A 57,671-nucleotide genomic window follows, 5' to 3' on the forward strand; every position below is an offset into this window, starting at 1 on the left:
GTTGAACATCCGGCTCGGGAAGCACGCCATCAGGGTCTGGAGTCAATCCCATGATCAATGTTGAATTTCGTCCAACAGACTTGTAGTACATCTCCATCAGGTTCTCCACCGGGAAGATATGTGCTTCATCACCTGGTTCCCAAAACCATTCATGCCGCCCGTTGTAGCCTCTCAAAGGGGCATCAGACATAGCTGGCATCCAATAAGCTCCGTTGGGATCACCCTCCTTCAATAACTGGAAGTTGTTTTTAGCAATCGCCTGATGGGCCGACTCGCCTGCTCCGGTAGAGTAATACGGGAAAGTAGACCAACAAGGATAAGCAACCGTTCCTGACTCAGAACCTCCCCAACGCGCTTCAGCCAGCTGCTTATTGTGATAAAACAAGCAGTTGGGTTGATACTGTTGAACGATGGGTAAAACATCCGGCGCCCCATTGGCAGGATGATCGGCACCTCCATCAAACCAAATTTCGAACAACTCGCCATAGTTGGTGCAAATTTCTTTGACCATGCCCTCAACCATTTGGTTGTACCATTTTTGACGATTTTCACGGAAAGCCCCTTCACCATTGACTCTAAAGTCGTGCACGCCAATAAACGAGTTCCAGCGAATCCCGAGATAAATCCCTGGTTTGATTCCGTACTTTCGGCACGAATTCACAAAGTCGCGAACCAAGTCGCCCTTTCCATCCTGAAACTTCAGGGCTTTCATGCAATAAGGATTTACATCCGACTGGTAAAGCGCAAAGCCAGTTTCGTGTGTAGCTGTTAGAATAGCAAAGGTAAACCCTGCATCTTTAATCGCTTTTATCCATTGATCGGTATCTAAATTTTTGGGATTGAAAACCTGGTAATCGGTGACCGGATCAATCCGGTTACCACCTTGTCCGTACTTCTTGCCATCAAATACATGCAAATCGTAATGAAAAACAGCTCCTAACTCGGCTTCCTGCCACGCCTGCTGACGCTTATTGGGAACCGGACGTTTCTGCTGTTTTACCGGAACAAATGCGATATACGCTTCATCCCCCTTTTTTACAGCTAACGCCATCACTTGAGGTTCGTCATCCTCCAGATAAACAAACGGACGTTCCAAACGATCAGGAACCAGCAAGTTACCATCATTCATCTCCAGCTTCTTGGGTGTTAAAACATACTCTGTTGCCTTCTTCCAATTAGTTCCATCTGACGAGCTAACCATACCAATAAAGGAATGTGCATGAAATACCCCATAAAAATAATCGCGTTTGGCATCGTACCACACCGACATGTCTTCCGTGTCGAGGTAGTCAATAACCGGCTTTTCCTGAATGACAAACGGCCCGACAGGTGAATCGGAAACGGCCATTGCCTGGTTGCGAATAAAACGGGTTTCATTGGGTTTATCCCCTTTGACGATCAGGTAGTATTTGCCATCTTTTCCCTGGGTAATTGCCGGATTTACGGTTAAAGTGGTAATTGGTCCTGAAGGCTCAATCAAAGGCTGATCCATTCGTTTCCAGGGACCATTGATTGAGTTTGCAACAGCCACCCCGGTACGTTGGTTGGGGCGTAAGTACTTTTTCCAGTTTGGGTGGCTGTACCCAACCCGAGCCGTTTCAATCAGTTCCTCTTCAGTATAATCCTTGTCTCCCATGTTCGTTGCGACATAGTAGAGATAGTATTTGCCATCAAACTTTTTGATTTTGGGATTGTGAACCGTGATGGCATCCCAATGGCCTTTTCCCCGGCTTTGCAGCACCGTTTCCTTATATTTCCAGGGCCCAGTTGGTGAATCGGCAACAGCATGTGCCACCTCCGAGTGAGTCAGCCAACTCAGGAAGGTATATTTTTTAGGCCAACGCGAATAAAACAGGTGATATTTTCCATCCTCTCCCTTGATGATGGAAGAACACCAGTTGTAGTAACCCTCTGTTTTAAACAGGTTTTCCTCGGAAAGCTTTTCCAAGCGGTCTTTAAAGAATAACTTGTCCGGGTGTGATTGGGCAAATCCTGCCACTACAAGCACCAAGCCAATCAGTAATAAATTGATCTTTTTCATTAGTAGTAATTTGAGTAGTAATTGTATTTTAAATAAAGTCACATTGCGTTCAAAAATACCACAAACGCACTCAATTTCCGACAAAAATCAGATTTCAATTTTGAAAACCTGTGCCATGGTATCCATTACCGGATAACCTTGTTCGATGAACAGTCCATCTTCCTTTAACTGCCATTGAACAGTTTCTTTTGAGCCTAAAACAGTGACCTTTTTGATATTCACATCAGCGCCCTGCGAGGCAAATGCTTTCATCAATAGAGGTTGTTCCGAATCAGGAACGCCAAGAACCATGGCATATACCGTATTGCCTTTCGTGGTGTAGCGCAAGTCATCGGCAGAATATTTAATTTTGAGGAATTCCCGGTGATTCTTGAAATCACCCTTCGGCTCAATGGTCGGCCCTTCGCCATACGTGTGCCATGGCCGTGTTTCATAAATGGCTTCACCATATTTATCCAACCAGGCTCCCATAGTACGTAAAACTTCCTGTTGGTCTGCAGGAATCGTTCCATCGGATTTGGGTGAAATATTGAGCAGCAGCACACCATTTTTACTGACAATATCGATCAGCACATGAATCATATCGACTGCTGGTTTGATTTGAAGGTTCTCAGTGTAACACCAGCTCCCTTTGCTAATGGTTTCATCGGTCATCCACACCTTTTCGCCCAACTTGTTTTTGCGCGATTTTTCTAAGTCATCCACACTGACCTCCAAAGGCAAATCATCTTGTTTCCGAACGATAACCACTTCTTTGTCCAGTTTCTGGGCTTCATTCAAATAGTAAGCACAAAACTTCTGGCGATACTGTTCCGGAATCTGATCCAGCCAGGAATCAAACCAAATGATATCAGGCTGATAGTTGTCAATCACTTCTTTTAGCTTGCCAAACCAAATTTCTTCAAGCCATTGCTCTTCCGGAATATTCCCATACAGGTAGTTCAGCTCATGATCATCCTCGGCTGGAGCAGTGCCTTCAAACCTTGGATAATGGCTATTCCCGTAATTTTCTTCATGGGGAACATCCGCATAGCGTTGCAGGTTGCGGGCATGATGAAAAGTAGTTATGAATTTCAGTTCCTGAGCCGTCAGCGCAGTTTTCAGCTCTTTCATAATGTCTTTCTGCGGGCCTTTGTCCCCAACATTCCACGGAGTAAGATCGCTGTCCCACATCGAAAATCCATCATGGTGTTCGGCTACCGGACCGGCAAAGCGTGCCCCTGCCTGCTTAAACAAAGCGGCCCATTCGTGGGCATTAAACTGCTCTGCCTTAAACAACGGGACAAAATCATGATAGCCAAAGTCCGAAAGCGGACCATAGGTTTCCAAGTGATGCTGATATTCTTTTCGGTTCTTGAAATGCATGTGTCTGGGGTACCATTCATCGCCAAAAGCAGGAACGGAATAAACTCCCCAGTGGAAGTAAATCCCAAACTTAGCATCCTGAAACCAGGCTGGTTCTTCATTGTGCTTAGCCAAAGAGGTCCAGTCTTCGGAATAAACTTCTGGTTTCTCTTTTACTTCTGAATGACAACTTGCCAGCAAAATAGCCAGTGCAATCAAAAAACAGGATTGTCGTTTTTTCATTTTAGTTCGTTTAGTTGGTTAGTTCTATTGAACCCGCTCAATGACAATCGGGTTCAAGCGCTAAAAAAGCACCAGTATTTTCAACACTTTTCCGGGAGCTTCAGCCCATTCTTTCATAGCTTGAGGAGCCTCGTCGGCTGAAACAATTTTCGAGACCAGTAGCTTCTCATCCGGATTGGCTTGTTTCAGGTATTTTATGACCGCTTCAAAGTCCGAAGGATTGGCATTGCGTGAACCCAAAATTTCCAGTTCCTTTTGCACCCACAGCTTAGTGGGAAACGCCACCTCATCGCCGGCGTAACCAATGCACACCACACGTCCGGCAAAGCCAATTTCCTCAATCGCCGCCTTATAAGTTATTGGATTCCCAGCCGCTTCAACAACTACCGATGGACCATCGCCATGGGTCATTTTTTCCAGCTCAGCATGAAGATCCTGGGTTCGGGAGTTAATCAAATAGTTAGCGCCCAACTTACCGGCCACTTCCAGTTTCGAATCATCAATATCCACTGCAATGACGGTAGCTCCCCGAAGATTGGCCCGAACAATGGCTCCGGTTCCAATCATGCCGCAACCAAACACCAACACAGTATCAATATCGCTTACCCGAGCATTGTCAATGGCATGAAACCCGACCGTTAAGGGCTCAACCAGGGCCAGCTGAATGGAGGACAAGGATTCATCCATTAATACTTTTTGCCAGTGTACAACCAGGTATTCAGCCATGGCACCATCGCGCTGCACGCCCAACGTTTGGTTGTATCGACAGGCATTGAAACGTTTCTTTTTACACGCCGAACACTGCCCGCAATTGGTATAAGGAACAACGGTCACGCTTTGGCCGGGTTGAAAGTTTTCCGGCACCCGGCTTCCGGCCTGCTCAATCACAGCGGCTATTTCGTGTCCGGGAATGCGGGGATAGCTAACCATCGGGTTTTTACCCAGGTAGGTGCTTAAGTCGGATCCGCAAAAACCGACATAGTTCAGTTTTAATAAAACTTCATCTTCTCCAGGAACCGGCATCGGTCTCTCCACCACGTTCATTGCTCCCGGTTCTGTTATTTCAACTGCTTTCATTTCCTTTTAAATCATTAAAGTTGATATGCCTTCAAGGCATTGTGATAAAAAATCAGATTTTGCTCTTCGCTGCTTAATGTCGACACCTGCCTTTTTACCAGCTGAAGCCACTCGGAATAGTTGGTTGCCACCTGACACACCGGCCAGTCGGAACCAAACATCAAGCGAGCCGGTCCAAAGGCTTCAAGTACGGCATCGAAATAAGGCTGAAGCTGCACTTCGGTCCAATGCTCATAGTCTGCTTCGGTTACCATTCCACTAATTTTGCAGCTTACATTTTCGCGCCTGGCCAATTCTTTCAGTAAGTTTTGCCAAGGCTGTATTTCGTTTGTTTTAATCTTTGGTTTAGCAATATGGTCCACCACAAACTGCTGATCCGGATGCCGGTCAACAAAGCGAATGGTATTGGCTAACTGGTGCTCCAAAATCAGAATATCATACACCAAGCCATATTCTTTCAGTAGTGACACGCCCTGGTTAAAAGCTTCTCCTAAAATAAACTCAGGATCGGGCTCCCCCTGCACAATATGGCGGACACCTTTCAGCCACCTGTTTCCGCTGTATTGGTCCAGAATGGTCTGAATGTTTTTATTGGCCAAAGGAAGCCAGCCAACCACTCCTTTTATAAATTCATTTTCCGAAGCCAGTTGCAGTAACCAATCCGTTTCTTCCAGACATTGCCTGGCCTGAACGGTTACCACGCCATCAACGCCGGAGTTATGAATGGTGCTTGCCAAGTCTTCCGGCAGAAAGTTTTTTCGTATGGCAGCCATTTCATCATCAATCCAATCGAATTCAACCGGATTGTAATTCCAAAAATGATGGTGAGTATCAATAATCATAGCTTAAATCATTTACAGATAGGCATAGTCCGGATCAATAATTCCTGTCTCTTTTAGTTCCTGCCAAAAAGCCTCGGGTAGCGGCGTGTTTATCACAAGCTTGTTATTCGCCATGCGTTTGGGCTTGCTGGGGTTGAGTGCCACCGCGTTGATTTCAGGAACCGACAAGGCAAATTTCAAGCAGGCATCACCGGGTTGAACCGCGTATTTCTCGCACACCGCAAAAAACTGCTTGCGCCAGGCAAACAAAGGCTGATCGGCTGGGTCATTCGGGTGCAGAATTCGATAGTCAAAATAATCGCCTCCGGTTAAAAATCCGGCATTAAAAATGGCGGAGTTAATGATTGCCACTCCATTAGCATGCAGCTGTTGCATAAAGCCGATAATCTCTTTCGGATGGTGGTAAATGGTGAACTTATTGGCCAACATCACCCAGTCAAATTTCACGTGTTCGTATAGTTCTCTGATAATCAACCAATCTTTTGCCCCCACACCAACCGCTTTCACCAGCCCTTTTTCCTTCAGCTCAAACAGCGCCCGGTAGGCTTCCAAAATATCTTTCAGCCGTTGTTCACGATCGGCACTGTCAGCAGCCGCCATCAGGTATTCATCCGGATCGTGAACCGACACGAACTCCTGCTTATAATGAGGGCCCAGCAATTCGGCTCCTTGCTGCCAGCAAGCCAAAATTCCGTCGTAGCTGATTTTTTGCACCGCATCATACTTTAGGTTAGCCCAGGCTCCCGGCTCAAAAGTCGGTTCAGCCGTTTCCAGCGGCACCCGGTACCATCCCAGCTTATTGCTAATCGTGATTTGTTCCGGTTCAATCTTAAGCTTTTCCAACCCCTGCCGAATCACTTCCAGGGCCAATCCGGCCCCATACTTCCCCGCACTGTCAATCATCACTTTTCCATCGCTAACCTTAAACCATTCCTGCATCAGGTTCAGCTTTTCGGTTTCCGACAATTCGCGGTACAGGTTGCCCAGGTAACTGGTTCCATAAATAATAGTCGGGAAGTTGAGCCCGCTTTTATTCTGTTTATTTAGCATGTTAATCTATTTGCTTTGGTTGTCCGTCTATTGCCAAACACGTTTGCTGCGGATTCAACTCATAAATTCGATCCATGAGCACCCATTTTTCATCAGCTGTTGCTTCGGAAGTCGTCAGTTGAAACCGCGACACATAAGCTTCCCATTCGGCTTGACGGGGCTTTTGAGCAAGTTCTTTCATGGCTTGGTCATGGTCAAAATCAGGCACCGTATCCATAATCATAAATAAGCGGTTTTGGAAGATGTAAATTTCCATATCCAAAATGCCGACTTCTTTCATTCCCTGTGTAATTTCGGGCCACGTATTTTCCGGTTTATGAACCTCCCGGTAGGCTTCAATCAGGCTGGGATCATTTTCCAGCAGCAAAGTCTTGCAATAGCGTTTAAACTTCATCGTTTTTTCTTTTTGAATATTTAAAGTTCCGTGATTTTCAGTTCTTAATCAAAACAACCTATGTAAATATCTCTATGCAAAGCTTTGCGACAAGCTTTGCGATTCGTAAAAGATGTTTTGAAACACAAGAAGTCCTTGGGGCGATAGTACCAGAATAGGATAAAAGACTATTTTTGTGTGAGAAGGAAAAACTATGGGCAACAGGCATATTTCATTAAAAGATTTGGCCAGGGAACTAAACGTTTCTATTTCGACTGTTTCGCGTGCGCTGAAAGATCATCCCGATATCAGCACAGCAATGAAGGAGAAAGTGAAAAAGATCGCGCAGGAGCGCCGTTACAGCCCCAACCCCCTTGCGATGGGCCTTCTTAAGCAGGAAACCCGCATGATTGGCGTGATTGTCCCCGATCTGGTTACCCATTTCTATGCCTCCATTATTGCCGGAATTGAAAGTTATGCCAAAGAAAAAGGCTACTTCATTTTATTAGCCAGCTCCAATGAATCGTATGCCAAGGAAAAAGAGTCCATTGAAAATTTACTGCGTGCACGGGTGGAAGGATTCATCGTTTGCCTGAGCCAGGAAACAACAGAAACGGCTCACTTCGAGGATTTGCTTAGGCTGAATATTCCGCTGGTGTTTTTTGATCGTGTTTGCCTTAACGGACAGGTGCCTTCTGTAACTGCCGACAACACGGAAGCTGCCCAAACAATCACCCAGCATTTCTACCAGCAAAGTTGCCGAAGAATTGCTTTTATATCCGGGCCGCAACACCTTAACATTTCCAAAGAACGAATGACCGGTTACCTGGCAGGCTTGGAAGCTTCAAAATTGCCTGTCGTCCCGGAGTTGATTGAAGCATGTGACCTCAGCTCCGACTCGGCCACACAGGCCATGAAACGCTTGCTTGAGCTAAAAAACCCGCCGGACGCAGTTTTCGGAATCAATGACACCGTTGCTTTTGCCGCCATGAAAGAAATTAAGCGCCATGGCCTGCGTATTCCTGACGATATTGCACTGGTTGGCTTTACCGATGAGTTTCATTCAACGGTGGTTGATCCCCCTATGACTTCCGTTACGCATCCAACTTTTGAAATGGGCAGAGCTGCGGCGAACTTATTCTTTAGTGCCAAACAAACTAAAAAAGCACCACAGACGCTTGTTCTAAAAACCCAGTTGGTTGAGCGCGAATCCTCTCAAAAAAACAAGCTAAACTGAGCCTAACATCAGCAAACAGATTCTTCGGAACGTTACCTTTTAGTGCTTCCCTGTAGTCACAGGCATAACGAACCACCCGGAATCAAACGGTTTTTCTATTTTTGCAGTCTCATTTTGACACCCATAATTTTGACAATTCAATTTCAACATATTAATCTGCCGGTAGTAACGATCCTCGATGAAATTCAGGATAAGCTACAAACGAACAATACACTGATTGTAAACGCCCCTCCCGGAGCCGGGAAAAGTACCTTGGTGCCCCTGGCTTTGCTGCAGCAGGCAAAAGCCAGCAATCAGAAAATCATTCTGCTGGAACCTCGTCGTTTGGCCGCAAGAGGCATTGCCGAACGAATGGCTTCTTTACTCAACGAAGAAGTTGGCGAAACCATCGGATATCGCATTCGATTCGAAAACCGGATTAGTTCCAAAACCAGGATTGAAGTGGTCACCGAAGGCATTCTAACGAGAATGCTGCAATCTGACAATTCGTTAGAAGGTGTCGGCATAGTAATCTTCGATGAATTTCACGAGCGAAGTATTCATGCCGACTTGGCCCTTGCCCTTTGCCGGGAAGCACAGCAGGTTTTAAGGCCCGATTTACGAATCGTGATCATGTCGGCCACCTTGAATCTGCCTCAATTATCAAGCTTATTAAAAGCCCCGGTTGTGCAGTGTTCCGGGAAGCTTTTCCCGGTTGACATGATCTACACCGGAGAAAATGACATCCGGCTCATTGCAGAGCTAACGGCTCAAACAATACTTCGCGCCATCAAAGAAAAGGCAGGTGACGTGCTGGTATTTTTGCCTGGCGAAGGCGAAATCAAAAAATGTGAGCGGCTGCTTCGGAACGAACGCCTAAATCTAGAAGTTCATCCACTTTACGGAGCACTTCCAAAGCATAAGCAACTGGCTGCGATCTTTCCAAGTCCGCAAGGCAAACGCAAAGTTATTTTGGCCACTTCAATTGCTGAAACCAGCCTCACAATTGAAGGCGTGCAAGTGGTTGTTGATTCGGGCTATGCGCGTGTTTCCCGTTTCAATCCCCGAACCGGGTTATCACATCTTGAAACCGTTCAGGTCCCCAAAGATTCGGCCGATCAGCGAGCCGGACGGGCCGGCAGACTTGGCCCCGGCAGCTGCTACCGCATGTGGACCAAAGCCACCCACGAACAACTTGCAGAACAACGTACGCCGGAGATCCTGGAAGCGGATTTAGCCAGTCTGGTTCTGGATTTGGCCCAATGGGGAGTTACCGAACCGGAGCAACTCTGCTGGCTCAATGAACCGCCTCGTGGAACCTTTAAACAAGCCTCGGAATTATTGCATGAGCTGGAAGCTCTCGAGGATGGAAAGATCACTGCTCTGGGCAAGCAATTGCACCGTCTCCCCTGTCATCCTCGTATTGCTCACATGCTAATTATGGCACAGGATGACGGCCATGTTTCGCTGGCGACGGACCTGGCTGCTATTCTAGAAGAACGGGATCCGCTAGGCCGGGAAGCAGGTATTGATATTAACCTTCGCATTGAAGCTCTACGCAAGCAGCGCTCCTCTCAACGCATCAGTAAAAAGATGAAACGGATTGAGAAAGTGGCGGAGTCGTACCGAAACGTTATCGGTTGCGAACCAAGTAACGAAATGGTCAATCCCTACGAAACAGGGCTGTTGCTAGTTTATGCCTACCCCGAACGTATTGCTTTTGCCCGTCCCGGAAACAATGCGCAGTTTCAATTATCGAATGGCAACATTGCCATGGCCGGACATAAAGACGAACTTGCCCACGAAGCCTGGCTTGCAGTTGCCCATTTGAACGCCCGGGAAGGCATGGGATCCATTTTTCTGGCATCGCCTCTCAATCCAACAGATTTAGCCCCTTTGGTGAAAGAGCGGGAAGTGATTGCCTGGGACAGCAAGAAAGGAGGATTGATTGCAACAAAAGAACTCCGAATTGGGGGCATTGTTTTGCAATCAAAACCACTCCCAAATCCAGATAGCGATCAAGTCTTAACGGTCCTTACAGAAGCCATTTCCAAAGAAGGTAAACACCTGTTAAAATTTGATGAACGCGTTACCCAATGGCAAAACCGGGTGATGAGTTTGCGACACTGGAATCCGGAAGCGCAATGGCCGGATGTTTCAACTGAAAATTTGCTACAAACCAATCCGAATTGGTTAACGCCTTACCTTCAAAATATACGCAAGACAGAAGATCTAAAAAAGATTGATCTCGAAAATGCCTTGCATTATCATTTAAGTCAGGAGCAACAACAAATGCTTGATAAATTAGCTCCACAAAAACTGAAAGTACCCAGTGGCTCGGCCATCAAGCTGTCTTATCAGTCCAATGGCGAAGCCCCCGTGTTGGCCGTGCGCTTACAGGAAGTATTTGGCATGGAGGATACTCCCAAAGTCAACAACGGGCAAGTCAATGTTTTAATGCACCTGCTTTCCCCGGGATTTAAACCGGTGCAGATTACATCAGACCTGAAAAGCTTCTGGAACAATGCCTATTTCGAAGTAAAGAAAGAACTTAAACGGCGTTATCCGAAACACGCTTGGCCAGATGATCCGTGGACCGCCGAGGCCCTGCGAGGTGTAAAACGGAGGCAATCGTGACAGGAAAAGGCACAGAGTAGGAAAAGAGCGAAGAGGAAAACCGGAAAGAAGAAGAAGAATGGCAATCCGAAAATCTAACGATCGATCATCATGACTAACAATATAAAAATAGTTGCCCCCGGGAAAAACGGACAATTAATTGGAGAAAAGGGAGAATTGGTCACTCCTCCTGCTGGCTGGAGCTTTCTTCCTGCGGGCGATGCAGGAGTTACCCGCAAGGTAACGGCACAAGGAAATTATTGGCGTGTTCAGTATAAAAAAGGACGAAAGACCATCTCCAAAGGAGTTTGGGCTCCAGCTGACACGATTGCAATAGCCAAACAGCAGGTTGCCGCCGTAAGAAGCACGGAAGGTTACCAAAAGAAAAGAGCTGCAGATATTCAGCGACGGGAAAAAAAGCAACAATTGTATGAAGGCGAGTTTTTACAGGCGGTTGTGAACTACCTGGATTTTCATGCGTCTTATGCAGCACTTTCCCAGCAAATGGCTCTTGCAATTACCCAACATGCCATTCCGGTGGGAAGTGGCACGGTTGCGCGAACACAACTCATTCCCCTCGAAGAAAGAGCGGCCAAAGCAGTTATCGCCTGGATGCGACACCAAACCACCGCCTACGATAACCTAAAAATAGCACGTATCAAAGGCGAACGAAGAGCTGTCCGTCGACAACTAGCCCAGCAATCCGTCCAGCTGCTAAGTCAATACCGAAAGGGCGAAGCAATTCTCCCCAATTGTCCGCTCATGAAAGCCATTCAGAAACAAACAAAATTGAATCATCATGAATAAACTATGCCCTTGTGGCTCACAGCAAATGGCAGCCGACTGCTGCTTAGCGATCATTTCAGGAAAACGTCAGGCAGCCACCGCTCAGGAACTGATGCAATCCCGCTACGTTGCGTTTACCCAAGCGAACGGAGCCTATCTCATGCGAAGCCACCACCCTAAAACCAGACCGATAAAAGAACAAAAAGCCATTGAAAGCTGGGCAAAATCCGTTCAATGGATGGGCTTACAAATTCTGAACACCCAAGGAGGCCAAGCCAACGATTCAAGCGGCTATGTGGAGTTTAAGGCACTCTACCTGGAAAACGGGCAACTGCAACAGATCCACGAGAACTCCTTTTTCAAAAAAGAACAAGGCCAGTGGCTTTATTATTCCGGAGTACATAAGGGGTAAGTGCTACTTCCTTCAACTAGTGGAAATAGCCTACAATTCATAAAACTCGCAAAACCAGCAGAATTAAAGCAACACAGAGTAAAAAAAATCAACTAATTCCTCTTGATTAAAAAAATGATTATATTTCCCTATGTTTCAGTAAAAGAAGTCAGTTAAATCACTATCAGAACAATTCAAGACGTAAGCAATCCTTCTCTGGCATGCCTGCTGTCTTTCAGTTCGTTTAATCATCAATCTTAACTTCCTATATCGTTGTGGAATGAAAAAAAGAGGGAGGCAATGCCTCCCTCCCTTAAATACTGTATATAAAATCTATGAAAATTAATAGTTCGGATTTTGTGTTATTGCTGGAGTAGCATCGATAACACTTTGAGGAATAGGCCACAGATAGTGTTTATTAGCCTGAAAAACTCTTGTTTCAACCTCAATACGTTCATCGGTGAGTGTCAAAGCTCCATTGGCCGGATCTACTGTTCCCAAACGGGCGCCATACACTGTTGCATCCATTACCTCCTCGCCAATTTTCCAGCGGCAGATATCAAACCAACGTAATCCTTCCATGGCTAATTCAACACGACGTTCACAACGAATCAATTCACGCAATGTTGTCTGATTATTGTATACTGCACGGTCTACAGAAGGCATTCCGGCACGGTTCCGAATTTCATCGATCGCATCATAAACGGAATCGTCAATACTGTTGGTTTCAATTTTTGATTCCGCATACATCAGCAAAATCTCGGCATAGCGAATCACGATTGCATTCATTCCTGAGTCCCAGATATCAGGGAACTCACTTAAATCGTCAACATATTTACGTGGATTGTATCCGGTTTTTGAGCGACCATAAGGCGCATAGTAATCCCCATTAGGGTCATTTACGTCAATCGGGTTAAAATAGGCTCCTTCGTACAATCCTCCAGGATAAACGATGCTGGCTTCCAGACGTGGGTCACGATTTTTATACGGCTCATCAGCATTATAAACAGAAGACTCTGCTATTGTCTTTCCATCAACACACTCATAGCTATCAACCAACGACTGTGTTGGATTTACAGAACACCAGCCACCTGAAGAGTTCGGGGGCAGAACACCCAAAACCCAGGTTGTTCCAATACCTTCATTGTATTGCACATCAAGAATCACTTCACTGTTATCCTGATTCGACAGTTTAAAAATGTTCTTGTATTCAGGCACTAATGAATAGCCCAGATCCATGATCTGCTGACAAGTAGCAGCGCATTCAGCATATTTGCCTTCAAAAATTTCCATTCTTGCTTTTACCGATAAGGCGGCTCCTTTCGTAATGCGACCAACATCAGGCCCGGAATAAGAAGCAGGAAGATCAGCCGCCGCCGTATTCAATTCATCTAAAACAAATTTAACAACATCGGCTTTAGGGTTGCGAGGAACGTTGGCCTCTGATGGATTAAGCACTTGAGTTACCAAAGGCACATCACCATAAATTGTAACTTTAACAAAATAATCCCAGGCACGCAAAAAACGCACCTCTGCTGTTAAGCGTTTCCGCAGGCTTTCATCCATCTCTGGACGAGAAATATTTTCAAGGAAACTATTGCAGCGGGTAATCGTGCTGAACCCCATGAAGCTCTGTCCGGCATCGCTAGGAGTTGCATTTCCGCTTGCTTGTACCTGGAATCCCTCCCAGGGGAATGGATTATAGCAATTGTCTGATGCACAATCCATGTAAATTACGTAATACATATCCCACCAGTCGGAATAGCACCCATTGGCCGCAGCAATGGCATCTTTTTCATTATTCCAGAACGATTCATTGGAAATCTGGTCTAATGGATTTTTGTCCATAAAGTCCTGCTCACATGAAAAAAGGAACAGCAGGGCAATTAATAATAAACTATATCTTTTCATAATCCTGAATTTTTAAAATGTTACACTTAAGCCAATCGTATTGGTTTTCACCTGTGGGTAATAAGCCCTGGCACCAGCAGGAGCTTCTGGATCTACGCCTTTACGAAGACCGGTAAAAGTCAGTAAGTTTTGGCCACTGTAGTAAATTCTCACTCTCGACAATCCGGCAGAATTCGTCATCATTTTAGGCAAAGTATAGCCAAACTGCAGGTTCTTCAATCGTAAATAAGAACCATCAACAACCCAAAAAGATGAAGGATAGCTACTGGATGAATTAACATTCCATGAAGAAAGAGGTCGGGGGAAATTCCCGTCTGGATTGGTATCCTTGTCGTAAGAATCACGGAAAACAACAGTAGGTTTATCCGTAAAGCCAGTCAATTTACCTACAAACTCATTCTGGACATAACTCTTCACTTGGGCTGCCCCCTGGAACAGAAGTTGAAGATCCAAGCCTTTCCAAGAGGCAGACAAGGTGGTTCCAAAGGTCCAAGCAGGCATCCAGCTACCTAAAAATTCACGGTCTTCAGCATTAATTTTACCATCTTTTTTTACGTCTTTATATTTAATATCGCCCAAAGCAGCCTGTCCGCGATTGATGACAGCACTATTGTCCAAATCTTCCTGTGTTCTGAATAAGCCTTCAGCAATATAGCCACCAAAGGAGTTAATCGGATAGCCCTCTTGCAAGAAACTATAACCATTCCATATCCGGGCACCATCATTACGAAGGTCAGTAATTTCATTCTTATTATAAGCTGCATTAGCCAGAATATGGAAGTCCCAGTCTCCTTTTTTCAGTTTGTAGCCTAACTGAAACTCAACCCCTTTGTTAGTCACCTCACCCGCATTTTGATAAGGATCAGTTAATCCTGTAGGTGAGGGAACGGGTAATTTCAATAATACATCAGAAGTAATTCGGTTGTAAACGTCGGTAGAAAAAGTTAATTTATTAGAGAAAAGGCCTAAGTCGACACCAATATTGGTGGTGGTTGATTCTTCCCATTTAATGTCCGTATTCACACCATCTTTTAGGGCAACTCCGGAGACAACAGCACCTCCTAATCGGTAATCAGCAGCTGACAATACCGATTGGTAAGGATAATTCCCAATGGATTGATTTCCAAGAATACCCCAACCAGCTCTAATTTTTAAGTCCGACACCACATCTTTTACGTTTTCCATAAATGGCTCGTTAATCGCACGCCATGCTCCGGAAAATGAAGGAAAAGTACCCCAACGATTATCTTTCGAGATGCGGGAACTACCATCTTGACGTACATTCGCCTCTAATAAATATTTATCATTGAAGTTGTATGAAATACGTCCAAAATATGATCTTAAAGAATACTCGTAAGCCGAACCTTCGGCTACCTGACCATCAGCAGACCCAGCGTTAACCTCCCACAGTTCATTATTCAAAAAAGACTTCCGGTAGGAACTGTTCCAATCGGTACGTGAGCTTTCCTGCGAAAAACCTCCCAAAGCCTGAATTGTATGTTTTCCAAACGTCTTTTCATAAGTCACCAAAGTTTGCAAACTAACAGTTTGGTAGTCTACCCGAATGTCTTTTTGACTGTTTGGCCCCTGGTAAAGCGTTGGCTCACCCGTTTTCCAATTATAGAACTGAATGTCTTTAATGAATTTTTCATCCGAAGTACCAGTGTATTCATAACCCAAGATTTCCTTAATTTTTAATCCTTTGATGGGCTCATAACTTATATTTCCGATACCGCGTGTCTTCCGGTATTTCTCTTCCCGTATAGCACCCAGATCCATCCATGCCAAGGGGTTACCATCGGCAATATAACCATAATCTCCGGTTGAGTATTTGTAAGGGACGAAAGGCGCAATTCGGTTAATTTGCCGAAATATCTGGTACATATCGCCCGTGTATGGGTTTGTTGGTTCAGTCGTATTTCCCTGAGTAAACGACATGTTAAAGTTAACCTCAAATTTATTGATTGTTGTGGTTATGTTTGCCCGTCCGTTGTAACGCTTAAATCCCGCATTATCGATAATTCCTCCTTGATCCAGGTAACCTAATGAAATCAAATAAGTGGTGTTGTCGCTACCTCCACTGATTTGCGCACGGTGACTTTGCTGAAAACCACTTTTCTTATAAAATAAGCCAGCCCAATCGGTGTTCGGATAATTGTCGGGATCACTACCATTCTTGAATTTTTCAATTTCAGCCTCGGTATAAGCAGGCGATTTATTTTCATTAACCAAAGCTTTGTTATACAGCTCGGCATATTCCCAGGAAGGAAGATGTTCAAGAAGTTGTGTTGGTTGTTGCCAGCCAATGTAACCTTCGTATTTCAAGGTTGTTTCTTTGCTATTCCCTTTTTTAGTTGTCACCAAAATCACCCCATTCGAGGCACGTGACCCATAGATTGCTGCTGATGCCGCATCTTTCAAAATAGAAATGGATGCAATATCGCTGGGATCGATGTCATTGATATTTCCAACAACCATTCCATCCACAACATACATGGGGTTCGAATTATTAAGAGTTCCGATACCACGAATTCGGATACCACCAGCATCTTTACCCGGCTGACCGCTGGTTTGAGTAACCGTAGCACCTGGCATTAGTCCTTGTAAGGCTGAGGAAACATTGGTAACAGGTCGGTTCTCCAAGGCATCGGCATTAACTGCAGAAACCGATCCGGTCAGGTTTACTTTCTTCTGGGTACCGTAACCAATCGCCACAACTTCCTCAATGCCAATAGCATCCTCAGCCAGGGCAATATCGATCTGGTTTTTCCCGGCCACTTCTACTTCCTGTGACTTCATTCCAACAAACGAGAAAACCAAGGTAGCTCCGGCAGGCACTTCAGTAAGAGTGTAAAGACCATCAAAGTCAGTAACAATACCAATGGTTGTTCCTTTTACCAAAACTGTAACACCGGGTAAGGGCTGCCCCAAGGCGTCGGTTACTTTTCCAGAGATTGTTTTCTGCTGCTGGAGGTTCGAGCTTGTACTTCCCGGAGTTAAAACAATATGCCGGTCGTTTACAATTACTTGAACATTTTTATCTTCGAATAGCTTATTCAGAATGACATCCAGTTTCTCATTGGTGAAAGAAGCATCCACTTTTTCCTGAACATCAATCAACTCACTATTATACAGAAAATACATTCCGCTCTGATTTTCTATTTCCATCAGAACGTCTTTTATAGTCACATTACTTTTATTCAGCGACAATCTGGTTGACTGCGAATAACTCATGCCTGCAACAACCTGCAAGCTGGTAAAGAGAATTAAAAAAGCTGCATTTCGCATAATTGTAAGAATTTTCCGGTGTGCATTAAAAAATACACCCAAGGGTTTCGTCATTTTTTTCATAAATTTATCCTGTTAATTATTATTAAATAATTTACCCCTGTCGGGTAAATTTTGAAGGGAAGTGTTCGCTGCACTTCCTTTCTTTGTTTTGGGTTTTGTCATAGGCAACGCCTTTATCTTTTGGTTATAATTATTTTAGATTTAGTGACGGTTTTTGCTTCTGGTTTGTATTCAGCCTGTTTATATTCAATGTTAATTGGAGAGGATAATTCCAGGAGGTCGATTACATGCTGCAGTGATTCGTTTTCGAAGGTGGTGGAGAAACGATATGCCTGCAAGTTCTTATCCTCAATAATCACTTCCACACCATACCAACGTTCCAGTTTTGCAGCAAGCTCCTCGATTGAACTTTCATCAAAAACCAGCTTATTTTTATGCCATGCAATGTATTTATCAACATGGACATCGGTAATCTTTAACTCGCCAGAACGTTTATTCACCACCACCCTGTTGTTCGGCTTCATCAAGTATTCGCTAGCGATGTTATTGTACTCACTTTCGAGCCGAACGGCTCCTTCTTTCAGCACCACTTCCACAACCTTGTCTTCTTCATAAGACCGAAAGTTAAAGCTGGTTCCCAGAACAGTTACCTTTGCTTCATCCGAAGTAATAACAAACGGTTTTTCCTTGTTTGGGGTAACCTCAAAATAAGCCTCGCCCATCAGTTCTACTTCCCTTTTTTGACCGATGAAAGGAACCGGAAACTTAATGGTACTTTCGGCATTTAACCAAGCATAGGTACCATCAGGCAACTCTACCTTTGTGCGGCAACCAATGGGGCTGGTCACTTCCTGATGAGCAATTAGCGTACTTTTTATCTCAGGGATTTTTACAAACAAGCTCCACATGGAAACCAACAGGACGGGGAAAAATAATACAGCAGCGATCCGCTGAAGTTGACGAAAAATTAAACGAGAAGTTTTAGGTTGATTTATTCTACCAGAAACATTTCTCCAGGCAGTTGTTACATCAACTTCGTTAATTTGATTGATGATTTTTCCAGCTTCGACAAGCTGCTGCTCCTCGGTTAATGATTTTCTGTTTCTTATGAAACCAGCTATTCTGGCATTGTCGGTATCTTTTATATGCATCTGGCACCAATAGATTAGAAATTAGTTCTGTAAGAATGCAACGCTTTTGTTCTTTCTTACACTAACAATACAATTGCCACAGCAACTACACGTATTCAGATTTCAAAAAAAATTAAGAAAAGGATAAAAAAGATTAAAGATTAATGAATCCCCAAAGAGCCAGGAGTCCAATATATTCTTTCAGTTCAACCTTAAGGATCTTTAAGGCCTTGCTAATTTGAGTTTCAACGGTTCGTTTTGAAATGTTTAACTGCAATGCAATTTCATCATTCTTCAACCCATTAATCCGGCTCAAAATAAAAACCTCGCGACATCGATCAGGCAACTTATCGATAGCCTTTTGTATTTTATCCTGCAATTCGGAGGCTATATATAAATCCGGGTCGTACAGCAAATGATCATCGGATAACAGCTGAATATTGCGCAGATATCGCTCTTCTACTTTTAAACGCTTCAATACGTTGAGGCTACTGTTTTTTACAGAAGAGAACAAATAGGATTTTAAAGAATCAGAAGGTTGCAGGGAGGTGTGTTTCTCCCAAAAGCGAACAAAAAAGTCTTGTACAATTTCTTCAGCCTTTTCGGCATCAGTAACAAACTGACGAGCATAAACCGCTAATCCGGGATAATAAAACCGAAAAAGCTTTTCAAAAGCGAGCTGATCACCCTGAATGAGTTTATCAATCAATACGCCTTCTTCTACTCCATCAATAATTTGCATTGGCACAAAAATAAAAGAAATGAGCTTATCTATACTATTGACATGTTATCTATTTATTGTTTTTATTACCTATCCTACTTCTACCCCAACCTGCAATGCCATTCAAACAGAGAATAAACTTACTCCCGCCGCAACGAATCAACATAAACCTGGTTGTATCTGTCCAATGTATGTTGTTTCCAACGGGGTGTGTTTGCCAAAGAGGTTCTGCTAACTCGTTTTCCCATGCGTGCAACTCGGTTTTGAAGGCATTTCTTTACCCGGTGAAACACCAGACTTACATCCTGAAACCAGAATTGAAAAAGAAGCTAAGGCCAAAACCACTTTATCTGAAAGTATGAGCGCTAATTTTTTTGTTAATACTCTATCGAAATAACCTGTTAAACAAGGTTGTTTAATGCAATAATAAGAACGGCCCCAATCAACAAGACAATTCCAAAATTGAGCGTTTTCCGGGCTTTATGAGGAGCACCTGTCCATTCTCCCCGGAATATTCCCCAGAGATTTCCAATAACAATGGATAGTGACACCAAGAGTGGCCATCCAACAACCAAGCCTAAATCGCCCAAAACAACAGCGCCATAGCCATAAGCATAGAAACTTCCAATCCACATAGCTGACATGCCCAGGATCAGTCCCCAATTCATCGTTTTATGCTCATTAATAAATGCTTTCAATTCTTTTCCTTTTATAAGAACAAACAAGCAATATCCCATATTCACCAGAGATCCTGCTGTAAAAAACAAAGACCAAATTACATTTCCAGCCATCGCCTGTCCTACGCCATGTTCGACAGCAATTCGGGTAATATCCTGACTAAAAGCAGCTCCCAAATTGGGTAAACACGAAGTAAAACCAGAGATAACAGCCAGAATCAAGCCCGTGGTTGTATAATTCGAGAGTTTCGAACTTTTATCTTTTTGAGAGGAAGCCCTCGCACAATAGTAAATTCCGACAACCGAAACCAAGGCCCCTAAAAGAATTAACAGTCCTTTGGGCTCTAAAAAAATTGAAGATGAAAAAACTAAGGCTGGGACTAAAGTCCCCGTAATGGCATTAATGCCCATAATAATGGGATAGCCAAGTGCCATTCCCAACATATCCATTGCCTTGCCAAAAAGGATAGCTCCAATACCCCATAATAAACCAAATACGCCCACCAGCAACAGTAGTTGAACCGGAACAGCCGCAATAATAGAAGTAATACCATTGATAGTTAGCAGGGCAATTCCCCAATTAACCAACAACATAGCCAATAACGAAAAAGCAAACCAGCTATGTGCCCATTGCCATTTTTTGGTATAAGTCATTGGTAAGAAAAATGATCCTTGCAACACCCCTGCAAGAACAACAATGAGTAATCCAGAAAAGAAATTCATTTTATTTAGTTAGGTTATGTTCTATTAATACACTAAAGATAGAGAGTTGATTCTCTGTTTAAATGGACTATTTTTTCATTTTATGAACTAAATTATCAAATTCAATTTTTACAAAAATATACTTTAGTCATAACATGGTTGCTCTATGCCTTTCATGAAATAATATTCAGGAATTCTATCGATTTAAATCTTTGTTTAACAAACGAAAGTTCAAATGGCCACTAAACCTCTTCTCTACCTTTGAGGGCAACACAAAATTACCCCAGCCCAAATCGCTATAGGAAACATGATGCAAAATCTTCATAACAACCTCTCCTTTGGTTGAAACAGAGCAACGCGCAGCCAATTCACCATCTGCAAAAACATGCAACCCATAGTTATCCTCATTATTGTAAACTTGGTATTCGGTAAGATTCAGTCGGGTAGTTCTGAAGTCATGAGTACTCATTCCCATTTCAGTATCTATGCCACTTTTCTGAAATAAGTAAAAGTCTTTTCCATCCTGTTCCCACTCTTTTTCAGGTTTAAACCGATATTTCTCCTTTGAAAAATTTGAATTGCGAACAGCTGTTCCAACTGCTCTCCCTATGTGGTTTTCCGGATATATGGACCATTGGGCATTGCGGTTCCAAGATATACGGTTCATATCTGAACTCAACAAAAAATTTATACCAGCTTCGTGTACCGCTTCGGGCATATCTTCAATCGTATACTTAACTTCCACTTCACCGTTAGGTAGAACCTCAAAAAGATAGGCTACCTTCATGTCATCCATTTGTCCTTTAATGCGAGCCGTAAAACGATTTTCATTGTGTTCATATGTGAAGTTGATTAAACTCCAGTTTTCTTTCAGAGGAATTAATTGGCTTCCCTTGCCCTGATTGACACCTTTAGCCCAAGAGGGAACGACTACATTTAAAAAAGGGCCACCTTTGAGAACCTCTACTCCATCAATTATCCCTTTTTTTATCAGCCCGCTTTGCTTATCCAGACAATAGGAAAAACCTTTTCCTGAAACCGTTAAATCAGCTTCATTTTCCACCACATTCAAAACACTATTTGGTAAATTTTCAAACTTCGCCTCAACCGGTTCTTGAAAGGAAATGCGATACATATCAACCAAGCGCTCACCAAGCCAAAATTTCAATAAAGTGCCATTCTGAGCAAGATTGGCCGGTACAATTAATTTTCCGCGTTGGTGAGGTGCAATGTCGGGCATTTCTATCACCTTCGAATTACATTCGAGTTTTAATTCGCTGAGATTTGTATGATCAAATCGATTGTGGACTGCTATCTGCAAGTCGGTTCCTTCCATACTTTTTGTGAATCTGGTACTTTCAAGTTTTACCGGAGTGTGTGCTTTTTTCGTATGCCAGAATTCGGGTTTCTTTCTTCTCCAAGGATCAATAAACCCCCACTGTCCATATCCTACCACCGTATCCGGCAGCATAAACGTTTCATCAATCATGCCCCAAATAGCTCCACCAAGGCCTCCGTCTGAATCAAAACAGCCTGTCCACATTTCTTCCATGCTCTGCCCCCAAAAGTCGCGAACTCCCGGATCTTCTTTCAAGGTTTGTACATTATAACAAGCCACATGTGCCCACTCATCATGAAGTGCCGGCATTCCATCTACACCAAACTTGTGGCTAGATATCCCCATATTATCTTTTAGTTCACCATTGTAGTTCACATAGTGCACACTAGCAATATCATATACTTTCTTTTTTGTTGTACCCGGATAACTAAACATGATAGGACGAGTTGTATCATGTGCAACAACATAATCATAGGAAATACCAAAGTTCTCCCCATATCGGTTCTCATTTCCGATAGACCAGATAACGACCGACGAATGGTTACGGTCGCGTTCAATCATTTCAGCTAGCTGACCCAAGTATCTGTCTGTATAATCAGGATCATCCTTACTTTCATCTTCTTTACTATATGGCTCTGCCTTCCAGGTTTTCACAAAACACACGGCGGTTTCGTCTTCCACATAAATGCCATACTTGTCACAATATTCCAGAAACTTCCTGCTTGGAGGATAATGTGAAGTACGTATGTAATTCATATTGGCTTCCTTAGCCAGCAGTACATCTTTCAAGTCATACTCCTCATTCGTACTCCTTCCCATCAATGGGTGGATATCGTGACGACATGCTCCTCTTAGTTTAACAGGCATTCCATTGACCAGCATCTTGTTACCTTTTATCTCAACTTTCCTAAATCCTATTTTACGCTCAATACATTCTGTGACCGTTCCTTTTTGCTTCAATTTTATTGTTAGGCTGTACAGGTATGGTTTTTCAGCCGTCCATTTATGGGGATTTTCAACTGGCTGAGCCACCTGAATATTACTTGTGCTCTTGTCTAGTTGCTCTGTCTGTTCAAATAACAAAATGTTATTTTCATCGCGTAATTCAAAAACCAACTTGCACTTTGCGCTTTTGTTGATTCCAACATTTAGCTTAAGCGTGGCATCTTCATAGTAATTGTCCAGTTCTGTTTCTATTTCCAGCCTACTTACATGTATTTTCGGCAAGGCAATTAATTCCACATCACGAAGAATTCCGCCAATGCAATGTTTGGCATATCCCGAACCAAAAGAGATGTCATCCACTGGATCCAAGAATGCCACAATTAGCTCTACAGGCTCATCTTGCTTGACAAAAGGGGTTAGATCGCATTCCCATGATGTAAATCCTCCCCAGTGTTCACGCAAATAGGTTCCATTCACCCACACTTTAGCGTGACTATATACTCCGTTAAACCGCAATACAGTCATCTTTCCCGCAAAGTCAGATGGAATCGTGAACACTTTCTTGTATGCATACCAGACATCGTGCTCGATCAAAAAACCCTGCATAGCAGGCTCTCCAGGAACTTGTATATTTTCCCATTCCTCTAAACTTAACTGTTCTCCATTCTCTAGATTCAACTGTTTCCCTGAAAATTGCCATTGACCATTTAAACTTATAACAGGTGCTTGTACTCCGGCAACCTGTGCTGGCAGTTCGCATAATAGGTTGCTATATTTTTCAAAAGAATTGATTACACTTATCTCTTGCGAATGAGCTCCCACTGAGTAATAAACAAAAAGGCAGAGTACAAATGCCTGCCTCAATTTTTCTAGTTTTATAGATCGAACTTTCATTATTTTTAAATATCTAAATAATACTGTACTCGAAAAAATAGACTTTCTCCCATAAATTAAAATAATTTTAAAGAGGTGGTTATTTCAAATAGCTTTTGAAATAACTACCTCTTTCTTTTTATTAATCCCTTAATATTATTAATCCTGGGCTCCAGTATCAGCCTCTTTCAGCCAATTCGGATTTTGATAAATAGGCGATCCATCTACACTTGAATCGACAGATGATTGTAAGAAATGTGATACAGCAATTGGCTCCAAATAATGGGCCTTGTGCCATTTATATCCATTGTAAACACGGTTATTGGTGTTAGCTCTGTGAGGTTGTAAATATATACTGCCTCCTGCTTCCGGTGGTGAAGAAACATTATTGTCATTGCTAGCCGAGCCGTATTTCAAATACGATACTCCATTTTCCTTATACCACTCCTGCATAGTCCCCCACAGTTTAAATCCTTCAACAATATATGGAGTCACTTCTAACTGATCAAATGAACGCCAACGTTTAAGATCCTCATAACGGAAGCCTTCTGAAAAAAGCTCACTCCGCCTTTCCCGTCGAATATTATAAAGTATCTTGTCGTTGAGCAGCTGACCTCCTGAGTAAGCAGCCCAATCATTAGCAGCCTCTTGAAAGATATCTGTAGCATCAATTGTTACGGAAGGATCTTCAGGCAGATGAGCCCGAGAGCGTAACTCCTTCCAATACTCCAATGCATCAATATCCAATGTTCCATTTTTCTCATATGAAGCTTCAATATAGTTCAAATAAGCCTCTGCAGCCCTGAAAACAATATGACCAATACCACTTCCTCCATTTAAGGCATGAGCTGCATCTGGATTCATAAACTTCCTAAGAGCATAACCTGTAGTCATTCGCCCCTCTCGACCATTGTAGGCTCCAGTTATCCATGGATAATCTTCAATAGGATTCAATTCGTGAGTTCCATCACCCCGGTTAATCCATAGGTTATATTGCCCAGGCTCTTTAAGAAATAAATACAAACGATTATCTCTATTTTGGCGTACTGAACCAATCTCATCATCCTGATAAGTAAGACTACTAGAATATATCGGCTTTCCATCTTCCATTAAAAAATTTTCAACTGCCGAACGAGTTACGCCAACCTGACCATTATCTTCTTGAAACCCTCGTGAAATTTGATTGGTTACTACTCCTAATTTGAATTCGCGCCAAAGAACCACTTCTGCATAACCAGCCATATCTACATCCCCAAACATCTCAAAATATCGATTTTGACCAATTGGATATGGCACTGGAGCATTGTCTGGCTGCGGAACACCACCATCATTAGGAGTTAAAGCATATTTATCAGCAACAATCTTAGCTGACTTCATCGCTTCACCCAAGAAAAAATCAATTTCACGATCAATATTCCCTGATGGGAATTGAATATCTTCAGATTCACCAGGCCACCCAGGACCTCCGGGAACACGAGCAGTACCTTTATGATATTTAAGCCAAGTTCCCTCATATAACGCTACCCTGGACCGAAAATGATGCGCAACATCCTTATTTATTTGTGTTTTATTGACGACAACAGGAGATGCGTCTGCCAGGTATGTTAATGCCGTATCAATATTGGCAAGGATAAAACGTGCCACCATATTTCGAGGTTGTCGCTTTGTGGCTCCACTTAATATTTCTTTGTCATCTGGCAATTCTCTTGTAATAATAGGAAAATCACCTAACGCCTGTAGTTTACTAAAATAAACACAAGCCCTTAGAAAATACATTTCACCGATATGATGACGTATTGCTACTTCATCTCCAGATATTTCCCGGGCTTCGTATTTTGGAATTACTCTTTGTAAGAAGTAATTGCATTGCCGTATTTCACCGAAGGACCAACTTCCCCCAGATGACGGTACTTTATATTCTCCGGGCACAAAAACATTGCTTGCTCCAGGGGAAGCCTGATTATCGGTATTATTGTCTGTCGGAATCCAACCATTTGGGTATGAATTTGGAATATACGTATATTTATCTATTACGTAGGCTGATAAATGACTCACGTCGGTTAGGTAGGATTCAGGAGTAACTTGGCTTATTGGTTCTTTATCTAAAAGATCATCGCAAGCAGTAAACAGCAAGAGCACAATGCTTAATCCTGTTATATATTTTATGATTGTTTTCATATAATTCCTTTTTATTAATTAATTCTATAAGCTTAGGCTTAAACCTAAAGAGTATGTCCTGAAAATAGGATATGAATTCCGTTTATCCGTTCGAATCAGTTCAGGATCATAAATCTTAGTTAATCCAGTAAAAGTAAATAGGTTTTCGCCTGAAGCATACACTCTTAAATTACCTATCCCTAGCGAATTGACTAAGACCTTAGGAAGTGTATACCCTACAGTTAAGTTTTTCAATCTCACATAAGAAGCGTCTAGAATATACTTTGTTTGAATCTCCCGGTTCCGATTATCCATCAGAGGTCGCCCATAGTAAGGATCCAGATTCTGTCCCAAGGGGTGATTCTCATCAGCTCTAAAATAATCCAGTTGATCATCCAGCACTATGACTCCCCACTGCCAGCCACCAGGGAAAAACATTTGTGAAGAAGTTGCATAATCTCTTTTTAAGACTCCTTGAAAGAATGCTCTTATATCAAACCCCTTATAACTAGCATTCAACGTAGTTCCAAAACGAAATCTTGGCGTATTGTTACCAATAATTTTACGATCACCCGGATCATTTAAAGTATTGGCACCTGAGCTAACTTTATTATCTCCATTCAGGTCTTTATACATGATATCGCCCGCGGTCAAGTTTGTTAAGCCAAACTGTCCTCCTTCGTTTAATGATGCTAGATGGGCATCCATTTCCTCTTGCGTCTTCGCAATACCGACCGTTTCATACCCCCAAATTTCACCTAGCTTCTGTCCCTCTCGATAGGTTGACAAGCTTCTACTTTCGTTGGGATAACGGGTAATTTCAGTTTGAGAATCGGACAATACCACAGAAACTCCATACCTGAGTCTATTCCCTCTTAAATCCAAACCATCATTCCATGCAACGGATAACTCCCAACCATAAGTTTTTAAGTCCGTATTATTTTGTTTTGGAACTGCTGTTCCCAAAGTATTTGGAAGCTCTGGTGCCGGGCCGACCATATCTAAGGTATTCCGCACGAAATAATCAAAAGAACCACTCAATCGGCTGTTCAATAAAGCGAAATCTAATCCGTAGTTATAAGACTCTACTTTTTCCCATGTAAGACTACTGCTAATCAAGCCAGGAGCATAAGTAGTGTTGGGTTGACTGCCTGAGACTAACCATCCTCCATTTTGAACACCGACAGGCTGCGTTACATATGTTGGATACCACACCTCAGTATTTTGATTCCCCAACGAACCATAAGAAGCCCTAACCTTTAACTGATCCACAATATCAACATTCCAAAATTTCTCATTGGCAACATTCCACCCTAAAGAGAAAGAGGGCAGCAACAACCATCTGCTACCTTGTCTGAATCGAGAAGAACCATCATATCGGAGATTGGCTTCAAAAAGGTAACGATTGTCATAGTTATAATTTAAGCGTCCAAAAAAGCCACCAACAGCCCAGTCATAGTAATTCCCATTTAATGAAGGAGGTATTTCTTCTCCTCGGGAGTTAATACCAGTAGTCGTACTAATAGACTGAACATCTGGAGAGATACTTCCTGTACGCTGCGCCATCAAATCTCGCTGAGAAAAGTTTTCGAACTGCCCTCCAGCCATCAATTTAAACTTATGAGCTTTGATTTCCATCTCATAATCAGAATATACATCAAGGTTGTAATAATCTGATTTAAATGCATACTCATTAACATTACTTTCGGTGCCTCCACTTCCATAATAAGGATTCCCATTCTTATCATAGTTATAAAAAGGCTTTTGATACCACTGCCTAAATTGATTCGATGATTTGTAGCTACCACTACCTACAATCTGCCATCCTTCAAGTGGTTGAAGTGTAAATTTTAATTGATGTGTATTTACATCTACTATCTGGTTATGCTCCCCACCATCTCTCAACTTCAAGATTGGACTTGCTGCATTATCAAACAGTTGTCCATTGTCATCATAAATCGGCATAGTAGGCCATCCCTGACGCAAAATATTATCCCAAATACCATCATTTAAAAAAGTAGGCCGTTGGTAATCTTTTCTTGAAAAACGATTAATAAATTCCACATCAAGATAAGAAGTCAGAGACGCATTTATTTTACCAGTAATATTATACCGTTGGTAAGTATCAGTATTAATTTTAAGAAGTCCTTCTTCTTCGATAAATCCTCCTGAAATATAATACTGCATTTGTTCGCTACCTCCCTTTATGCTGAGGTTATGCTCCTGAGAAAACGATTGATCATCAAAAACCCCCTTTAACCAGTTACTATTGGCATGCCCGGCATTATAGCCATTTACCCAACGACCTTGGCTATTAGCCAGCATAGGTACATCTTCGCCATTCTTGTATCTTATAATTCGATCCAACCATTCGGAACTGAAATAAGGTGCGTTTCCGCTATTAACACTATTGTCATTAAGGACATAAGCAAAAGTTTCAGAGTCTGAAACACTGGGCCAGTGATTAGGCGAACCGCTTCTAAAACTATTATTATAATTAACGTCGATCTTTCCCTTCTCTCCCTTTTTTGTAGTAACCAGGATTACTCCAAAAGGAGCTCGGGATCCATAGATAGAAGATGATGCGGCATCTTTCAAAACTGAAATATTTTCAATGTCCTGTGGATTAATCAAAGATAAGTCTCCTTCTACTCCATCTATCAACACCAATGGAGAGCCATTGGATCCTTCTCCCAGAGTAGTTACTCCCCGAATGTTAATCGAAGCTGTTTCACCAATATTTCCTGAACTCCTTGTTATATTAAGTCCTGGTGCTACTCCCTGCAACATGTCAACAGCATCTTTTGCCGGACGCTCTTCAAGTGCTTCGCTTTTAATAACTGCAACTGAACCGGTTAAATTTTCCTTTTTTTGCACACCATAACCAACAGCAACGACTTCTTCAAGTCCTATGGCATCATTTTCCAATTTTACATTAATCACCTTGCTCGTTCCAATTGGTATTTCCTGTGTTTTCATACCAACAAATGAGAACACAATCACTTTATCTTCTTCTGGTGTTACTTGCAAAGAATAATTACCATTAAAATCAGTAATGGTTCCAATTGTAGTTCCTTTAATAAACACCGAAACGCCCGGTAATGGAGTGCCGGCTTCTGCCTCGGAAACAGTTCCGGAAAGATTAACCGGCTGTGCTTTCAAAAAGCTTGTTCCTACAAAAAGGATCAGGAAGGCTAGCAGTAATTTTCGCACCCCCCTGTTCTTAAAGTCATGATTTTTTTTCATAAGTTTGAATGTTTTAAGTTTTATAATAGCCATTTCATCGGCTGTTAACTTATCTGCATGATGTTGGTAGCATCGTGCTTATTACCGGCAAATGTTTGCTCATTTGCCGGTTTTTTTATTCTTAGTATAGTTAGGTGTTTGTTGGTTTAAATATAAAGGCTTTCCATTTTTGTATTGATGAACTCTATTTCCACATTTATGAACTATATTATCCAAAAAAGAATGCCAAATAGAATATATACTTTAACTCTGAAGACAATTATCTCAACTTCCAACAATCACATGATCGACTCCATATCAAGAATCAGAAAGGTTGCTGCACTCCTTTCGCAATGACATAAAGTGATAACGGTAAGTAGAAACTACCGATAGACTCCTGCGGGTAGTCCTTGCACATCAAGGGCAATTTGAAAAAGCGAGCCGCTTAAAGGGTATGCTTGCAATTGCTTTTCAGACAAGCCTTCTTTAGCTGTTGAGATAAACAAGGTGTTAAGATCAGCTCCACCAAAAGCGCAGGAAGTTACATGAGGGGCGGGAACATCGATTACCCGCAGTTGTTCCCCCGTATTTGGATTCCACTGAATAACGGCATGACCGCCCCAATGGGCAACCCACAACATTCCCTCCGAATCAATGGTCATACCATCCGGAGCTCCAAGCTCAGCCGGTACATTTATGGCAATCCTACGATTAGACAATTCTCCGGTCGCCTGCGTGAAGTCGTAGGCAAAAATGCACTGTTCAGCGGTGTCAATGAAATACATCGTTTGTCCATCAGAAGCCCAAACAATTCCATTGGAAATCGTTACTTCTGCTTGTTTCACAGTCAAAACCTGCCCATCAAAAACATAGAGATTTCCAGCTCCTTTCACAACTTTCTTGTTCATTGTTCCCACCCAAAAACGACCGGCCGGATCGCATTTCCCATCGTTAAACCGATTCCCTTGCAATTCGTTCGGATAGTTGATCAATTGATGCAAAACACCGTTCGCTGCCATTCCATAAATACCCGTTTCCAATGCCAGCAAAACAGTATACTCGCCAGCGGCAGGAACGACAGTCCCAATCATACTTCCCGTTGGGTACGTTTTATTTTCCTTCTTTACCGGATCGTAGCGATGAAGTTTTTCTCCGGTAATATCCACCCAATACAATACCTTTTCAAAGGGGTGCCACACCGTGCCTTCTCCTAAAATTGCCACTGGCGTATTTTCAACAAGCTCGACTTTTTGTCCCATAAGTAAATTCGTAATCAACAATGTTGAGAGTAATAACGAAAGTTTCATAAATGCCGGATGTTACACTTTCAGATGTTCGGATATCCAAACAACCTGATACTTGGAACCTGAAACTCATAAGCTGGATTCCCAAGGTCTATCTCCATCCGCAATTCAGAAATAATAAGTCATCAATTCTAACTATCCTGCATTAACGCCGACCGGCCTCCATCCAAAAGATAGGTTGTACCCGTTGCGAAAGCTGCAAAGTCACTTGCCAGAAAAGCACACCATGCTCCAACTTCTTCTGGGGTACCAAGTTTTCCCGCCGGATGCAAATCAATTGTTCGCTGACGTTCAGCAGCTGCGTCCGGGAACGAGTTAAACCATTTATCGTTTCCGGGAGTATCGATAAAGCCAGGAGCTACTCCCACAACCCGCACAGAGGGTCCCCATTCAATTGCCATGGCACGAACCAAACCAGTAAGTGCCGTTTTGGTCACATTGTATGGAAAACAACCAGGAATTGACGAGTAAGCATGATTGGAAGTCATAACGACAAAAACTCCTGAAGAACTTGCTTCTAAATGTTTCCGGCTTGCTTTTGCCAAGCGCCAATGCGAAGCCAGGTTTAGTTCATGATTGTAAGTCCAATCTTCTTCGGAGCACTGCGAAGCTCCTTTAAATACGTTTACCCCGGCATTGGAAACCACTAGATCGATCTGCTTAAATTCACGGGCAACACGTTCAACAAAAGAGGCAATCTGCTCTTTTGAGGTGACATCAACCGCTTGGTAAAAAGCTTTCCTCCCAAAAGCTTCAACACTCTTGATAAAATCTTTGACACTATCCTGATCTTCAGATGTCCTTGCACAACCAGCCACATGACAGCCAGCTTCAGCCAGCACTTTTGCGACTCCTGCACCAATACCACTGGAAACACCTGTTACAATAGCTACTTTATCGGTTAGATTAATCCCTAACATTTTTATTGGTTTTATCTGTTTATATTTTTTAAAGACACTTTTGTTAGAGCCAAGACAATAGATTCTTGGACAACTTCGAACTAACTTAAGGCTTAAAAACTCTGTCAATATACTTTAGTCACTTCGTACTTTCCTATTCCTAAATATAAAAACCTTTTTTAGCGATACGGATACCCGGATGCTTCTCCATTTCTTGCTCAACCAAATCGACACCTAAACCCGGCCGGTCAGATAATACCAGATAACCTTGATCGACCTCAATGGCATGATCAATTACTTCATCTCGCCAAGGGACATCGCAATAAATATACTCCTGCCGGAAGAAATTGGGAACAGCCGCACAAACATGAGCACTTGCCAATGTTGACAGGGGCCCATTAGGGTTATGCGGTGCCAACAATACATTGTAGGTTTCGGCCATGGTTGCCATACGCTTCATTTCCGAAGGACCACCACAACGAGTGATATCCGGCATAATAACATCAACCACCTGTTTCTCCAGCAGATCCCGAATTCCGTGACGTGTATAATGACGCTCTCCCACGCAAATCGAAACTTTGGGGTCAATGCGTTCACGTAAAGCTTTTAAGGTATTTGCATTTTCAGGTCCCGCAGGTTCTTCGTACCAGGTAATGTTCAACTGAGCCAATCGTTCAGCCATCGTTACTGCTGTTTTGAAATTAAGCATTGCATGTGTTTCTATCATTAAGTCAGCATCGGGTCCAATCGCTTCGCGAACAGCCTTGCTTACCTCAAAAGCTCGATTTTGTTGCTCTTGACTCAAGCCCAAGTCCGTATTTAGGTCTTCACCATACAAATAGTTGACATGCGCAAAAGGATCAAATTTAACGCCCTTAAAGCCAGAGCCCATAACCTTTCGAGCCTGCATCGCATAGTCCTCGGCATTGTGTCCACCACCTGTAAACCAGTAGTTGGCGTACAGCCTAATTTTTGTGCGAAACGCCCCTCCCAGCAACTCATACATCGGGACTCCCAGTTTCTTTGCTTTTAAATCGAGCAAGGCCATGTCAATACCCGAAATAGCACACATGCTGGCACCAAAAGGACCAACCCAATTCAAATCGCGATATAATTTGGTCCAGATAAAGTCAGTCCGCATCGGATCCAAGCCGATAATACGTTTTCCTGCTTCAACTGCAGCAGCTTCGATCATTTGACTTCCGGGCCAGTTTGTCGCTTCGCCAACCCCAGTAATTCCTTCGTCGGTATAAATTTTCAATAAAGTCCAGTTGTACTTTACACCTTCAACCAACCATACTTTAACATCTGTAATCTTCATTCATTTCAAATTAGAGCCAAGATACAAGAACCAGGAAACAGAATTTTCAGACGACCATATCCGAACCACTGATTTTCAGATCCTCTACTCATGGCTATTTCTTATTTACACATTGCCTTACATGATTCCGTATTTGTCCCAGGCTTCAACAGCACTCATCCCTTCCTGAATGGCTTTTAATACCGTTTTCTCCCCTCGAGCCTTTTCCAAAGAGCGCGCAAATACTTCCTTCTCAACCAACTGGGGGACCACACAAACGCCATCAATATCACCAACAATAATATCACCTGGATTAATACGAACCCCGTTCATTTCGATAGGCACCCGAAAGTCAATCACTTTACCGCGAGGTGCTTGATCCTGAGAATAGGGCCCATAAGAAAACACCGGTAAATCAACATCATAAATCCCCTTTGTATCGCGCGAATAGCCATTGACAACAGCTCCAGTGCCACCACACATTTTGATACGGGTAAGCATCAGTTCGCCAACTAAAGCATAGGCAGGAGAAGAACCAGAGCAGATATAAACCTCGCCCGGCTTGATATCATCCAAGGCTTCCAACATCAAGCCAAATGGTTTATCCATTAAGGGGTTTTGTGATCCGGGGCTCAATTCTTCAAAACAGTCAGCTTCCAAAACAGTCATCGCCCGTCCAACCAGCAACATCTCCTCTTTCAGCGGTCTGATTTGAGGAGGTAAAAACTGATGCTGAAGTCCCATTTTATCCATAATATCGCCAACTACAGCGGTATAGAGTTCCTTACGGATAAAACCGAAAAGCTCTTTGTCGTCTTTCCAATCGTTTGCAGTCATCTTATTTATTCGTTAGTAATTAATAGTTTTATTTGTCCACTTAGCTTCTGGCCTCTGGTTAACGGAATATCGTACAAAGCTGCATGAGAACTAAATCCCCGCAGAAACCGTTCTGACCCCGGATTATCGTACCCCGCCACCAGCCAATGAATGTTGCCATTCTCAAGCCAACTACGTACATGCTGGCTACCGTCCGATTTTAGCTGAATGGTACTTGCACCTTTAGCAGCTAAGGCAGCTTGAAATACATTGCGCTTGGTTGAGCGGAAATCGTTACTTCCATAGCGCGTTTGATCCTGATGATAAGCCCAGGAAGGCTTTTTCGAAGGACCTGCTAATCCACAGCGCTCATCGTTGTAAAAAAGTTTCGCTTCACCTTTCAGCCGTCCAATATGATCTTCGGGGTAAACGGTCCACAGTCCTTTTTTCTCCCAACTCAGGGTATTGAATGTTTCAGGCAATGAAAATGCCACACCCCATTGACGGAAATTCTCATTTTTCAGCATGCTGTAATCGTACGAAACAGCTATGGAACCATTAGCCTGAACAGAGATCTCCATCGTTCCTGTTGCCTCATCGTATCCTTCAGTCAGAACAATTTTAAGCTGCTTCTCTCCTTCTTCTACGTCCACAGAATGAATGCTACGATTTGATGCAGCGGGTGAATACAGCGTATAATCCGGTGTTTCCTTGGTCATCTGTGTATCGCCTTTATTATTGGCAGAAACCAGCATTAATATTGGCCAATCATTTAACACATCGTGTCCTTTTGAGTCTGAAATACGGAATCCTTCAGGGCCAAACTCAACCTTTAACTTTTTACTTTCAGCAATTTTTTGTTTTCCCTTTCGGCTCCACTGCAAACGATCCTCATTTGTTTTAGCAATCTCCATTTCAGGCATCGAAAAATCAAAAGCATATTCATCAACGGCCACTTTACTGTCTTTGTAAACAGTCAACCTCAATTTCCCTAGTTCCTTGTATGTGAAAGGAAGCGTTGCTTCGACTGATCCGCCAGGCTTGGCCTCAACTCGTAGTTGTCCTTTGGCTTGATTATTACTCCAAGTAATCCGGCATTCATCCAAATTTGAAAAGAAATAGCGATTCTCCAATGTAAGCTTCACGGGCTCATCATTCAGTCCACTTTCAAGTTTGATTTTTACCGGTGAATAGATTTTCTTCATATGCCAATATTCCGGTTTTGGCCTTCTCCAGCCATCGACCGGCCCCCAGGTTCCGTAGCCAACAGCATGTCCTGATGGTAAAAAGAAGGTATCATCAATACCAGCCCATAGTGCGCCACCCAGCACGCCTTTTGCAGCATACATTTTCTCCCACATGTGATACAAAATATCTCCCCAGAAATCGCGAATTCCAGGGTCGGTCATCAGCTCAAATCGGTTGTAGGCATTCAAGTGTACGTATTCATCAAAAGTAATTGGACGCTTGTGGTTGCGATATTTATCGGGACCTCCAGGCCCTGGATAGTGATGATTGGCAAGCTCCAGATATCCGCCATCTCCATCAGGTCCGTATTGACTAAAAATACGAGGTCGTGAAGGATCAGCAGCCTTTACTAAGTCAGCGGCTTCTTTAAAAAGTTCATCAAAATCATACGACTCATTCGCAATTGACCAATGCAAAACCGATGGATGCGACTTATTCAATTCAACCATTTCGAGGATGGGCTGCACGATGGCTTCAAAGTAATTTGAATTATTTACCGGCTTTTTGCCAGCCCAGCAAAATGGGCCTTCCACCTCAACAAACATTCCCAGCTCATCGCATGCATCCAACAATTTTTGATTTGGAGGGTAGTGCGAAGTACGGATGTAATTGACATTTCCTTCTCTAAACAGTTTAACATCCTCAAACCACTGGTTTCCATTCAACGAACGTCCCCGCAAAGGATCAACTTCGTGCCGACAGACACCGCGTAATTTTATCGGATGGTTGTTTACAAAAACCTGGTTCTCGCGAACTTCAATTTGTCGAAAACCAAATCGTCGTGACACTTTTGTTTGTTCTACGCCATCCACAAACAGTGAACAATGCAGCACATAAAGGTTGGGATGTTCCGGATCCCATTTCTGCGGTTTTCGAACATTCACGCTTGTTTCAATCTTTTTTGTTCCTGCTTCCAGCGAAACAGACAGTTGCTTGTCGCCTTCAAAAGCAACGTGGTTTCCAGACAGATCGGTAAGTTCAAACTTTAGAACGGCATCTTTACTTCTGTTGCTTTCATTAGACAACAAAAGCTGGGTTTGAAGAAGAGCATCTTCGTATGTCTCATCAAATGTTGTCCGGACATGCAAGGATGCTACATTCACTTCGGGAAGGGCCATCAAATAAATTGGACGGGAAATACCTCCCAAGGGATGAACCGCATACTTTGAACCAGAGGACAGGCTATCGGCCACACTTTCGCTACGAACAGCCAACGCAATTGTATTATTTCCTTTTTTTACCGCATCGGTAACATCCAACTCAAAAGGGGTAAATCCGCCTAAGTGTCCTCCAACTTTTTTTCCATTCATCCAAATGGTACATTCACTGTAAACAGCTTCACATTTCAGCTTAATACGAGCTTTCTTCCACGATTCAGGAAGCTGAAACTCCCGGTAGTAACCGGCATACTGTCCGGCATCTACTTCAAAGCCTTGCATCACCCATTCGCCCGGGACCTCAATATTTTCCCAGTTTGTGCTACCTATATTTTTCCAAAACGAGTCTGCTGGACTTGGATTAAAGTTCCAGGTTCCATTCAGGTCAAGTTGTACCCCATCAATCCCCTTAACTTTTTCGGGAATGGGGCTCCAACGGATCGTTTCCAACTTTTGAGGATCAAAAGTAAGCTGAGCCTGGATGCTTACTGCAAACACCAGGAATATCATTAATAAACTAAGTTTCTTCATTCGTTTTAAGGTTTAAGATTTATTCTTCAAAATTTCCAATCCTTACAAAACAGAGCCTTTGCCTTTGTCTGCGCCTTTCTTACTTTTTCACCAATTGCAGTTTTACGGAGGATTTGATCACACTTCCTTCTTCCAAAGGTTTACGCTCATCATTATAATGCCCGCTAAAAAACATGTCGCCTCCGCCGGTTGAATAACCAGCCACCAAGAAGCTGATGTTTTCATTAGCATCGACAAAAGCTCTGAAAGCCTGTTGGCCATCGCCAACAACCGTTACCCCATAACCATCGGCATTGGATAAAGCAGCCCAGTAAATATTCTCACGCGTTGCTCTAAAATCATTTGTTCCCAACGAAATGGCATCAAAACGCCAATCATTGACAGGCTTTTGCCCAAACGATTCAATTCGGAAAGCTTTGTCGCCAAAAGGCACCGTTTCACCATTCGTACGTCCAATATGATTCTCAGGATACCAACTCCAAAGTCCTTTCCGATACCACTGCAAATTCTTCGAACTTTCAGGAACAGAGAAAACCAATCCCCATTGACGTGGATTCATTTTGATCATTGCCTTCATCTGGTAATCGACCACCACATCACCCCCGGCTGTAAACGCGTAGTTAATCTCCCCTTCGGCCATCGTGTAGTTAAGCAAAACTTTAACTTTTACGGTATCGTTTACTTGCTCCCAGCTAACATCCTGTACCTTTTTCCTGGTACAAAGCGAATTATGAAGAGGAATTTCGAGGCTGTGTTCTGTATTGCAAGGGCCTGTTCTTAACTCGAGCATCATCAGTTCGGCTCCGCCATTGAGAACTTTTTCATGATTGATTTGAGCACCATTAATCACTCCTTCTTTCAAGCCAAACTCCCACTCAAATCCGTCTCCGACTATTTGCAGACGATCATCCTCCTGAGACACTGCTAACCGGCGAGCTGACACTTTTTGGAAGGGAAAATCATCGCGTTTTACCTGGCCTATTTCGATAGCACAGGCTTCTACTTCAATATTCTGGGGAGAGAACACACGAACTGTCATAATTTCCCCGTCTAACCGAGCATCTGTGGGCCTAATATCCAAGATGCCTGTTTTTTGTGGAGGTAAATCCATGTTTACCGTACCCGACTTATTGCCAACGCTCCAGGCAATGTGACACTCACTCAAGTTTGTAAAATCAAAGCGATTCTCTATTTGAAGACGAATAGGCTGTCCTTTTTCAGGAACTTCAACATGCTGATTATGTATTTTTACCGGAGAATAGCTCTTTTTCATGTGATAGTATTCTGGCTTTTCGCGCCGCCAGCCATCAATTGGCCCCCACTCGCCATAACCAACAGCACGTCCGTCGGGCAAATAAAAAACATCGTCAATTCCTGACCAGATAGCACCACCAAGGCATCCCCGGCTTTTATACATACCTTCCCACATTTTTCTAAATCCGCGTCCCCAGGCATCACGCACGCCAGGGTCAGTAACGATTTCTTCCCGGTTATAGGTATTCAGGTGAGCATATTCGCCAAACAATATCGGACGCTTAAAGTCTTCCACCACCTGAGGTCCATTAGGCCCCGGATAGTGCATGTTGGCCACTGGCATTTTCGTACTGCCGTAGTTGTTAAATCCGCCGTAAGCCTGATCATGAAAGGTAGCAGGTCGGGTCGGGTCTTGCTGCGCATAAAAATCGGCTAAGCGCGACCAATTCTCTGTCCACATGGATTCATTGGCCATTGACCAAATCAGAATACTTGGATGATTCCGGAAGAAAGCCAGATCGGCACGAGCAATTTGCTCAAAATAGTTGTACATGGCCGGATCCTTGGGATCATTGTTTTTCCAGTGCTCATTAGCTCCATGGCCCACCCAGCAAATTGGGTTTTCCAGTTCGACATACAAGCCAAGACTATCACACAAAGCGATAAACTCTTCGGCTGGCGGGTAATGGGAAGTCCTGATGTAATTCACGTTTCCCTGCTTAAACAATTCAGCATCCTGCTTCCAAAGCTCAGGAGTTAAACTCCTGCCTCGCAATGGATGAACTTCGTGGCGATTCACCCCCTTCATTTTAATCGGAGTTCCGTTCACGAAAAGCTGATTGCCAACGACCTCAATTTGCCGAAAGCCTATTTTCTTCACGATCGTTTCAACGCCAGCATCAGTTAAAACATCAAGCTCAAGCCGATATAAATTTGGATGTTCAGCATCCCATTTATCAGGCTTAGCTACCGGAAATGAAAGGCTGATTGGCAACTCCTTTTCACCCTTCAGTTGGACGGTTTTACGAGAGTTTGCCAGTTCCACTTGCCTCCCATTGGGAGCGAACAGACGAACATTCACATCAGCACGTTCAGCAGCAACAGCATTTTTTAATGTTGCATTAATTGCTAAATCAGCATGCTCATAATCTGGATCCAAAGGAGTGGTTACAACCAAGTTGGCAAGGTATACTTCAGGAACGGCATACAAGTAAATCTTTCGTAGAATTCCTCCCAGTTGATGGGCAGCATATTGTGTTCCCGACATCAAGGTATCAGCCATTGTTTCTGCTGTAACAGCAATTGTCAGGCGATTTTCCTTTCCACGCTTGAGCAAAGAACTAACCTCCTTTTCAAACGCAACCATCGGGCCGGTATGGGAACCTGCACTTTGCCCATTAACAAATAAATCAGCCTTGCTAAAAACGGCATCGCAACGTAAAAAGATCTTGCAGTTTGTCCATGTCTTTGGAACAGCAAAAGATCGGGAATAAACTCCCGCCTTTCCAGGTTCTACCTCAAATCCCTGCATGGCCCATTCTCCAGGGACTTCAATCTGAGGCCATTTTTTTGCTCGATTGCCCACCTCAGCAAGCTTGCCGGAAAAGGAATCATTAAAATTCCATCGCCCGTTCAAGTCAACTTTCACAGGACTTACCGAGGAGTTTCGAGGAACAACAGCTAATTGTCCGTAACCCGACGGAGCAATTAGTAAGAACATGAATAAACAAATTAAAAAGTGTAGATTCTTCATCTCATTCTATATTATTAGTTGTAGTAGTAATCATTGCAATATACTTTTCAAATAGAGATTCGAAGAGAAAGTCTCATAGCCCTTTTTAATGAATGGAAATAAGCCTTTCCTGCACAGTTCAAAATTACACTGTTCAGCTTTAAAGTAGTTGAATCATTTTACCTGTAACTTGAACTATATTTTCAACAGATCAATAAATCCAGTAAATTTGCTTCAATTTGCAATTAGGTATTCGCACAAAATGACATCTTATGCAAGCACAATATTTTAAACTAACCAAACAGGTTCATCAATCCATTTCAATTCGGAAAGATACCCGTACTGCCTTTTACGACCATTGGCACTATCACTCTGAATTGGAGCTCGTGTATATTATTCAAGGGGAAGGAACCCGTTTTATTGGTGATGACATATCGCGCTTTGGTAGTGGAGATTTGGTGCTTTTGGGAGTTGGATTACCCCATGTTTGGAAGAGTGATGACAGCTACTTCGACCACAACTCAAGAAAGAAAGTGAGTGCGATTGTACTGCATTTTGGACAAGACTTTTTAGGGCCAGATCTTTGGGAATTGCCTGAGATGGCTCCTATAAAAAAGCTTTTGGAGCTTTCTCCCAGGGGAATCAGTTACCATTTACCCGAGGGACATCCTGTAAAACGGAAACTCCGAAAAATGATCGACCAGCAGCCTTTTGACCGACTTACACACTTGCTCACAATGCTACACAAACTAGCTCAAGTGGAAAACCATACCATTCTATCAGGCATTCCATTTGCCGATCATTATCAGAAACACCATTCCAAGCGAATTGACAAAATCTATGATTATATCCTCACCAATTTTGAAAAGGAAATTAAACTGGAAGAGCTCGCTCTGCTTGCCAATATGACTCCGGCATCCTTATGTCGTTTCTTTCGTCAAAAGACACGAAAATCGGTCAGTGAATTTATCAATGAAGTGCGGGTAGGTTTTGCCTGCAAGCTTTTAATTGAAGGGAATCTTTCGATTTCTGAAATTTGTTTCCGATGTGGGTACAATAACCTGTCCTATTTTAACCGGCAATTCAAAAAAATAATCGGGCTAACTCCCGGCAATTATCAAAAAAAGAAAAGTCTGTTTGAGGAAGAAAAACAAGCGTAAGTTTTCCATCCTTAAACAGACTCATGTCCCGTTAGAATTCATCCTAATTCATAACGGAAATCCCTTTGCCGAATAAGCTCAAAGACTATTTCTTCTTTAGTTTCTTTCCTACTTCTTTTAGGATTTGTACACTTTCTTCAGGGACATTACCTTCCCCATCGGGCCCAATGTTTAGCAAGAGATTTCCTCCTCTTTCATTAATTTCCTTGAGCTGGTTATAGACTTTATCGGCGCTTTTCCAGTTATGATCCTCTTTTTTAAATCCCCATGAATCATTCATGGTATAGCATGCCTCCCAGTAATGATCCAGTGCATCTCCAGGATGTTCCTGCTCCGGTGTTCCAAAGTCTCGTTTAAACTGAGCTCGTTTGGCCACCCGATTATTGATGATAATCGATGGTTTCAACGCACGAATGTATTGGTACAAGTCCTCGCCAGTTTCCATATCCCACCAATTCACCCAATCGCCATCAAACCACAAAATCTCGGTATCATACTTTTCAACCAATTCGCGGATTTGATTTTTCATATAAGCGATGTATTCTTGCTTTTTCTCAGGAATCATAGCCACCTGGCCCCAACGATTCCATCCATCTTTTCCTGAATCATTGCGATGTTGCGAAGGGTGATGCCAATCAATAATACTGTAGTACGTTCCGAACTTGATTCCTTGCTTTTTACAGGCATCAGATAGCTCCTGAATCAAATCACGTCCTTTCATGGGAGAACTGGCAATATCAAAATCGGTATACTCAGAATCCCACAAGCAAAAACCTTCATGGTGTTTTGTGGTAATCACCAAGTATTTCATGCCGGCCTTTTTAGCTAAACGTGCTATTTTATCCGCGTCAAAATGCTGTGGGTTCCAGGTATCAATTAACCGGGCATACTCCTCCCTTGAAATATCAGCCGATGATTGAATCCATTCGGCATAGCCCTTAACTGTTTTTCCATCATAAATTCCCCCAAGCTGACTGTACAAGCCAAAATGAATGAACATGCCATATTGGGCATTGGTAAACCATTCCATTCGTTTTTGAAAATCAGCATCCGATTCTTTCAGGTAATTCACCTGCGCCCAAAGTTTACCCGATAAAGAACCGAGCACAAGCGCTACAAGGAGTAGTCGTTTTTTCATTTTTGTAGTATTTAAGTAGGTTTAGAAAATCAATCTTACGATTGCGTCTCAAATTAACATTTTTATCTGAACTCTAAAAAAACATGTAGTTTAGGATGAAATTTGCTCCTTTTTACAACTGAGACTCCAACCAGAATACCTAGGACGAAAAAAGAACCCAAGCCACAAAAAAGTTTATCCATTAACCCTTGGTTAAAAACCAATTTTGTCCTTAACTTATGGTTTAAATAGCTATAACCTTTGTTTGCTTGGGACTGGACAAATACATATCTCTCCCCGAAAAGGAGTTAATGGAAAAGTTAAATTGCGGGGACGTAAAAACCTTCAATTTACTCTTTCGTTCCTACTACAAGCCTTTGTTCTTTTATGCTTTACGAATCACCCGGGAACACGAAGCCTGCAAAGATATTATTCAGGAAACATTTTCACAGTTTTGGGAAGAGCGCAAAAAAATACCTGTTCGCTACTCCATTAATGCTTACCTGTACCGCATGGTGCGCAACAAAAGTTTAAACTACATTCAGAAACAAAAAAGACAGGCCGAAGGAAACCAGCACTATGCTTACCTGCTGCCCCACCATACTGATGTTACAACCAATCTGGACCATCAAAAATTGCTTCATCTGATTGATCAACAGGTAGAACTTTTTCCCCCACGTCAAAAGCAGGTTTTTCTTCTTAGTCGAAAACAAGGACTGAGCCATAAGGAAATAGCCAGGCAACTGGGGCTCTCTGTCAAAACTGTTGAAACCTTCATTTTCCGGAGTTTAAAGCAACTTAAAGTTCATCTGAAAAAGTTTTCGTAAAAAAAGATGGTTGGCTTGTAAGTGATCTTTCAATTTGAATTGCCTTAGAAGCAGATTACCAAATCAGACTAATTACGATGAAAGCTGAAAATCACTCTGTCCCGTTTTTTCGTACTTCGGTTTCAGCCTTAAGTAAGCCAACATTCCAGCAGTCAGGCGGCTCCGGAGTACTTTCGGTCGTTCGGCCACTGGAAGATTCGGCGCAGGAAACTGACAAAGAATGTGTGGATCGACTTGTGTGCGAAGACCGGGGTGCATTCCGGAAACTATTCGAAAAGTACTACAAAGAGCTCTACGTTTTTGCCCGTCAATATGTGCACTCAAGCGAAACCTGCAAAGATATCCTGCAGGATGTTTTTTCCTACCTCTGGGAAAAGCGCGAGCAACTGGAAATCAATCAGTCGGTTAAAGCTTATCTCTACCGGGCGGTTCATCATCAATGTCTTAATTACCTGAAGAAGACAAACACGACGCATCGCCATTTAACCAGCTTTCACCTGCAACAACAACAAAGTTTTTTATACCAGCAAAATGCGCATGATCAGCTGCAGGAAAAGGAACTGCAGGAAACAATTCATCAAGCCATGGCGTCCTTGCCCGAGCAATGCCGAAAGATTTTTTTACTGAGCCGCGAGCAAGGCCTGAAGCACAAAGAAATCGCCCGACAGCTTTCCATTTCTCCCAAAACGGTTGAAGTGCAGATTTATCGGGCATTGAAATACCTGAAACAACAATTACCGGTTTCAGCCACGAGAACCAAAAAATAAGAAATACTCAAAAATGAAAACACCTCATAACATCGATCAATTAATTCTGAAGTACCTGGAAGGGTACATCGCTGCCAACGAATGGACAGAACTGGAGAGCTGGCTTCAGGAAAGCACTGAAAACCAAGCCTACCTGGAAGAAATGCAGTCGGTTTGGCTGGCTGCCGAAACCGAATTGCAAATTACCCCAGACGTACTGGACCAGGAGTGGAAAAAACTGGAAAGGCGAAACTTCTCTTCTCAATCGCCAACGATCAATTGGCTACGGTGGACCAAAATCGCTGCGGTTTTCATTTTGGGAGCCACCCTCTCGTGGGGAATTAGTAACTACCAGACCAACCATTACTTTGCCCAGCTGGAAGAAAGCGTAATCTCAGCCCCGATGGGCGCCAAATCAACCATTTCACTACCTGATGGTTCCACAGTAATTCTGAATGCCGGAAGTGTTTTGAAATATTCGGGGGATTTTGGCAAGGATGACCGGGAAGTATCGCTCGAAGGAGAAGCTTTTTTTGAAGTCGCTCAGGACAAATCCAAACGTTTCCAGGTTCGCACTTCCGACATTACCGTAAAGGCCTATGGCACCAAGTTTAACGTAAAAAGCTATGCCGATGAGCGGACCATTGAAACAACCTTGGTGGAAGGCTCCGTCAGTATTGTTAAAAATAGAACGCAAAAAACCAAGCCCGAAGAACTGTTCTTAAAACCCCACGAGCAACTGGTATTCTATAAAGCAACCAGTCAAACTCAAACCATTGAAACACAAAATCAACCAGCCAGTCAACCGGATACTGTCCGGGAGAAAAAACCAGAGAAAATCCTGATTTCCAAAGGTATTGACCCGAAGCTTTTCACCTCATGGACCGAAGATCGGCTCATTATGAAAAGTGAGCCCATGCAAAAAATGATTGTGAAGATTGAACGGAAATACAATGTCAAGATCCATTTTGAAGATGCTGACCTGAAAGATTTCCGGTTTTCCGGAATAATTGAAAATGAAACCCTTGAGAATGTATTGGCCGCCATCAGCATCGCTTCACCGATCGACTATACCCTGAAGGACAGAGATGTCTGGCTACGCAAAAAAGAAGACCAAAAAAACAACGACTAAACAACACAGAACTGTATGAAAATCAAACCTGACCTTACGACAAAATCCTTGATGTTCGTGTTTCTGACATGGCTGCTGTTGCTGTGCACTCATTCCGTATCTGCTCAAACGAATGACTTGTCAGTCAACCTCACGAACTCAACCATTCAGAATGTCTTTAATGCCATTCAGGAACAAAGTGATTATCGCTTTTTTTACAGCGATGATGTCATTGATCTGGATGCCGTTTATTCCATTTCATTCAGCAACAAGACCATTCTGGAAGCCCTTGAAATCCTGAAAGCAGAAACCCGGCTTTCGTTTAAAATTGTTGAGAAAAAATTGATTGTCGTCTCCAACGACCAGCTTCCTAACGACTCATTCCTAGTGCAAGGGCGCATTGTGTCGGCCTCGGACAATGAGCCACTTCCCAATGTGAATATTGTTATTCAAGGCACAACCACCGGGCAAATTTGCGATGTGAACGGCAACTATGCCATCGAAGTCCCTTCGAAAGATGCCGTGCTTGAATATTCATTCATTGGATTTAAAAAGCAGCAAGTGCCGGTTAATGGAAGATCAATCATCAATATAAGTCTGGAAGAAGATATTGGTGCCATTGAAGAGGTGGTCGTCACCGCTTTAAATATTGCACGCGACAAGAATTCACTGGGCTACTCGGTGGCCCAAATTCAGGCTTCCGATTTCAACCAGGCCAAAGAGAACAACCCCATCAATTCCTTAGCGGGTAAGGTAGCAGGCTTGCAAATTACCAAATCGCCAACCGGCGTTGATGGTTCGTCACGCATTGTATTGCGAGGAATTACCTCGATGCAGGGAAACAATCGCCCCTTGTTTGTAATTGACGGAATTCCGATGGATGCCGGTTACGGCGGAGCTGGCCGCTGGGGTGGAAAAGATGGCGGTGACGCGTTGTCCGACTTAAACCCGGAAAACATTGCTTCCATAAGCGTATTGAAGGGAGCCGGAGCAGCAGCAGCTTATGGTTCGCGCGGGGCCAACGGTGTTATTCTGATTATGACAAAGAAAGGCTTGGAGCGTGATGGCATTGGCATATCCCTTTCCTCCGGTTTCACCTTCGAAAATCCGATGGTTGTTCCTGACCTTCAAAATGAATATGGACAAGGTGCTTTTGGCGTTTACCCCAACATCATTGCCGGCAATCCCTCCTACCCCCTGAAAGATTATCCGTGGATTTGGAGTTATGGCCCCCGAATGGATGGTGAATTGCGTATTGGATGGAATGGTGAAGAAGTTCCGTTCAGCAGTCAGGGTAACTCGTACCGCGATTTTTTCCGGACTGGCACAAGTTTTACCAACACCCTAGCCTTTGATGGAGGCAACGATAAAACCACTTTCCGGGCATCCATTACCAATCAGGACTCCAAAGGAATCATGCCCAACAACGATTTAAGCAGGCAAACCATCAACTTGCGCGGAGCTTCCAAATTTGGTAAAAACATTGATTTAGATAGTAAAATCACCTACATCCGTTCGGTGGTAAACAACCGGCCTTACCTGGCCGAAGACGGAGCCAACATTATTCAAACGCTGGGAATTATGCCACGCAATATCTCCTTGGAATCGCTAAAAAATAACATTACCGATGCTGCCGGAAACGAGATGAAGTGGAATACGGATAACACCTTCAGCAATCCCTACTGGATTTTGGATAAGATCAGCAATGAAGATGAAAAACATCGCCTGCAGTCCATGTTCTCTGTCGATTGGAAATTCTCTGAAAAGCTGAAGTTAACGGCGCGTTCCGGTTTCGATTTTTACTCCAAAACAACCAAAGATCAGGAGGCTCCGGGGCGCCCGAACCTCGAAGCTGGCCGAGGTTCCATGAGCCAGAGTATGAGTCAGGGCATGGAGTGGAACACCGATGTAATGACCACTTACAACCAGGCAGTCGGCGCTTTTAACCTTACGTTGAGTGCCGGAGGAAACTACCGCTACAACCAAGGGAAAAGCCTGTCGCAATGGGGAAGCGTCATGCGTGTGCCCGATTTTTACAACATCAAGAATTTCAAGAACTACGGAACCAGCGAGTGGTTTTCTGAAAAAGAAGTGTTTTCGCTTTATGGCCTGGGACAGTTCTCGTTTCAAAACTACCTCTACCTTGATGTGACCTTGCGCAACGACTGGTCGTCTACCCTGCCCCTGCAAAACAATTCCTACCGATACCATTCCGAAAACCTAAGCTTTTTGTTTACCGAAGCCTTTGGCTTGAAATCATCAGTTTTATCTTCGGGCAAAGTGCGAACGTCTTATGCCAAAGTTGGAAATGACACCGGCCCATACCAGATTAGTCAGTACTACAGTGTTTATCAAACACAAACCGACTTTCCTTTAGGTGGAATTGGTGGCCAGCTGCCCCATTACGACCTGGAGCCGGAAGATACCTACTCGTGGGAAGTTGGAACCAACCTGGGCTTTTTCAACGATCGGCTTAACCTCGATGTAACCTACTACAACAGTTTATCGGTCAACCAGATTATGCCGGTTACCCTTACGCCATCCACCGGATACGCCAGCAAATTTATGAATGCGGGAAAGATCGAAAACACAGGATTTGAAGCCCAGCTGAATGCCAGCCCGGTCGTTTCGGATGGATTGAACTGGGACGTTGTTCTCACCTGGTCAAAAAACAATAGTAAGGTAAAAGAGCTTTACGAAGACATGCAAACACTCCCCCTGGCTGACGAATTTCACATGACCATTGAGGCGCGTCCGGGGCAACCCTACGGTATCATTTACACCACCGACTACAAGCGCGATTCTTTTGGTAATGTACTGATTGACAAAGATGGCTACACCCAGGCTGGTGAGAAAAAAGCAATGGGAAATATTAACCCCGACTGGATGGGAAGTATTTCGAACAACCTGACTTATAAGAACTTGAAATTTAGCTTTTTGATTGATGTACAGATGGGAGGCGATGTGTATTCGTGGGGGAAAGCTTATTATTGCCTATTTGGAACCGGAGCCGAAACGGTGGAAGGACGCGAAGGCTGGTACGCCACTCATGATCCGGCCACTTATTACACCACCCCTCTCCCCGGCGTTGAGCCGCAAGGTTTTATTGAAGAGGGAATTATGGAGTCGACTGGCAAACCCAACACAACGCCCATCGATCCGCAAACTCATTGGTACAATTTGTACAATCAGCAAATTGGTACCGAATGGATTCAGGATGCCACCAACGTACGCTTACGAGAGGTTGTTTTAGGGTATTCCTTGCCGAAAAGGTGGCTGGAACGAACTCCAGTCAGCAATTTAAATTTGTCGCTGGTGGGTCGTAACCTGCTCTTTCTTTACCGGGCTATGGACCATGTTGATCCGGAATCGGGCTACAGCAGCGGAAATACAGGAAACGGAATTGAACACATGTCCCTTCCCTCAACCTCCAGCTATGGATTTAACCTGACCGTCAACTTCTAATAAAAAAACGATGAACACCATGAGAAATAAGAACAGACAAAATCAATGGGTTATAGTGATTGCTTTCCTACTGCTGCTGGCTTCCTGCGACGATCGCTTTGCCGAGATTAATACCAGCCCAAATGATATAACCGAAATTCCGAACGAATACCTTTTTGCCAATGCGGTACGTCAAACATTTTTAAGCAACACCTACCTTCACTTTACGTTCGGAGGTCAATATTCGCACATGTATGTGGGAATTAATGACTCGCGCTACATCGATAGCTATTTCGATCATTTTACAGGAGCCGAATACCGTTATGTTTTCGAAAATATCTACCACGGACCAATACGAAACATCAACCAGGTTATTCTTCTTACTGAAAGTGGAGGCATGCAGGAAAATGCCGTTCAGCATGCCATGGCCCAGATTGTGGCTTCAGTTAGCTTTTTGCGCTTGACCGATGGTTACGGAAGCATTCCTTACGAAGAAGGTGGTTACGGACAAAAAGACATCCTCTACCCGGAATACAACAGTGTTGAAGCCATTTACACCAGCCTGATGGATCAGCTGAAAATAAACATGGAACTCCTGAAAACGGCGCAGGCTGAAAACGCCTATCCCGGAGCAGACCCCCTATTTTCCAACGACCTGAATAAATGGGTTCGTTTTGCCAACTCATTGCGTTTACGAATGGCCATGCGCATCCGTTTTGTCGCGCCACAAGCAGCAGCTCCCATCATTCAGGAATGTTTGAGCCAACCACTGATTGAAGAGAACAGTCAAAATGCCGGCTTAGAAACTCAGGACAGTGATATTGGGGAATTTCAAAACCCACTGTATAGTTCATACAATTACTGGAAATGGAAAATGAGCCAACTGTTGGTTGATCAGCTAAAAGCAACCAACGATCCGCGCCTGGAAGTTTTTGTTGCTCCAAACTCCAATGGCGAATTTGTGGGAATTCCCAACGGCCTTTCCGACAGTTATTTTTCTGAATGGGATTGGGCCGGCACCTCAAATCCGTCGGACATGCTGGTTGGGCGCGGCGCTCCGATCTATTACATGTCGGCTGCCGAAATCTGGTTGTTACGTGCGGAAGCAGCTTTAGCGGGTTTTGTCTCCGGAAATGCGAATGACTACTACCAAACTGGCCTCCGGAAAGCACTGGAGCAATGGCAGGTGTCACCTAGCCAGGCCGATGAATTCCTGGCATCAGCTAATGCTACTCTGGCAGGAACCGAGGAACAGCAACTCGAACAGATTTGCACCCAACAATGGCTTGCTTGTTTGCCGGAAACCTACGAGGCCTGGTGCAACCTAAGACGCACCGGCTATCCTAAAATTGCCAAACGGCTTGCCCCGATTTATGAACCCGGCGCAAGCGAGGGGAAACTTCCCAAGCGCTTCCTGTATCCGGCAATAGAAACCAACATCAATCAAGCCAATTACCTAAAAGCAATTGAAGAGCAAGGCCCTGATGAAATCACAACGCCCTTGTGGTGGGATGTCCGTGACTAACTGAGGCCTTCAGATAGAAATAAAAAAGTAACGCATTATCAATAACCTTTAAATGAAATAAAATGAAAAAGCAAATTAGTTTATTATTGGGCCTTTCTGCATTCGTTTGTCTATTGGCGGTTACCTCATGCAAAGACGATCCGGAGCCTCCAAGAGCAGAAATATTTTTTGAGGTGGATGAAAATAATCCCTATTCGATCCAGTTTACTGCAATGACCGAAAATGCAACCAGCTACTCCTGGGATTTTGGCGATCAAGAAGGAGTAAGTGCCCTAAAAGAACCTCAATACACCTATGCCATGTCGGGCGATTACACCGTAAGCCTTAAAGCCATGGGCGAAGGAGGCGAAATTGAAGTAACCAAACAAATCAGTATTGCGGCCTCCTTATTGGAAATGCTTACCGGTGGACCAGCAGCCAGCAATGGTAAAACCTGGGTACTGAGTAAAACAGCTTCCAACAGCGATGGCGCGTTCTCCTTCTCCGGAACAGTTTACCAGGCTGCCCCCAACGATGTACTGACCATGTTTGGAATTGGCGGCGAATATGACAATGAATACACGTTTCATTACGACGGCAAATACTCGGTAGCACCTAAAAACGGACAGGTTTTAGCCAGCGTCATTCATGCGTATGTGAACAATACAATTGTTGGCGAACCAATTTGGGATTTAGGCCTGGCTGTTGAAACCTTTACAGCACCAACCAACTCAACCTTTACCCTTCACCAGGAAGATCTTTCATTTACTGCCCGCCAGGAAAACCCACAAACACAAACCGTTTCTGACGTTGAAACCATCACTATAAACGATGCCGATTATGTTTCCTTTTCTGAAGATGCCTATTTTGGCATCCTGACCTACGAAACTAAAATTATTATCCGAGACATTACATCCAATCGAATGACGGTTTCTATGTTGGTTTCTACTTTAAGTCCAGAAGCTTACCCTGAAGACTTTATGAAACCATCCATCATGTACACCCTAAGTTTCGATGCCAAATAGAATTGATCGTTCATTGAAGCAGTTGCAAATAACCAGAAAATTGCTAAAATGAGAAATTGTTAAATATTTAAAATCTTTAATAGATGTTACTACGGTATGTCATTGTTTGTTTTATTGCTCTATCCTTTACTGCCTGCAGCTCCGGAATAAAGCCGGAAAAAAAAGACGGGTTCTTAAAAGTTGACGGACAACATTTTGTTGACTCGAAAGGACGGCAGGTAATTCTTAGCGGAATAAACTTCATCAGTAAAGATCCGAATGAGAATTATATGCCCCCGCAGGGAAAGGAAACCTTTGAGCAATTCAAAAAATGGGGATTCAATTGCATCCGCCTGGGGATTATATGGGATGGACTGGAACCCCAGCCGGGAGAGTACAACGAAGCCTATTTGAAGGAGATTGATAAAAGAATTGATTGGGCGCGCGAGCAGGGACTTTATGTCTTTCTGGACATGCACCAGGATTTATATGGTGCCAAATTTTCAGACGGAGCACCCGATTGGGCCACGCTAGATGAAGGACAGCCTCATCACAAAGGAGCAGTTTGGAGCGATTCCTACCTGATCAGCCCGGCTGTTCAGACAGCTTTTGACAATTTCTGGAACAACTCGCCGGCACCAGATGGCATAGGCGTACAGGATCATTATGCCAACCTGTGGCAGTACATTGCCAGGCGGTATGCTGATAATACCACGGTCATTGGTTACGACATCATGAACGAGCCTTTCATGGGATCATCAGCTCAAAAAGTGATGCCCCTGATGCTAGGCGCTTATGCACAGGTTTTAGCTGAAGAAACCGGACAAATGCCTCCTTCGGCGGAAGAGCTGGAAGCCATGTGGGCAAGTGAAGAATCGAGACTGAAAGCCTTGGAATTGATTGCCACAAAGGAGAAGTATTCAAAAGTGGTTGATGCGGTTTACGAACTGAGTGCTGATTTTGAAAGGACTCACTTGCAGTCCATGTATCAAAAAGTGGCCGACGCCATTCGTGAGGTTGACACCAATCATATTCTGTTTTTCAACCATAACTATTTTGTGAACACCGGCGTATTAACTGCTTTGGAAGCAACAACACTCCCCGACGGAACCCGCGATCCGCAGGTAGCTTACGCAGCGCATGGCTACGATTTGGTTGTTGATACCAAAGAAGTGGAAAACCCAAGCTATGAACGTGTCGAGTTTATTTTTGAGCGAATCGCTGAAAGTGGCCAACGGATGAACATGCCCGTACTTCTCGGTGAGTGGGGCGCTTTGCATGGCAAATCATCAAAAATGGTTGAAACAGCCCAGCACTTGGTGAGCCTGATCGAAAAGCACAATTTCAGCAATACCTATTGGGCACACTACAGTGACATTGCAGATTATCCTTATTTTCAGAATGCCCTTATCAGACCGTTCCCTCAAGTTATTTCCGGCAATTTAATCGGATATGATTATGACTTTGAAACCGGGAAATTTTCCATGCAGTGGGAAGAAGAGGCAGGAGTTCAGGCCCCGACAATTATTTATTTGCCATGGTTCTCATCGCTTAGTGAAGAAATCAGCATCATCCCCGAGTCGGAGAAACTTGAAACAGAGCAGCTCAAAGATTCGGATGCAGGCTGGTTGTTGATTCCTCCCTCTGAAAAAGGAGGTCCTCGCAGTTTAAGCCTTCAGTTTCTACTTCAGGATAAAGAAGAATATTTGATTATGGAACAATAGGCTTCATTGGAACTTCTTACAAACAAAAACAGACCGTTTCAAATGCCTTATTGAAACGGTCTGTTTTTGCAATATTCTGTTAAGGTTGAACGGCCAGTTTCTTTTTCGAACCAGCCCAGTTCATTCGTATCTATCGCAGGTCAATCACTTCTACTCCGGGATGATCTTCTGTTTTGAATTCAAAGTCTGAATCTTTTACCGGCACATTGGTTTTCAGGTCTTCCACCAAAACCAGGTAGCTGTTGCCTTCCTTTCCGACCATCTCAGCCTGACGAATTAGCATACGCTGCTTGTCAACCTGGATACGAATCTTGCTGTATTCGATTTCTTCATTTTCCGGAAACAGATCAATAATATACACGGGAACGCCCGCTACAGTTTTCTCTTCAACAAACTGATAGTTAAACCCTTTTTCATAAATGGTAAATAAGGTAGAAGGATCCATCATCTCATTCATTTCATCATCAGCCTCAGCAACGGTAACCTCTCCGGCATCTTTCATGTAAGTCCAAACTGTTTTACCGTTATTGAATATCTCCATTCCCAGCTGCAACAACTTTAGGTGAAACTGCTGTCCTTTTAATAAAATCTGTCCTTTATTTTCTTCATGAATTCCTTCGGCTTCATTGTTCATCACATAATTAAATGAGGCACTTATGGATGAATAACTTTGTGTGGTACTGGTTACTTTCTCCAAAATATCTTTGGCTTTCTTATCCTGCTGCGCGAAACCAACACTCCAAAACACCATTACGGTCATTAATACAACTAATCTTTTCATCTTATTATTTAAAAAATTTTTACAAGCTACTCAATAACTGTTCCAAACTATATTCATCCTGAAGGAGTACCTGTCTTGCTTTACTTCCTTCGCTTGGTCCTACAATGCCGGCTGCTTCCAGTTGATCCATGATTCTGCCTGCCCGGTTGTAGCCAATGGAGAACTTACGCTGAATCATGGACGTTGACCCCATTTGATTCATTACAACAACTTTAGCGGCATCATTAAACAATTCATCACGGTTGCTCAGGTCAGTCTCCAAACCTCCGCCTTCTTCTTCACCCACATATTCAGGCAGCATAAAGGCAGTCGGGTACCCTTGTTGACTGGCAATATGTTCACACACCCGCTCAACCTCCGGCGTATCAACAAAAGCACATTGCAAACGGGTGATGTTACTTCCAGTTGCGATCAGCATGTCTCCTTTACCAATCAGCTGGTTAGCACCAGGAGTGTCCAAAATCGTTCTGGAGTCAATCATCGAAGCAACCTTGAAGGCAATACGCGTTGGGAAGTTCGCTTTAATTACACCGGTAATAATGTTGGTAGACGGACGCTGTGTCGCAATAATCATGTGAATACCAACAGCACGCGCTAACTGGGCAATCCGGGCAATCGGAAGTTCCACTTCTTTACCGGCGGTCATAATCAAATCGGCAAACTCGTCAACCACCACAACAATGTAAGGCAAGTAGCGATGCCCTTTCTCCGGATTTAAGCGACGAGCAATAAATTTGGCATTGTATTCCTTAATGTTCCGGGCATGGGCTTTCTTCAGCAAGTCATACCGGTTGTCCATTTCAATATTCACCGAATTCAACGTGTATTTTACCTTCTGAATGTCAGTAATAATAGCTTCTTCATCATCCGGTAACTTGGCTAAAAAGTGCTTTTCGATGGTTGAGTACAAGCTCATCTCCACTTTCTTCGGGTCAATCAAAACAAACTTGAGTTGAGCCGGGTGTTTTTTGTATAGCAATGAAGTGATGATGGCATTCAAACCGACTGATTTCCCTTGCCCGGTAGCTCCAGCCACCAAAATGTGCGGCATCTTGGTCAGATCAATCAGGAATGTCTCGTTCGAAATGGTTTTCCCCATCACAATGGGCAAGTCGGCATTGCTTTCCTGAAACTTTTTGGAGGCAATAATTGAGCGCATCGAAACCACTTCCGGTTGCTGATTAGGCACCTCGATTCCGATAGTTCCACGACCGGGAATAGGCGCAATAATCCGGATTCCGAGGGCTGCCAAACTCAAGGCAATATCGTCTTCCAGGTTTTTAATCTTGGCAATACGAATACCCGGCGCCGGCACAATCTCATATAGGGTAATGGTTGGCCCAATGGTTGCGCGGATTTTTGTAATTTCAATTTTATAATGACGTAGGGTTTCTACAATCTTGTTTTTATTCGTAACCAGTTCATCGTTACTCACCTCGGCATTGCCCGATGAATGATCATCCAGCAAGTCGATAGCCGGAAACTGATAGTTGGATAAGTCAAGCGTAGGATCATAATCAGAGGTCGCTTCCTGCTCATAATTTTCATTCGTTTCCTCCTCTACTTTCTCAACCGTCATTTCCAGGTCTTCCTCATCCTCCGCTTCTTGCTTAGGTGCTGCAAGTTGCTCCTTTACATTAGCCTGAATTTTTTGTTTATCAATCGACTCATCCATCACCAGATCCTCACTATCGGGATCGAAAATAGTTTCGATTGTGTCGTTTTCATCAATAACTTTTGAAATGCTTTCTTCAGGAACCACTTCCGAAACCGTATCAAACGGTTGTGGCTGCTCCTCATCCACCAGTGCTTCCTTCACTTTTCGCCCAAACAAGTCTTTCACCCATGGGACAAAGTTTTCAAAAGCAAACAGCATGATCAAAAACAAGCTGAAAACCAACAAAAAGAAAGTTCCGATATACCCCACCAATGAACTTAGCCAAACAGCCAGGAAGTAGCCATTCAATCCTCCCAGATACAAAAAGCCTTCAGAATTTACATTCATCAGAATCAGGCCCATAAACAAGGATAACCAGATCATGCTTACAAAGGCCAAAAGCATGGTACGCCAATAGCGGAACAAAGGACGTTTGAAAAACTGGAAAGCCGTTACAACCAGCATAAAGATCAATGCAAAGGAGGCCAATCCAAAGCCTTGATTGATGAGAACATGGCTTAAATAAGCTCCGGTTTTACCGGCCTTGTTTTCCACTTTAATATCGGTATTGGCAAGTAGCTCCCGCCAGGATAAATCCAGTTTGCTGTGATCTGCATGACCTGAGAATAGGAAAGAAATAAAAGCGATTAACAAATACAGTCCGAAAACAAAAAGAAATAAGCCAACAGTATAGTTGAATTTATCACTTTTCAGTAAGGATTTGATTCGCATAAACACACTGTCTTTCTTCTGCACTTGCTTTCTTTTGGTCTTTTTAGCCATAGGTATTTTTCAAAATTCGAACTGCAAAGTTAACGAAATTTAAACAGCTTATCGTGCCCTGAACCGAGCTTAAGTTATCAAAAAAATCAGCTTGAGGATTGATCGTTCTGATAGCCTTTTGTTCCGGCACGAAAAAAGAAACCTCCACTGCCTGGTTCCGACTAGCGAATTATAATGTAAAAACGTACCCGCATTGACAAATCATCACCAGATCCAGCCCCTTTTCTTCAATCTAACACAAATCAACAATCACCTGCTTTACAACAGATTAAAACCACAAAAAACGAATCATTCCACCATACTAATTTCACCCATATTTTTCTATGTTTGTTTATCTGGCAGGTTTAACTCAAACAAACAACCATGCAAAAATTAGCCGTTATTGCGATGGGAGGCAACGCCTTACTGCGCGACAATGAAGTTGGAACAATTGAAGAACAGGAGCGAAATACCACCGATACACTGGAAAACCTGATTCATTTAATCAACGATGGTTATAACCTGGTCATAACCCATGGCAATGGCCCTCAGGTTGGAAATATCTTAATGCGCAATGCTGCCGGAGAAAGCCTGTACAACATTGCCCCCATGCCCTTGGACGTGTGTGTGGCCGATTCGCAAGGAGGCATTGGCTACATGATTGAACGAATGATGCGCAATGTTTTAAACAAGTTTGACATCAACAAAAACATCATTTCGGTTATGAGCATGGTAACGGTTGATCCGGCTGATCCAGCTTTTCAAAATCCAACCAAGCGCATTGGCAAAAATTACAACGAAGCCGATGCCAACCGGCTTAGTCAGGAAAAAGGCTGGCAGTTCAAGCCAAGTGCCAAACACCCTGGAGGCTGGCGCCGCGTGGTGCCCTCTCCCAATCCAATTGACATTCTTAACAAAGAAATTATAGCCCGCATGGTTAACGAGGGGAACATTGTAATAACGGCCGGTGGTGGAGGCATTCCCGTTTACCTCGACGAAAAGAAAAATGTGAGAACCGTTGATGCTGTTATCGACAAGGACATGACTTCAGCTTTGCTGGCCTCCAGCATTCATGCTGATGAATTTTACATTTTAACCGATGTTCCTTTTGTGTACAAAGACTTTGGGCTGGACAGCCAAGAAAAACTCGAATTTTTGAACTACACAGATACGCTAAATTATTTAAACAACGGTACCTTTGGCGAAGGAAGCATGGCACCAAAAATAAGGGCCTGCCTGAAATTTATTGAAGAGGGCGGTCAGAAAAGCGTGATTACGGAAGCCACCAAGCTAGCCGATAAATCTTACGGATCAAAAATTACGATGAATTACGATAACCAAACACTTGCAGAATGATACCAAATCTTAAAAACCGCAATTTTTTAAAACTTCTGGACTTTACTCCGGAAGAAATTCACGAGTTGCTGGAACTTGCCGAAAAATTGAAACTGGCCAAATACAATAAAGATGAAGAACAATTGCTGAAAGGAAAAAACATTGCACTCATCTTTGAAAAAACTTCAACGCGCACCCGCTGTGCCTTTGAAGTAGCTGCCTACGATCAGGGAGCACATGTCACCTATCTGGGGCCTAGCGGATCGCAAATTGGCTATAAGGAATCGATGAAAGATACCGCCCGTGTATTGGGCCGAATGTACGATGGTATTGAATACCGGGGATTTGGACAGGAAATCGTGGAAGAACTGGGAAAATATGCAGGAGTGCCTGTTTGGAACGGCTTAACCAACGAATTCCACCCCACCCAAATTCTGGCCGATTTTCTGACGATGAAAGAGCATGCCAACAAGCCCCTCAATCAAATTGCATTCTGCTACTTGGGCGATGCCCGAAACAATATGGGGAATTCGTTGATGATTGGTGCGGCTAAAATGGGAATGGATTTCCGGGCTGCTGCCCCTGAAAATTGTCAGCCCACAGCCGAACTGATTGAAACAGCTCAGCAAATAGCCGCTAAAACAGGAGCCAAAATCACCATCACCGACAAGCTGGAAGAAGCGGTTGAAGGATGTGACTTTTTATACACCGATGTTTGGGTTTCGATGGGTGAGCCGCAAGAAGTTTGGGAGGAACGCATCAAATTGCTGTTGCCCTACCAGGTCAATGCCCAGGTCATGCAAATGACCAAAAACCCGGAAGTGAAGTTTATGCATTGTCTCCCTGCATTTCACAACTGTGAAACCAAAGTTGGCAAAGAAATTTACGATCAATTTGGAATTGAATCAATGGAAGTGAAGGAGGAAGTTTTCGAAAGTCAAGCCTCTATCGTTTTTGATCAGGCAGAAAACCGAATGCACACGATCAAAGCGGTTATGGTAGCAACTTTAGCTTAAACTAAAAATGAAAAGGGCACTTTTGCGAGTGCCCTTTTTTATTCCGATTACTTATCTGATTTGTCTTTTTCTAATTTAATTCAATCTGATATTTTACGCCAAAAGTAAGCCATCTTCCGGGTTGACGAATATTCCCCAAATCCACATACTTTTGGTCAAATAAATTGGTTGCCGAGGCTGAAACCTGCAACTTGCGGGTTTTCCAGTACACTTTCAGATCCGTCAGCCAGAAGGATTCATAGTCGGCTTCTCCAACATAAGTAGCATCTTCAAATTGAGCATAGCTACCATT

Annotated in this window: 38 protein-coding genes (2 of these 38 cut by a window edge); 14 read left to right on the forward strand and 24 right to left on the reverse strand. The window is 43.3% G+C overall.

Annotated elements, in window-relative coordinates; all coding sequences use genetic code 11:
• The 6 genes from Q1A18_RS12365 to Q1A18_RS12390 form a co-directional block, all read right to left on the reverse strand.
• A protein-coding gene (locus Q1A18_RS12365; protein ID WP_299580454.1) for an alpha-L-fucosidase crosses the window boundary here: on the reverse strand, nt 1–2,041 show its 5' portion. Its footprint begins 338 nt before the window's first position; only the first 2,041 of its 2,379 coding nucleotides appear in the window; the start codon lies at nt 2,039–2,041; its stop codon lies beyond the left edge, outside the window.
• An 87-nt stretch (nt 2,042–2,128) separates the two neighbouring features.
• Nucleotides 2,129–3,628: an alpha-L-fucosidase gene (locus Q1A18_RS12370; RefSeq protein WP_299580457.1), complete on the reverse strand. Its 1,500-nt coding sequence runs from the start codon at nt 3,626–3,628 to the stop codon at nt 2,129–2,131.
• A 60-nt stretch (nt 3,629–3,688) separates the two neighbouring features.
• Complete coding sequence (locus tag Q1A18_RS12375) at nt 3,689–4,705, reverse strand: zinc-binding alcohol dehydrogenase family protein (protein ID WP_299580460.1); 1,017 nt, start codon at nt 4,703–4,705, stop codon at nt 3,689–3,691.
• 14 nt (nt 4,706–4,719) lie between these two features.
• Nucleotides 4,720–5,547, reverse strand: a complete 828-nt coding sequence (locus tag Q1A18_RS12380) for an amidohydrolase family protein (RefSeq protein WP_299580463.1) — start codon at nt 5,545–5,547, stop codon at nt 4,720–4,722.
• A 12-nt stretch (nt 5,548–5,559) separates the two neighbouring features.
• Entirely contained in the window at nt 5,560–6,597 is a 1,038-nt protein-coding gene (locus Q1A18_RS12385; protein WP_299580466.1) for an aldo/keto reductase, read from the reverse strand.
• Between the two features lies 1 nt (nt 6,598).
• Complete coding sequence (locus Q1A18_RS12390) at nt 6,599–6,991, reverse strand: L-rhamnose mutarotase (protein WP_299580469.1); 393 nt, start codon at nt 6,989–6,991, stop codon at nt 6,599–6,601.
• A gap of 193 nt (nt 6,992–7,184) precedes the next feature.
• Here Q1A18_RS12390 and Q1A18_RS12395 point away from each other — a divergent pair, with 193 nt between their 5' ends.
• The 4 genes from Q1A18_RS12395 (at nt 7,185) to Q1A18_RS12410 (ending at nt 12,000) form a co-directional block, all read left to right on the forward strand.
• The gene (locus Q1A18_RS12395) at nt 7,185–8,207 is read left to right on the forward strand and encodes a LacI family DNA-binding transcriptional regulator (RefSeq protein WP_299580472.1); all 1,023 of its coding nucleotides are present in this window, start codon (nt 7,185–7,187) and stop codon (nt 8,205–8,207) included.
• Between the two features lie 129 nt (nt 8,208–8,336).
• Entirely contained in the window at nt 8,337–10,823 is a 2,487-nt protein-coding gene (gene hrpB / locus Q1A18_RS12400; protein WP_299580476.1) for an ATP-dependent helicase HrpB, read from the forward strand.
• Nucleotides 10,824–10,913: 90 nt separating this feature from the next.
• Nucleotides 10,914–11,609, forward strand: coding sequence for a DUF2293 domain-containing protein (locus Q1A18_RS12405; RefSeq protein ID WP_299580479.1), 696 nt, complete (start codon nt 10,914–10,916; stop codon nt 11,607–11,609).
• Nucleotides 11,602–12,000: a YchJ family metal-binding protein gene (locus Q1A18_RS12410; protein WP_299580482.1), complete on the forward strand. Its 399-nt coding sequence runs from the start codon at nt 11,602–11,604 to the stop codon at nt 11,998–12,000. The genes Q1A18_RS12405 and Q1A18_RS12410 overlap by 8 nt, the downstream gene beginning before the upstream one ends.
• A 321-nt stretch (nt 12,001–12,321) precedes the next feature.
• On the opposite strand, the gene Q1A18_RS12415 is transcribed toward Q1A18_RS12410, so the two are convergent.
• From Q1A18_RS12415 to Q1A18_RS12480, 14 genes are all read right to left on the reverse strand, one after another.
• Nucleotides 12,322–13,890 (reverse strand): RagB/SusD family nutrient uptake outer membrane protein, encoded by a 1,569-nt coding sequence (locus Q1A18_RS12415; RefSeq protein ID WP_299580485.1) that lies wholly within the window; start codon nt 13,888–13,890, stop codon nt 12,322–12,324.
• Nucleotides 13,891–13,902: 12 nt separating this feature from the next.
• Complete coding sequence (locus Q1A18_RS12420) at nt 13,903–17,241, reverse strand: TonB-dependent receptor (protein ID WP_299580488.1); 3,339 nt, start codon at nt 17,239–17,241, stop codon at nt 13,903–13,905.
• A gap of 113 nt (nt 17,242–17,354) precedes the next feature.
• A complete protein-coding gene (locus Q1A18_RS12425; RefSeq protein WP_299580491.1) occupies nt 17,355–18,332 on the reverse strand; it encodes a FecR domain-containing protein in 978 nt (325 codons plus the stop codon).
• Between the two features lie 133 nt (nt 18,333–18,465).
• Nucleotides 18,466–19,053, reverse strand: coding sequence for an RNA polymerase sigma-70 factor (locus Q1A18_RS12430; RefSeq protein ID WP_299580494.1), 588 nt, complete (start codon nt 19,051–19,053; stop codon nt 18,466–18,468).
• 380 nt (nt 19,054–19,433) lie between these two features.
• Nucleotides 19,434–20,432, reverse strand: a complete 999-nt coding sequence (locus tag Q1A18_RS12435; RefSeq protein ID WP_299580497.1) for an L-rhamnose/proton symporter RhaT — start codon at nt 20,430–20,432, stop codon at nt 19,434–19,436.
• Nucleotides 20,433–20,607: 175 nt separating this feature from the next.
• Nucleotides 20,608–23,589, reverse strand: coding sequence for a glycoside hydrolase family 2 TIM barrel-domain containing protein (locus Q1A18_RS12440; RefSeq protein WP_299580500.1), 2,982 nt, complete (start codon nt 23,587–23,589; stop codon nt 20,608–20,610).
• A gap of 138 nt (nt 23,590–23,727) precedes the next feature.
• Nucleotides 23,728–25,746 carry a RagB/SusD family nutrient uptake outer membrane protein gene (locus Q1A18_RS12445; protein ID WP_299580503.1) on the reverse strand — a complete coding sequence of 673 codons (2,019 nt, stop codon included), beginning with the start codon at nt 25,744–25,746 and terminating at the stop codon, nt 23,728–23,730.
• Between the two features lie 24 nt (nt 25,747–25,770).
• The gene (locus Q1A18_RS12450) at nt 25,771–28,971 is read right to left on the reverse strand and encodes a TonB-dependent receptor (RefSeq protein WP_299580506.1); all 3,201 of its coding nucleotides are present in this window, start codon (nt 28,969–28,971) and stop codon (nt 25,771–25,773) included.
• 362 nt (nt 28,972–29,333) lie between these two features.
• Nucleotides 29,334–30,209, reverse strand: a complete 876-nt coding sequence (locus tag Q1A18_RS12455) for an SMP-30/gluconolactonase/LRE family protein (RefSeq protein WP_299580509.1) — start codon at nt 30,207–30,209, stop codon at nt 29,334–29,336.
• A 176-nt stretch (nt 30,210–30,385) separates the two neighbouring features.
• Nucleotides 30,386–31,174, reverse strand: a complete 789-nt coding sequence (locus tag Q1A18_RS12460) for an SDR family oxidoreductase (RefSeq protein WP_299580512.1) — start codon at nt 31,172–31,174, stop codon at nt 30,386–30,388.
• A 139-nt stretch (nt 31,175–31,313) separates the two neighbouring features.
• Nucleotides 31,314–32,474 (reverse strand): mandelate racemase/muconate lactonizing enzyme family protein, encoded by a 1,161-nt coding sequence (locus Q1A18_RS12465; protein WP_299580515.1) that lies wholly within the window; start codon nt 32,472–32,474, stop codon nt 31,314–31,316.
• Between the two features lie 117 nt (nt 32,475–32,591).
• A complete protein-coding gene (locus Q1A18_RS12470; protein WP_299580518.1) occupies nt 32,592–33,290 on the reverse strand; it encodes an RraA family protein in 699 nt (232 codons plus the stop codon).
• 5 nt (nt 33,291–33,295) lie between these two features.
• A complete protein-coding gene (locus tag Q1A18_RS12475) occupies nt 33,296–36,205 on the reverse strand; it encodes a glycoside hydrolase family 2 TIM barrel-domain containing protein (RefSeq protein WP_299580521.1) in 2,910 nt (969 codons plus the stop codon).
• A gap of 79 nt (nt 36,206–36,284) precedes the next feature.
• Nucleotides 36,285–39,179 carry a glycoside hydrolase family 2 TIM barrel-domain containing protein gene (locus tag Q1A18_RS12480; protein ID WP_299580524.1) on the reverse strand — a complete coding sequence of 965 codons (2,895 nt, stop codon included), beginning with the start codon at nt 39,177–39,179 and terminating at the stop codon, nt 36,285–36,287.
• Nucleotides 39,180–39,463: 284 nt separating this feature from the next.
• On the opposite strand from Q1A18_RS12480, the gene Q1A18_RS12485 reads away from it, so the two are divergent.
• Nucleotides 39,464–40,351, forward strand: a complete 888-nt coding sequence (locus Q1A18_RS12485) for an AraC family transcriptional regulator (RefSeq protein WP_299580527.1) — start codon at nt 39,464–39,466, stop codon at nt 40,349–40,351.
• 85 nt (nt 40,352–40,436) lie between these two features.
• Here Q1A18_RS12485 and Q1A18_RS12490 read toward each other — a convergent pair whose 3' ends face one another.
• A complete protein-coding gene (locus Q1A18_RS12490) occupies nt 40,437–41,489 on the reverse strand; it encodes an alpha-L-fucosidase (protein ID WP_299580530.1) in 1,053 nt (350 codons plus the stop codon).
• Nucleotides 41,490–41,779: 290 nt separating this feature from the next.
• Here Q1A18_RS12490 and Q1A18_RS12495 point away from each other — a divergent pair, with 290 nt between their 5' ends.
• The 7 genes from Q1A18_RS12495 to Q1A18_RS12525 all read left to right on the forward strand — a co-directional run bounded on the left by Q1A18_RS12495 (nt 41,780) and on the right by Q1A18_RS12525 (nt 51,828).
• Entirely contained in the window at nt 41,780–42,295 is a 516-nt protein-coding gene (locus Q1A18_RS12495) for an RNA polymerase sigma-70 factor (RefSeq protein ID WP_299580533.1), read from the forward strand.
• A gap of 77 nt (nt 42,296–42,372) precedes the next feature.
• Nucleotides 42,373–43,062, forward strand: coding sequence for an RNA polymerase sigma-70 factor (locus Q1A18_RS12500; RefSeq protein ID WP_299580536.1), 690 nt, complete (start codon nt 42,373–42,375; stop codon nt 43,060–43,062).
• A gap of 13 nt (nt 43,063–43,075) precedes the next feature.
• A complete protein-coding gene (locus Q1A18_RS12505) occupies nt 43,076–44,173 on the forward strand; it encodes a FecR domain-containing protein (RefSeq protein ID WP_299580539.1) in 1,098 nt (365 codons plus the stop codon).
• A 15-nt stretch (nt 44,174–44,188) separates the two neighbouring features.
• Complete coding sequence (locus Q1A18_RS12510) at nt 44,189–47,617, forward strand: SusC/RagA family TonB-linked outer membrane protein (RefSeq protein ID WP_299580542.1); 3,429 nt, start codon at nt 44,189–44,191, stop codon at nt 47,615–47,617.
• A gap of 19 nt (nt 47,618–47,636) precedes the next feature.
• Nucleotides 47,637–49,121, forward strand: coding sequence for a SusD/RagB family nutrient-binding outer membrane lipoprotein (locus Q1A18_RS12515; RefSeq protein ID WP_299580545.1), 1,485 nt, complete (start codon nt 47,637–47,639; stop codon nt 49,119–49,121).
• A gap of 62 nt (nt 49,122–49,183) precedes the next feature.
• Entirely contained in the window at nt 49,184–50,125 is a 942-nt protein-coding gene (locus tag Q1A18_RS12520; protein ID WP_299580549.1) for a PKD domain-containing protein, read from the forward strand.
• Nucleotides 50,126–50,208: 83 nt separating this feature from the next.
• Entirely contained in the window at nt 50,209–51,828 is a 1,620-nt protein-coding gene (locus tag Q1A18_RS12525; RefSeq protein WP_299580552.1) for a cellulase family glycosylhydrolase, read from the forward strand.
• 130 nt (nt 51,829–51,958) lie between these two features.
• Here Q1A18_RS12525 and Q1A18_RS12530 read toward each other — a convergent pair whose 3' ends face one another.
• Both Q1A18_RS12530 and Q1A18_RS12535 read right to left on the reverse strand, forming a co-directional pair.
• A complete protein-coding gene (locus Q1A18_RS12530; protein WP_299580555.1) occupies nt 51,959–52,609 on the reverse strand; it encodes an outer membrane lipoprotein carrier protein LolA in 651 nt (216 codons plus the stop codon).
• 19 nt (nt 52,610–52,628) lie between these two features.
• On the reverse strand, nt 52,629–55,049 hold the full coding sequence (locus Q1A18_RS12535; protein WP_299580558.1) for a DNA translocase FtsK: 2,421 nt from the start codon (nt 55,047–55,049) through the stop codon (nt 52,629–52,631).
• Between the two features lie 363 nt (nt 55,050–55,412).
• Between Q1A18_RS12535 and Q1A18_RS12540 the strand changes: the two genes are divergently transcribed.
• Together Q1A18_RS12540 and argF are read left to right on the forward strand one after the other, a co-directional pair.
• Nucleotides 55,413–56,384, forward strand: a complete 972-nt coding sequence (locus tag Q1A18_RS12540) for a carbamate kinase (protein ID WP_299580561.1) — start codon at nt 55,413–55,415, stop codon at nt 56,382–56,384.
• Nucleotides 56,381–57,379 carry an ornithine carbamoyltransferase gene (gene argF / locus Q1A18_RS12545; protein ID WP_299580564.1) on the forward strand — a complete coding sequence of 333 codons (999 nt, stop codon included), beginning with the start codon at nt 56,381–56,383 and terminating at the stop codon, nt 57,377–57,379. The genes Q1A18_RS12540 and argF overlap by 4 nt, the downstream gene beginning before the upstream one ends.
• Before the next feature lie 70 nt (nt 57,380–57,449).
• Here the strand turns inward: argF and Q1A18_RS12550 are convergent, their stop codons facing one another.
• Nucleotides 57,450–57,671: the 3' end of a TonB-dependent receptor gene (locus tag Q1A18_RS12550; protein ID WP_299580567.1), read on the reverse strand. 1,833 nt of this gene lie beyond the right edge of the window; the window shows 222 of its 2,055 coding nt (coding positions 1,834–2,055); the start codon falls outside the window, past its right edge; the stop codon is at nt 57,450–57,452.

Origin of the sequence: uncultured Sunxiuqinia sp., from assembly GCF_947495665.1 — a bacterium.
Classification (GTDB): Bacteria; Bacteroidota; Bacteroidia; order Bacteroidales; family Prolixibacteraceae; genus Sunxiuqinia; species Sunxiuqinia rutila.

Bases quoted from the DNA above. Each gene is read 5' to 3' on its own strand.
- Q1A18_RS12490 (WP_299580530.1), bottom strand. From the start codon at position 41,489: ATGAAAAAACGACTACTCCTTGTAGCGCTTGTGCTCGGTTCTTTATCG.
- Q1A18_RS12375 (WP_299580460.1), bottom strand. From the start codon at position 4,705: ATGAAAGCAGTTGAAATAACAGAACCGGGAGCAATGAACGTGGTGGAG.
- Q1A18_RS12370 (WP_299580457.1), bottom strand. From the start codon at position 3,628: ATGAAAAAACGACAATCCTGTTTTTTGATTGCACTGGCTATTTTGCTG.
- Q1A18_RS12430 (WP_299580494.1), bottom strand. From the start codon at position 19,053: ATGCAAATTATTGATGGAGTAGAAGAAGGCGTATTGATTGATAAACTC.
- Q1A18_RS12425 (WP_299580491.1), bottom strand. From the start codon at position 18,332: ATGCATATAAAAGATACCGACAATGCCAGAATAGCTGGTTTCATAAGA.
- Q1A18_RS12450 (WP_299580506.1), bottom strand. From the start codon at position 28,971: ATGAAAAAAAATCATGACTTTAAGAACAGGGGGGTGCGAAAATTACTG.
- Q1A18_RS12495 (WP_299580533.1), top strand. From the start codon at position 41,780: ATGGAAAAGTTAAATTGCGGGGACGTAAAAACCTTCAATTTACTCTTT.
- Q1A18_RS12445 (WP_299580503.1), bottom strand. From the start codon at position 25,746: ATGAAAACAATCATAAAATATATAACAGGATTAAGCATTGTGCTCTTG.
- Q1A18_RS12540 (WP_299580561.1), top strand. From the start codon at position 55,413: ATGCAAAAATTAGCCGTTATTGCGATGGGAGGCAACGCCTTACTGCGC.
- Q1A18_RS12515 (WP_299580545.1), top strand. From the start codon at position 47,637: ATGAGAAATAAGAACAGACAAAATCAATGGGTTATAGTGATTGCTTTC.
- Q1A18_RS12470 (WP_299580518.1), bottom strand. From the start codon at position 33,290: ATGACTGCAAACGATTGGAAAGACGACAAAGAGCTTTTCGGTTTTATC.
- Q1A18_RS12380 (WP_299580463.1), bottom strand. From the start codon at position 5,547: ATGATTATTGATACTCACCATCATTTTTGGAATTACAATCCGGTTGAA.
- Q1A18_RS12485 (WP_299580527.1), top strand. From the start codon at position 39,464: ATGCAAGCACAATATTTTAAACTAACCAAACAGGTTCATCAATCCATT.
- Q1A18_RS12390 (WP_299580469.1), bottom strand. From the start codon at position 6,991: ATGAAGTTTAAACGCTATTGCAAGACTTTGCTGCTGGAAAATGATCCC.
- Q1A18_RS12415 (WP_299580485.1), bottom strand. From the start codon at position 13,890: ATGAAAAGATATAGTTTATTATTAATTGCCCTGCTGTTCCTTTTTTCA.
- Q1A18_RS12530 (WP_299580555.1), bottom strand. From the start codon at position 52,609: ATGAAAAGATTAGTTGTATTAATGACCGTAATGGTGTTTTGGAGTGTT.
- Q1A18_RS12440 (WP_299580500.1), bottom strand. From the start codon at position 23,589: ATGAAAGTTCGATCTATAAAACTAGAAAAATTGAGGCAGGCATTTGTA.
- Q1A18_RS12460 (WP_299580512.1), bottom strand. From the start codon at position 31,174: ATGTTAGGGATTAATCTAACCGATAAAGTAGCTATTGTAACAGGTGTT.
- Q1A18_RS12405 (WP_299580479.1), top strand. From the start codon at position 10,914: ATGACTAACAATATAAAAATAGTTGCCCCCGGGAAAAACGGACAATTA.
- Q1A18_RS12480 (WP_299580524.1), bottom strand. From the start codon at position 39,179: ATGTTCTTACTAATTGCTCCGTCGGGTTACGGACAATTAGCTGTTGTT.
- Q1A18_RS12520 (WP_299580549.1), top strand. From the start codon at position 49,184: ATGAAAAAGCAAATTAGTTTATTATTGGGCCTTTCTGCATTCGTTTGT.
- Q1A18_RS12535 (WP_299580558.1), bottom strand. From the start codon at position 55,049: ATGGCTAAAAAGACCAAAAGAAAGCAAGTGCAGAAGAAAGACAGTGTG.
- Q1A18_RS12505 (WP_299580539.1), top strand. From the start codon at position 43,076: ATGAAAACACCTCATAACATCGATCAATTAATTCTGAAGTACCTGGAA.
- Q1A18_RS12410 (WP_299580482.1), top strand. From the start codon at position 11,602: ATGAATAAACTATGCCCTTGTGGCTCACAGCAAATGGCAGCCGACTGC.
- Q1A18_RS12385 (WP_299580466.1), bottom strand. From the start codon at position 6,597: ATGCTAAATAAACAGAATAAAAGCGGGCTCAACTTCCCGACTATTATT.
- Q1A18_RS12435 (WP_299580497.1), bottom strand. From the start codon at position 20,432: ATGAATTTCTTTTCTGGATTACTCATTGTTGTTCTTGCAGGGGTGTTG.
- Q1A18_RS12455 (WP_299580509.1), bottom strand. From the start codon at position 30,209: ATGGGACAAAAAGTCGAGCTTGTTGAAAATACGCCAGTGGCAATTTTA.
- Q1A18_RS12510 (WP_299580542.1), top strand. From the start codon at position 44,189: ATGAAAATCAAACCTGACCTTACGACAAAATCCTTGATGTTCGTGTTT.
- Q1A18_RS12475 (WP_299580521.1), bottom strand. From the start codon at position 36,205: ATGAAGAAACTTAGTTTATTAATGATATTCCTGGTGTTTGCAGTAAGC.
- Q1A18_RS12465 (WP_299580515.1), bottom strand. From the start codon at position 32,474: ATGAAGATTACAGATGTTAAAGTATGGTTGGTTGAAGGTGTAAAGTAC.
- Q1A18_RS12525 (WP_299580552.1), top strand. From the start codon at position 50,209: ATGTTACTACGGTATGTCATTGTTTGTTTTATTGCTCTATCCTTTACT.
- Q1A18_RS12500 (WP_299580536.1), top strand. From the start codon at position 42,373: ATGAAAGCTGAAAATCACTCTGTCCCGTTTTTTCGTACTTCGGTTTCA.
- argF (WP_299580564.1), top strand. From the start codon at position 56,381: ATGATACCAAATCTTAAAAACCGCAATTTTTTAAAACTTCTGGACTTT.
- Q1A18_RS12395 (WP_299580472.1), top strand. From the start codon at position 7,185: ATGGGCAACAGGCATATTTCATTAAAAGATTTGGCCAGGGAACTAAAC.
- Q1A18_RS12420 (WP_299580488.1), bottom strand. From the start codon at position 17,241: ATGAAAAAAATGACGAAACCCTTGGGTGTATTTTTTAATGCACACCGG.